This is a genomic window from Bacteroidales bacterium (assembly GCA_031276035.1).
In the GTDB taxonomy this organism is placed as follows: domain Bacteria; phylum Bacteroidota; class Bacteroidia; order Bacteroidales; family BM520; genus RGIG7150.
Genome location: JAISNV010000019.1, coordinates 115,344 through 165,099 on the forward strand (window position 1 = coordinate 115,344; position 49,756 = coordinate 165,099).

The 49,756-nt window shown below is 33.1% G+C and carries 44 protein-coding genes (1 of these 44 running past the window's edge); 17 read left to right on the forward strand and 27 right to left on the reverse strand.

Annotation, left to right across the window (positions count from 1 at the left end; genetic code table 11):
• The 5 genes from LBP67_04580 to thrS form a co-directional block, all read right to left on the reverse strand.
• A protein-coding gene (locus LBP67_04580; protein ID MDR2084250.1) for an epoxyqueuosine reductase QueH crosses the window boundary here: on the reverse strand, positions 1–436 show its 5' portion. It extends 233 nt beyond the left edge of the window; only the first 436 of its 669 coding nucleotides appear in the window; its start codon is at positions 434–436; its stop codon lies off the left edge, out of view.
• A 223-nt stretch (positions 437–659) separates the two neighbouring features.
• Positions 660–1,004, reverse strand: coding sequence for a 50S ribosomal protein L20 (gene rplT / locus LBP67_04585; protein MDR2084251.1), 345 nt, complete (start codon positions 1,002–1,004; stop codon positions 660–662).
• Positions 1,005–1,093: 89 nt separating this feature from the next.
• Positions 1,094–1,288, reverse strand: coding sequence for a 50S ribosomal protein L35 (rpmI, locus tag LBP67_04590; protein MDR2084252.1), 195 nt, complete (start codon positions 1,286–1,288; stop codon positions 1,094–1,096).
• 41 nt (positions 1,289–1,329) lie between these two features.
• Entirely contained in the window at positions 1,330–1,881 is a 552-nt protein-coding gene (gene infC, locus LBP67_04595; GenBank protein MDR2084253.1) for a translation initiation factor IF-3, read from the reverse strand.
• Positions 1,882–1,903: 22 nt separating this feature from the next.
• Entirely contained in the window at positions 1,904–3,841 is a 1,938-nt protein-coding gene (gene thrS / locus LBP67_04600; protein ID MDR2084254.1) for a threonine--tRNA ligase, read from the reverse strand.
• Between the two features lie 367 nt (positions 3,842–4,208).
• Between thrS and LBP67_04605 the strand changes: the two genes are divergently transcribed.
• From LBP67_04605 to LBP67_04620, 4 genes are all read left to right on the forward strand, one after another.
• Entirely contained in the window at positions 4,209–4,850 is a 642-nt protein-coding gene (locus tag LBP67_04605) for a hypothetical protein (GenBank protein ID MDR2084255.1), read from the forward strand.
• Between the two features lie 17 nt (positions 4,851–4,867).
• Entirely contained in the window at positions 4,868–5,620 is a 753-nt protein-coding gene (locus LBP67_04610; GenBank protein ID MDR2084256.1) for a hypothetical protein, read from the forward strand.
• A 4-nt stretch (positions 5,621–5,624) separates the two neighbouring features.
• On the forward strand, positions 5,625–6,572 hold the full coding sequence (locus tag LBP67_04615) for a hypothetical protein (GenBank protein ID MDR2084257.1): 948 nt from the start codon (positions 5,625–5,627) through the stop codon (positions 6,570–6,572).
• Between the two features lie 97 nt (positions 6,573–6,669).
• Positions 6,670–7,005, forward strand: coding sequence for a TerB family tellurite resistance protein (locus tag LBP67_04620; protein ID MDR2084258.1), 336 nt, complete (start codon positions 6,670–6,672; stop codon positions 7,003–7,005).
• 68 nt (positions 7,006–7,073) lie between these two features.
• On the opposite strand, the gene LBP67_04625 is transcribed toward LBP67_04620, so the two are convergent.
• The gene (locus LBP67_04625) at positions 7,074–8,345 is read right to left on the reverse strand and encodes an outer membrane protein assembly factor (GenBank protein MDR2084259.1); all 1,272 of its coding nucleotides are present in this window, start codon (positions 8,343–8,345) and stop codon (positions 7,074–7,076) included.
• 179 nt (positions 8,346–8,524) lie between these two features.
• Here LBP67_04625 and xseA point away from each other — a divergent pair, with 179 nt between their 5' ends.
• The 4 genes from xseA to LBP67_04645 are packed head-to-tail and all read left to right on the forward strand — an operon-like array spanning position 8,525 to position 12,845.
• Positions 8,525–9,856, forward strand: a complete 1,332-nt coding sequence (gene xseA, locus LBP67_04630; protein ID MDR2084260.1) for an exodeoxyribonuclease VII large subunit — start codon at positions 8,525–8,527, stop codon at positions 9,854–9,856.
• On the forward strand, positions 9,840–10,043 hold the full coding sequence (locus LBP67_04635; GenBank protein MDR2084261.1) for an exodeoxyribonuclease VII small subunit: 204 nt from the start codon (positions 9,840–9,842) through the stop codon (positions 10,041–10,043). Before xseA ends, LBP67_04635 begins: the two co-directional genes overlap by 17 nt.
• A gap of 58 nt (positions 10,044–10,101) precedes the next feature.
• Positions 10,102–10,764 carry an ABC transporter ATP-binding protein gene (locus tag LBP67_04640; protein MDR2084262.1) on the forward strand — a complete coding sequence of 221 codons (663 nt, stop codon included), beginning with the start codon at positions 10,102–10,104 and terminating at the stop codon, positions 10,762–10,764.
• Between the two features lie 11 nt (positions 10,765–10,775).
• Complete coding sequence (locus LBP67_04645; protein MDR2084263.1) at positions 10,776–12,845, forward strand: hypothetical protein; 2,070 nt, start codon at positions 10,776–10,778, stop codon at positions 12,843–12,845.
• Between the two features lie 114 nt (positions 12,846–12,959).
• Here the strand turns inward: LBP67_04645 and ftsY are convergent, their stop codons facing one another.
• From ftsY to miaA, 4 genes are read right to left on the reverse strand one after another with little or no spacing between them, the layout of a single operon-like run.
• On the reverse strand, positions 12,960–13,931 hold the full coding sequence (gene ftsY / locus LBP67_04650) for a signal recognition particle-docking protein FtsY (GenBank protein MDR2084264.1): 972 nt from the start codon (positions 13,929–13,931) through the stop codon (positions 12,960–12,962).
• A 7-nt stretch (positions 13,932–13,938) separates the two neighbouring features.
• A complete protein-coding gene (locus LBP67_04655) occupies positions 13,939–14,769 on the reverse strand; it encodes a hypothetical protein (protein MDR2084265.1) in 831 nt (276 codons plus the stop codon).
• A gap of 18 nt (positions 14,770–14,787) precedes the next feature.
• Positions 14,788–16,014: an FprA family A-type flavoprotein gene (locus LBP67_04660; protein MDR2084266.1), complete on the reverse strand. Its 1,227-nt coding sequence runs from the start codon at positions 16,012–16,014 to the stop codon at positions 14,788–14,790.
• Between the two features lie 5 nt (positions 16,015–16,019).
• The gene (miaA, locus tag LBP67_04665) at positions 16,020–16,943 is read right to left on the reverse strand and encodes a tRNA (adenosine(37)-N6)-dimethylallyltransferase MiaA (GenBank protein ID MDR2084267.1); all 924 of its coding nucleotides are present in this window, start codon (positions 16,941–16,943) and stop codon (positions 16,020–16,022) included.
• Positions 16,944–17,209: 266 nt separating this feature from the next.
• On the opposite strand from miaA, the gene LBP67_04670 reads away from it, so the two are divergent.
• Positions 17,210–18,715, forward strand: coding sequence for an IMP dehydrogenase (locus LBP67_04670; GenBank protein MDR2084268.1), 1,506 nt, complete (start codon positions 17,210–17,212; stop codon positions 18,713–18,715).
• A 16-nt stretch (positions 18,716–18,731) separates the two neighbouring features.
• Here LBP67_04670 and LBP67_04675 read toward each other — a convergent pair whose 3' ends face one another.
• From LBP67_04675 to LBP67_04695, 5 genes are all read right to left on the reverse strand, one after another.
• Positions 18,732–18,887: a hypothetical protein gene (locus tag LBP67_04675; protein ID MDR2084269.1), complete on the reverse strand. Its 156-nt coding sequence runs from the start codon at positions 18,885–18,887 to the stop codon at positions 18,732–18,734.
• Positions 18,888–18,964: 77 nt separating this feature from the next.
• The gene (locus tag LBP67_04680; GenBank protein ID MDR2084270.1) at positions 18,965–19,342 is read right to left on the reverse strand and encodes a class I SAM-dependent methyltransferase; all 378 of its coding nucleotides are present in this window, start codon (positions 19,340–19,342) and stop codon (positions 18,965–18,967) included.
• An 81-nt stretch (positions 19,343–19,423) separates the two neighbouring features.
• A complete protein-coding gene (locus LBP67_04685; protein ID MDR2084271.1) occupies positions 19,424–20,506 on the reverse strand; it encodes a glycosyltransferase family 4 protein in 1,083 nt (360 codons plus the stop codon).
• 90 nt (positions 20,507–20,596) lie between these two features.
• Entirely contained in the window at positions 20,597–21,301 is a 705-nt protein-coding gene (locus tag LBP67_04690) for a LicD family protein (GenBank protein MDR2084272.1), read from the reverse strand.
• Positions 21,302–21,305: 4 nt separating this feature from the next.
• Positions 21,306–23,756: a YfhO family protein gene (locus LBP67_04695; protein ID MDR2084273.1), complete on the reverse strand. Its 2,451-nt coding sequence runs from the start codon at positions 23,754–23,756 to the stop codon at positions 21,306–21,308.
• Positions 23,757–23,857: 101 nt separating this feature from the next.
• Between LBP67_04695 and LBP67_04700 the strand changes: the two genes are divergently transcribed.
• From LBP67_04700 to LBP67_04710, 3 genes are read left to right on the forward strand one after another with little or no spacing between them, the layout of a single operon-like run.
• Complete coding sequence (locus LBP67_04700; protein ID MDR2084274.1) at positions 23,858–25,252, forward strand: NAD(P)-dependent oxidoreductase; 1,395 nt, start codon at positions 23,858–23,860, stop codon at positions 25,250–25,252.
• 14 nt (positions 25,253–25,266) lie between these two features.
• Positions 25,267–26,793, forward strand: a complete 1,527-nt coding sequence (locus LBP67_04705) for a polysaccharide biosynthesis C-terminal domain-containing protein (GenBank protein MDR2084275.1) — start codon at positions 25,267–25,269, stop codon at positions 26,791–26,793.
• A 29-nt stretch (positions 26,794–26,822) separates the two neighbouring features.
• Positions 26,823–28,571 carry a M14 family metallopeptidase gene (locus tag LBP67_04710; GenBank protein ID MDR2084276.1) on the forward strand — a complete coding sequence of 583 codons (1,749 nt, stop codon included), beginning with the start codon at positions 26,823–26,825 and terminating at the stop codon, positions 28,569–28,571.
• A 195-nt stretch (positions 28,572–28,766) separates the two neighbouring features.
• Here LBP67_04710 and LBP67_04715 read toward each other — a convergent pair whose 3' ends face one another.
• Positions 28,767–31,151, reverse strand: a complete 2,385-nt coding sequence (locus tag LBP67_04715; protein ID MDR2084277.1) for an ABC transporter permease — start codon at positions 31,149–31,151, stop codon at positions 28,767–28,769.
• Positions 31,152–31,650: 499 nt separating this feature from the next.
• On the opposite strand from LBP67_04715, the gene sulP reads away from it, so the two are divergent.
• The 4 genes from sulP (at position 31,651) to LBP67_04735 (ending at position 36,711) form a co-directional block, all read left to right on the forward strand.
• The gene (gene sulP, locus LBP67_04720; GenBank protein ID MDR2084278.1) at positions 31,651–33,342 is read left to right on the forward strand and encodes a sulfate permease; all 1,692 of its coding nucleotides are present in this window, start codon (positions 31,651–31,653) and stop codon (positions 33,340–33,342) included.
• Positions 33,343–33,481: 139 nt separating this feature from the next.
• Positions 33,482–34,915: a cardiolipin synthase gene (gene cls, locus LBP67_04725; protein ID MDR2084279.1), complete on the forward strand. Its 1,434-nt coding sequence runs from the start codon at positions 33,482–33,484 to the stop codon at positions 34,913–34,915.
• An 85-nt stretch (positions 34,916–35,000) separates the two neighbouring features.
• The gene (locus LBP67_04730) at positions 35,001–35,618 is read left to right on the forward strand and encodes a Type 1 glutamine amidotransferase-like domain-containing protein (protein MDR2084280.1); all 618 of its coding nucleotides are present in this window, start codon (positions 35,001–35,003) and stop codon (positions 35,616–35,618) included.
• Between the two features lie 28 nt (positions 35,619–35,646).
• Positions 35,647–36,711 (forward strand): tyrosine-protein phosphatase, encoded by a 1,065-nt coding sequence (locus LBP67_04735; GenBank protein ID MDR2084281.1) that lies wholly within the window; start codon positions 35,647–35,649, stop codon positions 36,709–36,711.
• Positions 36,712–36,826: 115 nt separating this feature from the next.
• Here LBP67_04735 and LBP67_04740 read toward each other — a convergent pair whose 3' ends face one another.
• The 4 genes from LBP67_04740 to LBP67_04755 are packed head-to-tail and all read right to left on the reverse strand — an operon-like array spanning position 36,827 to position 39,522.
• Positions 36,827–37,369, reverse strand: coding sequence for a 2-oxoacid:acceptor oxidoreductase family protein (locus LBP67_04740; protein MDR2084282.1), 543 nt, complete (start codon positions 37,367–37,369; stop codon positions 36,827–36,829).
• A 20-nt stretch (positions 37,370–37,389) separates the two neighbouring features.
• A complete protein-coding gene (locus LBP67_04745; GenBank protein ID MDR2084283.1) occupies positions 37,390–38,193 on the reverse strand; it encodes a 2-oxoglutarate oxidoreductase in 804 nt (267 codons plus the stop codon).
• A gap of 12 nt (positions 38,194–38,205) precedes the next feature.
• Positions 38,206–39,282: a 3-methyl-2-oxobutanoate dehydrogenase subunit VorB gene (locus LBP67_04750; protein ID MDR2084284.1), complete on the reverse strand. Its 1,077-nt coding sequence runs from the start codon at positions 39,280–39,282 to the stop codon at positions 38,206–38,208.
• A gap of 9 nt (positions 39,283–39,291) precedes the next feature.
• Positions 39,292–39,522, reverse strand: coding sequence for a 4Fe-4S binding protein (locus LBP67_04755; GenBank protein ID MDR2084285.1), 231 nt, complete (start codon positions 39,520–39,522; stop codon positions 39,292–39,294).
• Positions 39,523–39,778: 256 nt separating this feature from the next.
• On the opposite strand from LBP67_04755, the gene LBP67_04760 reads away from it, so the two are divergent.
• A complete protein-coding gene (locus tag LBP67_04760) occupies positions 39,779–40,684 on the forward strand; it encodes a hypothetical protein (GenBank protein MDR2084286.1) in 906 nt (301 codons plus the stop codon).
• A 30-nt stretch (positions 40,685–40,714) separates the two neighbouring features.
• Here LBP67_04760 and LBP67_04765 read toward each other — a convergent pair whose 3' ends face one another.
• The 7 genes from LBP67_04765 to LBP67_04795 form a co-directional block, all read right to left on the reverse strand.
• Positions 40,715–42,028, reverse strand: coding sequence for a pyridoxal phosphate-dependent aminotransferase (locus LBP67_04765; protein MDR2084287.1), 1,314 nt, complete (start codon positions 42,026–42,028; stop codon positions 40,715–40,717).
• A gap of 115 nt (positions 42,029–42,143) precedes the next feature.
• Positions 42,144–44,207 carry an acetate--CoA ligase family protein gene (locus tag LBP67_04770; protein MDR2084288.1) on the reverse strand — a complete coding sequence of 688 codons (2,064 nt, stop codon included), beginning with the start codon at positions 44,205–44,207 and terminating at the stop codon, positions 42,144–42,146.
• Positions 44,208–44,216: 9 nt separating this feature from the next.
• Entirely contained in the window at positions 44,217–45,239 is a 1,023-nt protein-coding gene (gene porQ, locus LBP67_04775) for a type IX secretion system protein PorQ (protein ID MDR2084289.1), read from the reverse strand.
• Positions 45,240–45,462: 223 nt separating this feature from the next.
• On the reverse strand, positions 45,463–45,957 hold the full coding sequence (locus tag LBP67_04780) for a hypothetical protein (protein MDR2084290.1): 495 nt from the start codon (positions 45,955–45,957) through the stop codon (positions 45,463–45,465).
• Positions 45,958–46,256: 299 nt separating this feature from the next.
• Positions 46,257–46,889, reverse strand: a complete 633-nt coding sequence (locus LBP67_04785; GenBank protein MDR2084291.1) for a hypothetical protein — start codon at positions 46,887–46,889, stop codon at positions 46,257–46,259.
• A gap of 90 nt (positions 46,890–46,979) precedes the next feature.
• On the reverse strand, positions 46,980–47,471 hold the full coding sequence (locus tag LBP67_04790; GenBank protein ID MDR2084292.1) for a hypothetical protein: 492 nt from the start codon (positions 47,469–47,471) through the stop codon (positions 46,980–46,982).
• A 1-nt stretch (position 47,472) separates the two neighbouring features.
• Positions 47,473–49,665 (reverse strand): hypothetical protein, encoded by a 2,193-nt coding sequence (locus tag LBP67_04795; GenBank protein MDR2084293.1) that lies wholly within the window; start codon positions 49,663–49,665, stop codon positions 47,473–47,475.
• Between the last annotated feature and the right edge of the window lie 91 nt (positions 49,666–49,756).

A 49,756-nucleotide genomic window follows, 5' to 3' on the forward strand; every position in this document is an offset into this window, starting at 1 on the left:
TCAGTTTTTTAGCGATAATTGCCGCTTCTTGCAATCTTAATTCATAACATTTTGTACATCTGTCTCCTCCCTCCGGCATATCTTCCATCCCTTTCACTAATTCATCAAAAACATCAGGGTAATAGTCACCTTCAATAATTTTGATTAAATCTGTGTGTGTCAATAAACTTTCTTTCTTATTGACTTTATTTATTTTATCCTCATTCAATAAATCAATCAACCTCCTTTGTTCGTTCAGTCTTTTCCGATATTCTTCTTTCGGAAATATATTGGGATTATAATAGAATATAGTTATACAAAAATATTTCGATAAATACTCAAGAACATAACTACTACACGGTCCACAACAACTATGTAATAATAAAGAAGGTTTACTTCGCAATTCTGCAATTTCTTCCAGAGTCTCGTCTAATATTTTTTGATAATTAGTATTCATCACTTTTGCAAAGGTAAGAAAAACAGTACAAATTTCACTTTCTAAGTCTAAGGAGAAAATTCAAAATTAAATTTACTTTCCAAGTTTAAGAAAACCTACAAGATTTTTTTAACTTATATTTTTGGTTTACTTTCTAAGTCTTAGAAAGAAACTTAAGAAACCAAAATAAAAAAAATCGGACAACTAAACGTTATCCGATTTCTTATAAAAACGAACAGAATTTTTATTTAACTGTATTAACAATTTCTTTAAATGCTTCCGGATGGTTCATCGCTAAGTCTGCAAGAACTTTACGACTTAGTTGAATATCTTTTTTATGGAGTTTACCCATAAATTCCGAATAAGACATTCCGTATTGACGTACGGCAGCGTTGATACGCGTAATCCATAACGCCCTGAAAGTACCTTTTTTATCGCGTCTGTCGCGGTAGGCATAAGTTTGACCTTTTTCCCAAGAATTCTTGGCGACCGTCCAGACATTTCTCCTACCTTGGTAGGCACCCTTAGTTCTATTAAGGATCTTTTTTCTTCTTGCCCTTGATGCAACTGCATTTACTGATCTTGGCATAATATTTCCTTTCTGTGATTAATTTTACTTCAGTGATGAAATATTTTCATTCTTTTTAGACTGACAGCAAAATGGTTAAAAAATAATTTTTACTTATTCAACATATCTTTAATAGCAGCAACATCCGCTTTATTAACAACAACAACCTTCACAAGATTACGTTTTCTTTTGTTGGATTTTTTTGTTAGGATATGGCTGTGATAAGCATGTTTCCTTTTCAATTTACCGGTGCCTGTAAAACCGAAACGTTTCTTAGCAGCGGATTTAGTTTTTAATTTTGGCATTTTTTGAAATTTTTAATAGTTAATAAAATATTTTAATTCGTTTATTTTTTCTTAGCTAAAGGTGCAAGCATCATAATCATTCTTTTACCTTCCAGTTTCGGCATCGATTCTACTTTGCCGTATTCTTCAAGCTGTTGTGCAAATTTCAAAAGAATTATCTCGCCTTGATCCTTGTAAACAATAGATCTACCTCTAAAAAATACATCTACTTTTACTTTACACCCAGATGCCAAAAACTTCATTGCATGTTTCAATTTAAACTCAAAGTCATGATCATCCGTATTAGGACCCAAACGAATTTCCTTTACTTCAACTTTTGTTGATTTTGCTTTTCTCTCTTTTTCTTTTTTCTTTAAATCATAAAGAAATTTTTGATAATCAGCGATTTTACATACAGGCGGATTTGCCGTCGGTGATATCTCAATTAAATCTAAACCTAATTCATCGGATAGTCTAATTGCATCTCTTAAATTATAAATATCCGGTGTTACATTATCACCTACTAAACGAACAACAGGAGCAGTAATTGCTCCGTTGATCTTGTGAAGATCTTCATTTTGTCTTCTGTTGTTTCTTTGATGTGGTCTTTGCACTAAATAAAAAATTGGTTAATACTTATTTGCTTAATTCTTTTTCGATTTCTAAATTAATATGATTAATAAATTCTTTAATAGAAAGAACTCCCATTTCACCTTCTCCATGCCTTCTTACAGACACAGTACCATCTTGGCTCTCTTTCTCCCCAACGAGTAAGATATAAGGGATTTTTTTCATTTCTGCATCTCTGATCTTTCTGCCTGTTTTTTCAGCACGACCGTCAACACTGCCGCGAACATCATTTGCTCTCAAATTCTTTCTTACTTCCTCAGCGTAATCATTATACTTTTCACTAATAGGAAGAATTATCATTTGATCCGGTGTTAACCAAAGCGGAAAATTACCGGCACAATGTTCTATTAACACGGCAACAAACCTTTCCATTGAACCGAACGGCGCTCTGTGGATCATTACAGGACGATGTTTCTGATTGTCATTACCTGTATATTCAAGCTCAAAACGTTCAGGAAGATTATAGTCAACTTGAATTGTCCCGAGTTGCCATTTTCTACCGATAGCATCCTTAACCATAAAATCCATTTTCGGTCCGTAAAAAGCTGCTTCTCCGTATTCAATAATAGCATTAATCCCGGTCTCTTCAGCAACATCCAAAATTGCTTGTTCGGCTTTTTGCCAATTTTCCTCACTACCGATATATTTTTCACGATTAAACTTATCTCGTAAAGAAATCTGAGCTGTAAAATCTTTAAAATCCAGAATACTGAATATCTTCATAACAATTTCCATAACTCCCTTAAATTCGTCTTTTAACTGATCGGGCGTACAGAAAATGTGGGCATCGTCTTGCGTAAATCCCCTTACACGGGTAAGTCCGTGCAACTCACCGCTTTGTTCATAACGATAAACCGTACCGAATTCTGCAATTCTATATGGCAAATCTTTATATGATCTTGGTTTTGAAGCATATATTTCACAATGATGAGGACAATTCATCGGTTTTAAAAAATATTCTTCACCTTCTTCCGGAGTAGTAATAGGTCGAAAAGAATCTTTTCCGTATTTTTGAAAATGGCCAGATGTTTTATATAAATTAACGTTTCCTATATGAGGAGTTATAACTTGTTCGTAACCTGCTTCTTTTTGAACTTTTTTAAGGAAGTCTTCGAGGCGACCTCTTAGTTCCGTGCCTTTCGGAAGCCAAATCGGTAAACCCAGCCCGACACGTTGAGAAAAAGTAAACAATTCGAGTTCTTTACCAATCTTCCTGTGGTCACGCTTTTTAGCCTCTTCGAGCATTTCAAGATATTCGGCAAGTTCTTTAGCCTTAGGGAAAGAAATACCGTAAACTCTTGTAAGTTGCTTTCGATTCTCATCGCCACGCCAATAAGCTCCCGCGATACTTAAAACCTTGAAAGCTTTTATCATTGATGAATCAATAAGGTGCGGACCACGACACAAATCTACGAATGTATTTGATTCATAAAACGTTATAGTTCCGTCTTCCAATTCATTAATTAATTCAACTTTATACTCATCGCCTTTTTTAGTGAAATAATCCAAAGCTTCCGCTTTAGAAACCTTTTTACAAACGAAAGGAGTTTTAGAACGGGCTAATTCCATGAATTTATCTTCAATGGATTTGAAATCGGCATCGGAGATTTTATAATCCATAAAATCAATATCATAATAAAAACCGTTTTCTATAGCCGGACCAATACCGAATTTAACTCCGGGATATAATTGTTCGATTGCCGCTGCCATGATATGAGCTGAAGAATGCCACATTACGGCTTTACCTTCGGGGTCATTCCAGGTTAAAAGCGACACGTTAGCATCATTTTCGATTTGAAAATCAAGACTGCAAACCACTTCATTTACCTTAGCAGCGAGCACATTTCTCGCAAGTCCTTCGCTTATCGAAAGAGCTACATCATAAGGAGTTACGCCTGATTCAAATTGTTTGATACTACCATCCGGTAACGTTATATTTATCATTCTCATAAGTATCTAATAATTAGCTTGCAAAGATACAAAAATTAATTAATAATTAGGATTTAACATATAATAATTTTTTCTTTATATTTACTTAAGATTGTAATTTCACAAATACCGAATCCGAACAATATGATTAACAGCACATTGAATGCATTAAAAAATTTTAAAAAGAACACAGCATACTTAGTTACGAAACATTAAATTATAATCAACATAATATTATTAAAATATACAAAAAAATTTTATCATATTTTTATTTAATTACAACTATTAGTATATTTTTGCAGAAAATATTTGATCAATATTAATTAATAAAGATTAACAAACTAAGTCTGTTTAAATAAAAAACAATAAAACAAGAGCGTTTATGCAAAAAATACTATTTATTATTTTTATAATCTTTTGTTCGATGAGAATGTCGGCTCAAAATGAATTAACTCCGGGATATCATACGGAAGGTGGAGAAGTGTTAACATACACAAGAAAGGGAGATAGATTTATTGCCGCAGGAATAGGTGCGGGAACATCATACGGAAATCTCGGAATAAAGATAACGAGCAAGCTTACAAAGGGCTTTGGACTCAGTGCGGCAATAGGCACACGAACTTTTCCTTTGTCGATACCTATAAACGTATCAATATCCGACGAACTGTTAGAACTTGGATTACCGTTCATAAACAAAACTCTCAAAGGAATGTCTATGAACATAGGTTTTGATGCATGGATTAATAATTTCTGTATCGGATTTCACTATGCTCAATATGGAAAATGGACATCTTTATATGACAATCAGAGAAAAACCCTACATGGTTTTTTATTTATCTATGAAGGTCATATTCCTTTAGGAAAATTACCACTTGCAATTACAGTTGGCGGCAATTTCGGGTTTGCATTCGGGAAAGATAAATTTCTGGAATTGGTTGAACCTACTATAAATGGTGATGGCGATTTTTTTACCACTTTATTTGTGGGGCTAGATGTTGGTATATGTTATAAATTCAAGTATTAATTAAAAAAATAAAAATCATGAATAACCTTATTAATAACTTCACAAAAGTAATTATCGGCATAGTATGCCTTCTAATATTAATTTCATGTGCTCCGAAGCCGCAATTAGCAGTAATAAAAGCACCTGTAATGGAAGATGTTTTAATATCTTCCGATGACCTAAAAGCTTATCTTGCAAGCCATCCAAAACTTTCAGTAGTATTACGCATTCCACAAAACACAGAGAATATTACCTCCGCACAAAAAGAGAACAACACTACCTTTTACAATGAATTGGAAAAAGCATTGATAATGAACGGATTTGATGTAAAAGATCGCGCATCTGTAGAAAATATATTAAAAAACACTACCGATATATTTGATTATGAGCAAATAGGTAAAAAACTCAAAGTAGATTTATTTATTGAAATTACCGAATTATCATTTTATGAACCTTACTATCCAAGTGAATATAAAATAAAATCTACCGGCCAGAAATATACCATTACAAACAAAATACTCAACACATCATATGCAAGATTAAGCTACAAAATTGTAATTGCTGAAACCGGCTCGGTGGGTGGTATGTTTACTGTGTATAAACAACGTTGCACTGAAGGTTGCGAATTCGACGTAATTTACCGTGACGGAATGCTGCCAAAATATAGATTACCGGAGCAACGTAATAATGATATGTGGTATGACAAGATTAACTGGACATTCTATAACACATATGCGGAAATCTCAGCTTACTTTTCAAATCAACTTATTAACACACTAAGAAACAAGTAAAATCATGAAAAGATTAAATAAATATCTTTTAATCCTGCTCAGTAGCTTTTGTATATTATCTTTATCGAGTTGCGATCCTGAAGTAACAATTGATGATGAATTGCAAGGTACATGGCGACTACAGCAAATTAGCTATACTTATAGAAATGAAAACGGAGTTCTTATTAACGCTTTCGAAGAAGGGAGCATTATAGAAAAATTTGAACTTCTGGAATTAACAAAAAGCATCAAACCTTTTATTACATCTTATACATGCAACGCTGTTTATTTGAACGGCAGTTGGTACAACGTTGAAGATGGTGGGGACATCGACTACACCATTAATGGTAACATATTGACAATAAAAGCCTACGAAGGCGGAACGTTCTACCAACTCGTTAACGCCGCTTCGCTTTTAAGACCAATGGAACAATTGATTCTTACTTTCAAAAAAGGCGGATACGAAGATGAAGATGATCCGGATCCTGTAATAGAAAACCCTGAGGAAGATGGTTATATATTATCGACAATGGAATACGAACCATACAGGCATCCATTATATGAAAATTATCCGGATAATCTATATAGTGAACAAAAAAATCATTTGATTACTTTGTATCAAGATGATGAGAGAACGATTTGCATAGGATACAAATACGACAAACTTTGGTTATTGGTTTATGAAATCTATCAAGACCATTGGCATATTCTTCAAGATATTGTGGATTATGATTATTATTGGAATAATGAGTATATTTTCTTCTCTGTAGGACAGGTAATAACATTAAATACAATAACCGAAAAACGAGAATTTAATAGTGGAAACGGAAAAACTCCTACATCCTTCGCACTTGAAAATATAAACGACGGATTTGTTATTGGGTTTAAAGTTAATAATGTCGAAAAATTTATACGTATTCGTGCCAAAGATAAAAATAATGGAATTTTTATTATGGAATACTCATATTTTTAAATTAACTTGATTACTTTAAGAAAATATAATAAAAAACAAATTCAACAAAAATAATTAATGTTGAATATAATTAATATTAACCTTATAAAATTAGTTTATGGATTTAAATTTCACAAGTTTAGAAAAAAAAGCGATTGCTAAAGTTCTTATTGACATAGCTATTGCCGACAACAAAGCAGATTCATACGAAAGCGCTTATTTTGTCCAAATACAGGAAGTTCTCAATATTTCAGTTGCTGAAATTGAAGAAACCGAATACATGAGCGTAGCAGGTTGCCTGAAGATAATAAAAAACTTCACTCCTGATAAAAAAGCTGCAATGGTATTTATGATGAGGGAAATGATCAAAGTTGACGGCGATATCAGTGATGAGGAATTTAGTATTTTTCAAACGGTTTGCGAGTTTGCAGAAATCGGACCCGATGTAGAATAATAGCCTTACTAAACAAGTTATTTAATTAAAAACGGGTGAGTATAATATATATTCATCCGTTTTTAATTTCAAAACAAAAAATCCACTCCAAAAAACACTCCAAATTCTCTATCTCGTTTATCTACAGGAAATCCTATTTCCCCAGACAACACAGTTGTTTTGTTAAGAATTATCTTCCCTCCTATTCCATACGAAGAATGAATGGCATCATTATTAGTATTATAAATAATATCGGATCTTCCGTTCTCCAAAGCATTAAACATTTGTTCTTTATGATACGGACTAACCGCAAGTCCCATATCAAAGAAAAGATTTACGCACAAATCAACATCCCAAATCCAAAGCCTGAAACTGAAAGGTGTATATCTGAACTCAAAATTCGAATAGAAAACGCTATTTCCGACAATCCTCACCAAATCGATTCCTCTGACAGTATAAGCCCCTCCGACACCTTCCACATTTGATCGTGATTGGTTGAAAGAATGCATTCGCGGTAAAAGATAAAACGGACAATCTCCTGCAATAACGCCCTGATAAACCAACCGATATGCAAATTGCAATTTTCTTTTCCAAAGATTAATAAAATGAGAATGCTGAGCCGTAAAAATCAGATGTGATAAATTTCTTTTATCGAAAAAATCCGGCGAATACATTATTGATGCAAACGAATACATACCTTTCGACGGTACCTTCTTTACATCACGCGAATCGTAAATAAGTCCGAGCTTGAAATACATATTATTACCGCCATTAATCTGGTTTTCATCAATAATGCCTTCGGAAACATAATCGGCAAAAAGAGATTCACCTTCTTTAGGTTTAATATCGAAGGAAAACATTTCAATCCCCGCCGCTATTTTTAAATCTTTATATACCGGTTTATACAATTCCAAAAATCCGGCAAAATGATTTCGTGAAAAAGTATAATATGACGATTCATTTCCAAGAACCGACATAAACCCGTTGAATCCTCTGAATTGATAATTTTTCTCAACAAAATACCCTGCATCGGCAACAAACTCAAAATATTTCAAAAATTTTCCCGAATAAAAAAATACTCTGCCGCTTCCTGCATTTGAAGTCACATATTCTCCTTGCACCAGAATCAGATTATACAAATTCGGGTAAATCTTCCCATCACCATAGTTATACATCTGCATATTTAGTCCGAACGTCAGTCCTACACCGGAGGTATAAGAAAACATCGGAATCGGTAAAAACGACCATCCTGTTTTGATATTTTCATTAACAGAATCATTCTTTTGAACATTGTTCGGAAAAATGTTATTGCTTAATAAACATGAGAAAAGTAATATCAATAAGTAAATTTTATTCTTCATTAAGGGTAAGTTAATTCGCCGACAAAAATAGCTTTTTTAGTTGAAATCTGAGTGTTGTAAGTTGAAAGTTATTTTTTATTACTAAAATTTAACATACAACTTAAAGAAATAAAGATTAATTTTTATTATTTGACGATTCTGTTTTTAAAACTTTCAACTAATTTCTCTACCTTCGCAACATGAATTCCATAGGAAAAATATTATCTCTATACGAACTTACAAGTTTTATTCAGGCTGAAATAAATAATGCCTTTTATGTTCCGATTTGGGTTAAGGCGGAACTCGTTAAATTAAATTATTACCAGCAATCTGGACATTGTTTTCCCGATCTTGTTGAAAAAGACGAAGGAAAAATTAAGGCACAAATCAGAGCTACAATATGGAATCACGCTTATGTAATGATTGCTTCTAAGTTTAAGAAAATTACAGGCTCAACAATCACTCCCGGAATGCAGCTACTTTTTCAAGTACAAGTTTCCTTTTCTCCATTATACGGAATGTCTTTAAATATTCTTGATATTGATCCGACTTTCACTTTGGGCGCTTTGGCTTATGAGAAACAACTGAGTATTGACAAGCTCACAAAGGCAAGTGTAATCAATCTAAACAAAGAAAAGCCGATACCGCTTTTGTTGCAAAATTTGGCAATCATTTCTGTAGAAAGCAGCAAAGGTTATAATGATTTTATTCAAACTATTAATGAATATAAAGATTTCTACACAATAAAACACAAGATATTTCCTGCGGTTTTACAAGGAGATGCGGCAATTACTTCTCAAATTTCAGCTTTAAATGAAATTAAGAAATCTTATAAAAGATTTGATGCCGTGCTGATTCTCAGAGGTGGTGGCGCTGATGTGGGAATGAACTGTTATGATAATTTTGAACTCGCATATAATGTAGCTACTTTTCCAATTCCTGTTATCACGGGAATCGGGCATTCTACCGACAATACAATTGTTGATATGGTTGCCGCCGCCAATATGAAAACCCCGACGGAAGCGGCAAATTTTATTATTTCTAAATTTGTAACTTTCGAACAAAATTTAAACAAAGTTAAAAATAGAATCATTGAAAGATGTAAGGATTTAATAGCAGAAGAAATGTATTATCTCGACAAACTATCAACCAATATTGTAAATCAAAGCGAAGATTTGTTAGAAGACTGCTTTGGCGAATTAAATATTATGTATAAAAATATTGCTAATAATATTACGACAATATTGATAAAAGAGGATAATAGTATCTTAACCAATATTAATTCAATAAAACTCAACTCAAAAATATTGATTAATAGTCAAAACCACAATCTTAAACTTTTTGAATCAAAACAAAATTTATTAAATCCCGAAAACGTTTTAAAAAGAGGTTTCAGTATTACTTATTACGATGGAAAAACGGTTAAAAATGCAAATGAAGTTCCTGAAAATGCGGAGATTGAAACAATTCTATTTAATGGAAAAATAAATAGTGTAACTAAACATATTAGTAAGAATGAGCAAAACAACTAAAAAAATATCTTATAAAGAAGCATACGACGAATTGCTATCAATAAATGAAGATTTGGAAAATAATGAGATAGGTATAGACGATTTGACTAAAAAATTGAAACGTGCCGGAGAATTAATAAAAATTTGTCGAAATCAAATTAAACTTACTGAGGAAGAAACCAAAAATATATTGGAACAATTTGACTAATAGTAATTAAAAATATTTCTTACCAAATTAGGTTAATAAAAATTTAATTATGGAAAAAATAATCACACTAAATAATGTTTACAAAAGTTACGGTGAACTTAAAGTTCTTAGAGGAATTGATTTGGATATTCATAAATCCGAAATCATTTCTTTAACCGGTCCTTCGGGCGCAGGAAAATCAACCTTAATGCATATCATCGGTACTCTTGATAAACCTGATTCCGGAAATGTAAAATTTCATAATATTGATGTTCTTAAACTTAGCGATAAAAAATTATCTGAGTTTAGAAATAAAAATATCGGATTTATTTTTCAATTCCATCATTTGCTGCAGGAATTTACTGCTCTGGAAAACATTTGCATTCCGGCATATATCGCTGGAAAGCAAAAGAAAGAAACGGAACTGAAAGCTTTAGAACTTCTTGAAATACTTTCACTTAAAGATCGTGCAGAACACAAGCCTTCAGAATTGTCGGGTGGTGAGCAACAAAGAGTTGCCGTTGCTCGTTCATTAATTAATAATCCGGAAATTATCCTTGCCGACGAACCATCGGGAAACCTTGATTCGGAAAATGCTTTCGAGTTACACAAATTGTTCTTTGAACTTAGAAAATCACTCGGAATAACTTGCGTTATAGTTACTCATAACGACGAGTTTGCAAAAATGGCTGATAGACAACTTAAGATGATTGACGGATGTTTTGTTGAAGTTAATAACTAAATTATTTGATTTTGATTAAGAAATTATTTTTTACAATAGCACTTATTTGCTTTTTTACCGCAAATGTATTCGGACAATCTTCATTAAATGATGCAAGCAAAGCCGACGCACTTTACAAGGAAGGAAAATTCGCTCAAGCGTTATACATTTATAATAATATTGCGGCCGAAGGAAGCAGTTCTTATGATAAGCGTATTAATGAACTGAATAATAAACTTAAAGATGAAAGTATTGCAAGCGAACAGTTTCAGGCATGTATTATAGACGGTAACGCGGCTCTCAAAAACAAGGAATATGAAACTGCTTACATCTGTTTTAAGGCTTCATTAATTATTAATCCGGATGCTAATTTCCCGAAAACAAAATTAAAAGACCTTGCGCAATACATTCAAGATCCGAATATTGAAAAAGAATTTCAGCGATTAAAAAAGATCGGGGATGATTATTTTAATGAAAGAGAATTTGAACTTGCCGATAAAATGTATAACGAGGCTTTGGTTTTAAAACCAGGTGATAAGTCTATTTTGGATAAAAAATTGGAAATTGAAAGTGTTATCTTAAAACAAGGCGAAACAAAAAGACAATACGACGATTATATTTTTAAAGCTGATAGATTTTTCCAAAACGGTGACTTCGGAAATGCGGAGGAGCATTACAGAGAAGCTTTAAAATTATTTCCGAAGGAATTATACCCGAAAGGAAAACTAAATGAAATTCAATCAATATCTGCTGATAATGCAAAGAGAGAAGAAAATTATGCAAAAGCTATTGAAAACGGCGACACTGCTTTTGAACAGGAAAGGTATTTAGAAGCTCAAGAATATTATACTAATGCTTTAGCTTTAAAACCGGCCGAACAATACCCAAATACAAGATTGTTGGCAATAAACGAGATATTAGCAAAAATTAATGCAAAAGATGATGAAATAGCATTGATACGTGAAAATATCAAATCAAATATTGCAGCAGAACAATACAATATTGCTTTATCACATATCCAAAACGGATTAAGAATAATTCCAACCGATTCTGAGTTTATAAAACAACGAGCTTATGTTGATTCGGTTTTAACAAAACGCAGTATCGACAATTCCAACTATGATAATTATGTAAATCTTGCCGATGATTTTTTCAAAGACAAAAACTATGCAGAAGCAAAAAGATATTACAGTCGTGCAAATGATATAAAATATAGCAGTACAATCGCAAATAAGATTTCCGCATCGGACTCACTAATGAATCTTGCCATCGCAGAACCTGTCGAAACCATAAAAGAAAACACAGAACAGATAAGCGAAAAATCAAAAATATCTGCAGAAAATAAGCAGAAATACAAAGATGCCGTAAATCGTGGCGACAATAAGTTAAAAAGAAAAGATTATGAAGGGGCAAAAGTCGAATATTTAGACGCGCTTAAATTTATTCCTGAAGATCCGTATCCGGTAAGTAAAATCACTGAAATAGATACAATTATCAATAGAACTTTACGTGCTCAGGCAGAAGCTTATGAAAAAGATGCAAGTGCATTTAAAGCATATCAAACTGAAGTTGCGGCAACAATAAATCGTCCGCCAGATTTTAACAAAATGGTTTCCGAAGCAAAGAATTTTTATTACAGAAAGAATTACGATAAAGCATTGAATGGTTTTAACAAAGCTTTAGAAGCTGATCCGCATGATAAAGAATGTGTTGCATATAAAGACAGTATTAATTGGCTTTTCAACAACAATATTGCACGGACATTAACAACATCGTTTTCAGATGCTCTTGAAAACGGTCAGAAAAAGAGATACAATTTCAATAAATTAAATCCTACCGAAGCAAAAAATTGTTATTTAGCAATTATCATTTCTACAGTCGAACAAAACTCGCCGAAAGTTTACCTTAACTATTTCCAAGGCGGAACCAAGAAAGGTGGTTTCGTAATCAAAGATATACAAGAAAATAAAAGTAACAGAGAGATTTACATAAGACTAAGCGATATTGTTGCCTGGCAGAGAGAGGATATTGACGCTATAGAGTTAATGTCTGAAGGAGGAAGCGCAGTTTTAAATAAAATGTATATTATTGCTTTGCCGTAGGCAATAGAAAATGAAAGTTTATATATAAGATTCGGTTTATTAAGATTCGTTAATGCTTTTGTTTGAAAAAATAGAAGTATGATTAATATTAAAACTATTAAATAACAACGGGGGTTAATCTTCCATTGAGAAGAGAGTTTCAACAAATTCATTTCTATCAAAAATCTGAATATCGCTAATCTTTTCCCCTACTCCAATATATTTTACCGGTATATTAAATTGATGAGAAATTCCAAGTACCACTCCGCCTTTTGCCGTACCATCCAATTTTGTTACCGCCAGAGCATTAACGTCTGTAGCTTGGGTAAATTGTTTGGTTTGTTCAATAGCATTTTGGCCGGTTGAAGCATCAATAACGAGAAGAATTTCTTGCGGAGCATCGGGAATTATTTTTTGCATAACCTTCTTGATTTTTGTAAGTTCGTTCATCAAATTAATTTTATTATGCAATCTCCCAGCCGTATCAATAATAACAATATCAATATTATTTGCCTTTGCGGAAGCAACCGTATCATAAGCAACAGAAGCCGGATCCGCTCCCATTCCCTGAGTAACTATAGGTACACCGGCACGATTAGCCCAAATTTTAAGTTGATCCACTGCTGCAGCACGAAAAGTATCGGCAGCACCGAGCATAACGGAATAACCGGCTTTCTTAAACATATTTGCAAGCTTGCCAATTGTTGTTGTTTTACCAACGCCATTTACCCCTACAACCATTATTACGTAAGTGTTGCCGCTTCCGGGTTTATGAATCCCGTCATTAAGAACTAAATTATTTTCGGCTAATAATGAAACTATTTCTTCTTTCAGAATATCATTTAGTTCCGATGTATTAATAAATTTATCTTTGGCAACTCTTTTTTCAATTCTGTCAATTATCGTCAACGTTGTATCAACTCCAACATCAGAAGAAATCAAAGCTTCTTCAAGATTATCCAAAACTTCTTCATCAACTTTAGATTTGCCGACTATGGCTCGTCCGAGTTTTGAGAAAACATTTTCTTTGGTTTTTTTCAAACCTTCATTAAGCTCCTGCTTTTCTTGCTCTTTATCTTTCTTAGAAAAAAACGAAAAAATCCCCATATCTAAACTATTCTATTTCAATAAATTTATAATCATCACCAATAATAAATATTCTATTATTTCCGCTACTATGATGCAAAGTTATACTATCCGGCACATTTGTATTGGAAATAGTTTGCATTTGATAAACATAATCAGTCATAATATAATCATACAAATATTCGGCATATCTTTTAGCAACATGATCCAGAAAATATTCAATATGTTCGAATTTCATTTCAATATTATCTTCATAATAATAAATATCCCCTTCATAATATCCGGTTTCAAACCAACCTAAGTGATAATCTGTAATTCTGTTTGTTGCGAAAAGAAGCTTGGTGTTATTATTTTTGATATAATCTATCCAAATATTAATAGCAAAAGCATTGATATAAGTTTCATTATGATATAATTTACCGAAATATTCTTTTTCATCACGGACCATATCATAATATTCATCGAATTCGACCTGAGCAATATCAATAATCAATTTATTTTCATTTTTATTAAACTCTTCCTCAAACTCCTGAGTATAAACATTAAGTCCGGTTTTGGTAAAATATACCAAAAATTTATTTATAAATAATTCATATACATTACTATTATCCAATTGACTTAAAAAGTCACTATTTTCCTTCAGAACAATTTCTTTTTCACTTACTGAAAGTGTATCAAATCCCTTAATTTCAAGCGGTTTATGATTAGTATAAACAATATTATTACCCGGTGAAACAAACATTACGGCAAGATTGTCGCCATTTGTTTTAACGAAATGTTTAGCATCTTTAAAATAAGCCGGAGCACAAGAAGTTAAAGAGATAAAGCTAAATACTGCTAAATATATTATCTTTTTCATTTTAAATTGATTTTAATTTTAAACTTCCGATTTTTTAATCAATGTTTCTGCAAACGATTTACCGAATTCTATGCATTCATCTTTTCTATTATTTATCAAAGAAAATTTAAAGAATACTCCTTCGCCGAAATAATCAAGTTTTAAATTTTTTAAATTGGCGGCAATGATATTTCTGCTTTCACCACTCCAACCGAAAGATCCGAAGCCGGAGCAAAGTTTTCCTCTATCGCGAATAGGATTTATAACCGCAAACAGTTTATAAATCGGAAGAAGAATATTCTGATTTATCGTTGGAGAACCGACTAATACCGCAGTTGCGCGTGTTATTTTAGAATCGATTTCCCCGATTGGAACTTGCTCTATATCTAAAGTTTCAACTTCGAAATCGTCTTTTGATTTTATTCCTTCAGCAATATACTCTGCAATTTCAGCCGTGTTTCCGTAAGCAGATACGTAAGGAATAAAAATATATTTTTTGTCTGGAGTACTAATATATTTTGCCGCCAACATTTCCGACAAAAGCATTGTTTCTTTGATGTTTTTTCTAATAATCGGACCATGTCCGGTCGCTATATACTTAATATCCAAATTACGTATCTTATCAATAGCTTTTATGTAAAACTTACTGAATGGTTTTAAGATTACATCAAAATAATATTTGAAAGCCTTACTATAATCATTATCTTCAGAAAGATCTCCGTCAATTTCATCATTAAATATTTTTTCACTGCAATAATGCGCACCGAAAGAATCACAAGAAAATAAAATTTTATCTTCTACAAGATAAGAATATATAGTATCGGGCCAATGCAGATTTACGGCATCAAAAAATTTGATTGTTTTATTGCCGAGATCTAATGTATCACCGTCTTTTACAGTTACGGATTCAAATTTAATATCAAACTGATCTTTTAAATTTCTTAATGCTACAGCACTTGCAACAACTTTTGCATTAGGCGCAATGGCAAGCAAATTAGCAAGATTTCCGCTATGATCCGGTTCCGTATGATCTAAAATTATATATTCGATTTCTTTAGGATCAACAACCGATAAAATTTTCTCTTTGTATTTATCCCAAAATTTTAGTTTTGAAGTTTCGACTATAGTTTTTTTATCGGCATTAATAAAATAAGAATTATAAGTAGTCCCAAACTCTGTAGTCATAACAACATCAAAGGTAACTATATCATAATCACGTATTCCAATCCAAGAAACATCATCTGTAATTTTTATAACTTCGTCCATAAAACTTATTTATTTAATTGACAAAGGTAAGAATATTTTTCAAAGAATATATTTATTTTTTCTTCATCTTCGAGAGACGAATTAATCCAGTGTATATCAAAGCCTTGCCTTTCCATTCGTTTAAACCATGTCATCTGGCGTTTGGAGAATTGGTGTATAGCGGTATTTAACTTTTCGAACATTGAATAATAAGATATTTCGCCGAGAAGATACATAGTTATGAACTTATATTCCAGTCCGAACCATTTTAGTTTCTCCGAATCAATTCCTGAATCAAGCAATTGTTCAACCTCATCAATTAGATTTTCTTCATTTAATCTCGTTTTTAATCTTTGAGTTATTCTATTTCTTACGACATCACGCTCATCTTTCAATCCTACAATAATTTCCGGAATGATAAGTCGGTATTCATCATCATTTTCATACAACGCTTGATGTTCTTCAATTTCAATTGCTCTGATAAGTCGTTCGCGATTTCCTGTATCGGTATGATTATGAAGTTTCTTCATATTGCTAAGTTTCTCAACAAGTTCACCGTCCGACATAGCCTCAAGCTTTTCGCGAAGTTTTTTATTAATCGGAACAGCTGTCAATTTGTAATTTGAAAGAACAGATTGAAGATACATTCCGGAACCACCACAAAGAATAACTTTTTTATTTTTATTTGTTATATCCTCGTAAGCTTTATAAAAATCTCTTTTAAATTCGAAAACATTATATTCATAATCAGGATCAACTATATCAATAAGATAATATGGAATATTTTTACCGTTTACAGTATAATCATCCAAATCTTTACCGGTTCCAATATTCATTTTTCTGTAAACCTGACGAGAATCGGCACTAATTATTTCACCGTCGAGTTTATCAGCAATCAAAGTAGCAAAACGAGTTTTTCCGATAGCTGTAGGACCAAGTACTACAATCATAATAGCAAATTTGATGCAAAGATACTAATCAATTTAGATATTGACAATGAATGGTTGAAGGTGAAATAATAAATAACAGTTAAAATTTTCTCTAGACTTAGAAAGTGATATTTTATTTCGAATTTTCTTAAACTTAGAAAGTAGAAAGATAATTATTAAATACGACATAAATAACTATTAATTAATAGATTCAAATAATTACTAACCGACAATTATTAATTGTCAATTATTTCGTATTTTTGCAAATTAATTTAACCTTTCAAGTTATGGCAATTTATTATGATGAACCTTCCCATACTTTTAGCGAATATTTGTTAGTTCCCGGTTATTCTTCTGTAGATTGTATTCCATCAAATGCATCGCTAAAAACTCCTGTTACAAAATTCCGCAAGGGAGAAACTCCGGAATTGACTATGAATATTCCACTTGTTTCGGCAATAATGCAATCGGTTTCCGACGATCGAATGGCAATTGCGCTTGCAAAAGAAGGCGGAATATCTTTTATTTTCGGTTCTCAGAGTCCGGAATCACAAGCAGAAATGGTTAGAAAAGTAAAGAACTATAAAGCCGGATTTGTTATCAGTGATTCTAACATAATGCCCGAACAAAGTTTGAAAGATGTTATAGCATTAAAAGAAAAAACCGGCCATTCAACTGTTGCCGTTACACAAAATGGCAGTCCGAACGGTAAATTGATCGGCATTGTGACCAGTCGCGATTATCGTACTGAGCGCATGGATTTAAATACAAAAGTTAAAGATTTCATGACTCCGTTCGACAAACTTGTTTGCGCCCCTGAAGGCACTACACTTTCCGACGCAAATGATATTATTTGGGATAAAAAATTGAATTCTTTACCAATTGTTGACAAAGGGAATAACCTTGTTGCATTTGTATTTAGAAAAGATTATGACGCTCACCACAAACATCCTTTGGAATTATTAGATGCATCGAAGAGGTTTATTGTAGGCGCCGGTATAAACACTCGCGATTATGAAAATCGGGTTCCTGCTTTAGTTGATGCAGGTGTTGATATTTTGTGTATAGATTCATCAGAAGGATTTACTGAATGGCAGAAAGTTACAATTGAATTTATTCGAAAGAGATATGGCGACAGTGTTAAAATTGGTGCCGGAAATGTTGTTGACAGAGACGGGTTCAGATTTCTTGCTGATGCAGGTGCGGATTTTATAAAAGTCGGTATCGGAGGCGGATCAATTTGCATAACACGTGAAACAAAGGGAATTGGTCGCGGACAAGCTACTGCTGTAATCGAAGTTGCAAAAGCCAGAGACGAATATTTCGAAGAAACCGGAATTTATGTTCCAATTTGTTCCGATGGCGGCATTGTTCACGATTATCATATCACACTAGCACTTGCGATGGGTGCCGATTTCTGTATGCTCGGAAGATATTTCTCAAGATTCGACGAAAGTCCGACCAGCAAGATCTTGATTAACGGTAGCTATATGAAAGAATATTGGGGTGAAGGTTCGGCAAGAGCAAGAAATTGGCAGAGATACGACATGGGCGGAGCCGGAAAGCTTTCCTTTGAAGAGGGTGTAGATTCTTACGTTCCGTATGCAGGAAGTTTGCACGACAATCTAAATATTACCTTAAGTAAAATACGTTCAACAATGTGTAATTGCGGAACATTAAGTATCCCTGAACTTCAGAAAAAAGCCAAATTAACATTGATTTCATCTGTAAGTATTGTTGAAGGCGGCGCGCATGATGTTGTGCTTAAGGATAATAGTACGCCCGGAAAATAAAAGGTAATATTATTTATCATTCTTTTTCCGCCCATATTATTGCTTCAAATCCCCAGTATGCCCACGTTCCGATTTGAGTTTTTCTTTCTTTTATTGATTTTTCCTCGAACAATCCTCCTATCAAGTATAAAAAGAATGGCTTATAAGATTTGCTGCAAAAGTTTATTTTCATATTATTATGTTTCAATATCGTTAACACTTTCTCAAAATTTGGAGGTAGATCTTTGTGCGTTGGATCGTCATAATAACTTAAACACCACTCCGTGGTCCCGGGAATTCAATACTTTTTTCTGTAGGTAAGGATAAGTAAATATGTCCTCCGCTTTTCAATATCTTTGTTATTGCTACCAAAGTATCTTCTCTTTCGTCACAGTGCTCTAAGTTGTGGGCTGAAATTACAATATCAAATTGCTCCGGAAGATTTGCTATCGTTTCCGCAAATTTTGCAGACTCAACAACAATATAATTATCAGCCAAATTTGGTTTAGTTAATCTATAATCTTTTACATCAATTCCGGTATAAATTATATCCGGATATTTTGATTTAATTTTATATGAACTATTATTTCCGCATCCTACATCTAATAATTTTCTCTTATGAAATTTTTTTAAATTTTTTGCGATGATGTCTCGGTTCGATTATTTTTTCAATTATTTGCTTTAACATTTGATATACAAAAATTAACTCAAATATAATTATAAAAAATGTTACAACAAAATTCTACGAAATTTGTCTATTATAGCATCTTCCGAGTATTTCTCAAGAAAAATTTGTCGCGAATATTGATTGAATTGAGGGATGGGATTTTTGCTGAAATAGTTTATTCTATCTATAAATTCTTCGGCAGTATTACATAATCCTCCTACTTTATCATAATCCAGCTCATAACCTTCAAAGGCTTCATTTGTAGCAATAATATTTTTACCGTACATAAGTGATTCACAGGTTTTAACCTTCATGCCACTACCTTTAAAAATCGGTAAAATCATAAAATCACTACTATTAAAAAAAGGTGTAAGATCAGGCACATCACTATAAACCTCTATTTCTTCAGGCAAATTATTTTCTTCTTTTAATTTAGACATTCCCTTACCTGCGATAATCATTTTAATATTTACATACGGATAAACATTTTTTATAAACCACAATACTCCTTCATTATTTGGAGGAAAGTATGCACCTAAAAATAAACAGATTGGTTCTACACAAGTTAAATTATCATTTTTGTATGAAATATATTTATCTTTCAAAGCAACAGGTATCAGTTCGTCGGCACTTCTATGATATCTTTTTTCTATTTCAAAATTATCACGTGAGTTTAATACAATTATTTTATCTGAATATTTACAAGAAAAGAAATCATTTTTGTCTGCGCATCTTACTATAAAATAACGCCAAGGTTTCCACCATTGAACTCTAGCCCTAAAATATAATTTTTCAACATTATGAAAGAATGTAATTATTTTTCCTTTGTACCCTGATTCTACTAATCTTTTTGCAATAATACCAAAAACACTTCTATCAATAAAAACATAATCGTAATTAAAAGCTATATCGACAATATAATTCATCTTCTTTGAAGTCAATCCAAGAAAATAGTTTTGAAACATCAAGAAAAATCCATTGAAGTAATCGCTGTTACTACTTTCTTTATCGTTAATACAATATGTAGTAACATTTTCGGCACCCAATATTCTGCATAAAATATTATAGTTTTTTTGTGTTCCCTGAGCTCCGCCTTCCAGTATTCCGGATGGTTTATTATATCTTATAAATAAAAGTTTGGACATAAAACAATTAACTTATTATTTTTTATATGTTAGCTTTTTTAATATAAACAGAAATTATTTGATGATATTAAAAATTTGATTATAAAATATTCAGAAATTCTCTCTATATAATCTATCATTAATAAATTTAACTCTGAGATTTTCTTCCGAAATATGATCATAAAAAAGCCAATTTTTCTTTGGAATCATAAACGACTTACCATAGACACTTATTAACCATTGTTCGATATTTTCAGGAGCATAAAAATCATATCCTAAAAAATTTATTTTTGAAAATCCTTTATTCTCTGAAAAACAAACTCCTGCAGGAAAGCCGTTAGTCGCATTTGCTTGTTCATATGGTAATTCTTCATGAGCCGAACCAAAGTAACAATACAAATCATCTCCCTCATTGTAATATTTAAAAAAATCTATCTGAACTCCTTTATACATATAGACATCAATAATAATTTCATTTGAGTTTTTAAAATGAAATTGCCTAAGGTGTTTAAAACCATAGTCCTTTAGTAAATCTGTAAGATTTGAAGGATAATTTTCAGCTAATATTCCCAAATCCAAATCTTTATCCGACGATATAAAATTCTTATCTCTATATGCACCAAGTAAAGTTCCGAAAGCAAAAAAACAAAAAGAATCCGCACTTTTTAGAGCCTTATCAGCCTGAATTAATGCTTCTAATCCATGCTTTTTCATTTTTCGCCCTAATTTTTTATGTATAAATTTTGTTCCGATATTTACAGCATCTTTATATAAACCTAATTTTAAAGCAATCGAAACTAATAATTTTCTAATCATATTTTTACTTTTCTTTCCTCGTTTTACTATAAATAGGGTAAGCGATACAGAAAGCTATTACTACAAACATTATTCCGATAAATAGGAATGAAATTCTTTCACCCTTATATATAGCATCGGGCCTAAATTCGAATCTAATATTATGCTCACCGGCAGGAACATTTAAGGCCCTTAATAAATAATTAACTCTGAAATGTTCAACAGGTTTATCATTTATATATACTTTCCAATCATTTGGATAATAAATCTCCGAAAAAACAGCCGTTTTATCAACGGAAGTGCTTACAATATATTCCAACTTATTAGGAGCATAGCTGGTTAATTTTATAAATGCATTATCATCTTTAGATGTTATTTTATTAGCAGCAAATTCTTCAAACTTTTTGTCAGTAACTGCAGTAGTTTGCATATTAATATAATTTAATGCTTCGCTTTCTTCATTAGGGTTATTTACGACAAGTAAAGTATCAACAAACCAAGCATTTCCAAATGCATCAACATTATATTGCGGTATTGTTTGACCATTGGGATTATTAGCAACAATATACTTAGTATTAAGCATATTAAGAACATTAAAATTATTTTTAGTAATATGCTCGTCAATCAAATCTTGATAACGGCGTAATTTCGCACCATGATAACCACCTATAGACTTTAGATAATAAGATGTTCTTGCATCATTAAAAGTATTTGTTGTGAGGTTTAGAACTCTAAAATGTATATCTGGATCCTTCAAAATTTGTTCCTCATAAGGCAATTTAGCAAAAAAACTATCATTCTGTTTTTTTGTAATAAAGTACTCATCTCCAAAATAACGTTTATTCACCGGCCACATATCAAAAACTATTAAAAGGCCGAGTGCCGCAACAAAAAGTCCGAATTTTGCTTTTCCTTTAACAAATAGCCAAACTAATAATGCCGCAAAAACAATGAAAGCGAAGGATCTGAAAGCATCTGCTCTGAACATTGCAATTCTATCGGCGACAATTGCATCTCCAAACCACTGAGGCATCTGAGCAAAAATCCTTATATCATTCGGAGATGTAAAATTATATAATGCTTTACCGAAAAGAGCAAAAATCAAACATAATCCTGCTGTAATTCCTGCCGAATAATAAATACTTTTTATTGTTTTCTCGCTTGAAACTTGTTTGTCCATAATAGCTTTAATTGCTAAGAAACCAAGTAAAGGCATAGCAATTTCAGCAACTACCAAAATAGATGAAACGGCTCTGAACTTATCATACATCGGAAAGAAATTAAAAAACAGCTTGGTAAGCCCCATGAAATTATGCCCCCACGATAACAATATTGAAAATACCGTAGCGCCAAGCAATGCCCATTTATAGGGACCTTTTACAATAAATATTCCGAGTACAAATAGAAAACATATAATTGCCCCAATATATACCGGCCCCGATGTAAATGGTTGACTGCCCCAATACATTGGTAATGATGATAAATAACTTTTCGCTGTTTGTGGCGGAATACGATTTTTTATCAACTCTTGATATAAATTGGATTTTTCTCCAAGATTATAATGTGATGAACCTCCCTTGAAATTCGGTATTAACAAGGTCATTGTTTCATCTATTCCGTAACTCCACTGTGTTGCATATTCAAGACTTAAACCCGATACGTTTTTCTCAAGTTCAGGATTTTCCGAACTTGTTAATTCAGAATGCCCGCCTCTCATCGTTTCTTTTAAATACTGAGTGTTAGCTTTAGTAACGCCATACCTTGTCCCAACTCCCAATCCTACTGCTATAACGAATAATAGCAATGCTATTCCAAGATCTTTAAATCTTTTTTCTTTAACATGAATATATATTTCCGCAATGCCGAATAATCCTAACATCAAAAAAATATAATATGACATTTGCGGATGTCTCATTATTCCTATTGCAGAATATAAGATTACCAAAGGTATTCCCCACCAATATTTTTTTCTGAAAATGAGAAAAAATCCGCCAATAACCGGAGCTATAAAACCTAAAGTTTCGGCTTTACTTCCATGACCTGCCGCTATGATGATAAAAAAGTACGAAGAAAAAGCTATGGCAATTGCACCTATTATTGACATCCACTTATTGACTCCAAAAGCTCTAAGCATTATAAAGAAACCAATAAAATACCCCATAATAAGACCAAGAGCCGAAGGAAAAAATAAATGCAAGAAATCAGATATCTTAAGCAATAGCATATTTGCCGGTGTTCTCATTGTAATCTGATACGTAGGCATTCCTGAAAACAAAGAATTTGTCCAATATGTAGCTTCACCGGTTCGTTCCTTAAAATCAAGAGCTTCATGAGCAGAACCTTCCCAATTCTTAATATCCGTCTGGTTGATAACTTTACCTTCAAGCATTGGCTTACAGTAAATTATCGCCAACAATATAAATATCACCAAACCTGCTATATAAGGCAAAAGTTCTTTGAATAGATTTTTCTTCATAATCACATCTTTTTTAACATGCAAAAATAAGTATTTTTTTGATTGTCTGTCGAAATTAATGACTTATCTTTGCGTTTTTATTTTAAATATATAAATTGTTTATGCAAAAAACCAAAAACATTTTTCTTACCGGAGCTACAGGTACTATGGGCTTCGAAGGACTCAAGCGTTTATTAAATGACACCAATTACAAAATAACCCTTTTAGTTAAAAAGGATAAAAAGAATGTTAAGAAATTAAAACCGTTCAAAAACAATGATAGAGTTCGTATTATTTGGGGCGATCTACGGGAGTATGAGAAAGTTTTAGAATGTGTTACCGGTGCCGATTATGTTCTTCATGTAGGAGGAATGGTTTCTCCCAGAGCAGATAAATATCCGGAAGAAACAATGGATGTTAATATTAACTCTATTGAAAATATTGTCGAAGCAATTAAGAATCAACCCGATCCTGATAAAATAAAATTAGTTTATATCGGTTCCGTTGCACAAATAGGTCACAGAGATGCTCCAAACCATTTCGGGTCTCCTAAAGATGTAATGAATCCGGCACAATTCGATCATTATGCAGTATCTAAAATAATGGCGGAAAGAGTTGTTGCAGAATCGGGATTGAAATATTGGGTAAGCTTAAGACAATCGGGAATTTTATATCCCGACCTTGTAAAGAAAGGCATAAATCCTATTACCTTTCACGTTCCTTTAGAAGGTGTTCTTGAATGGGCTACTGTTGAAGATTCGGGTAATTTGCTTGTTAAAATTTGTGACGATAACGTTCCTGATGAATTTTGGAAAAATTTTTATGACATAAGCAGCGGAAGAGCTTATCGATTAACTAATTATGAATTTGAATGCGAATTAATGGAAGCTATTCATTGTCCGCCGCCAGAGAAAATTTTTGAAACCAATTGGTTCGCCCTAAGTAATTTTCACGGATGTTGGTATATGGATGCCGACAGATTGGAAGATTATCTGCACTTCAGACTTAATACGCCCCGTGATGAATATTTTAAACATATTCAAAAAAGCGTTCCATGGTATTTTAAACTCGTTAAGATTGTTCCGGCAGGAGTTATCAAATGGTTCATGAAAAGAATCGCACATTCCAAAGGAACCGGTACCATGGACTGGATCAAAAATAATAATGAAGAAAAAATTTCTGCTTACTTCGGTTCAAAAGAAAACTGGGAAAATATTCCGTCTTGGGATAAACTTAATAAAACCCGTCCTACAGAAGTTTGTCCGAATATTAATTACGGCGAATGTTTTTCTAAGCCTCAAAATGAATGGGATATAAACGACATGCGTTTAGCTGCACAGCTAAGAGGCGGAAAATGTTTATCCGAAGATATGATAAAAGGCGATTTAGACACAAAGTTAGTTTGGGAAAACAGTTCTCATGAACAATTTTATGCATCTCCGCGTTATGTTTTATTCGGCGGATATTTTCCTGATCACAGATTGATCGAAGAAGATAAAAAATTCTACCGGGAATAAAATTATTTCAAAAAATGGGAATAGTTGTAAAGCAAAGCATTAAAGGCACTATTATAACTTATATTGGAGTTGCAATAGGTTTTATTACAACTTTTTTCGTTCTTACCAATTTTTTATCAGCCGAAGAAATCGGGCTTACACGCGTACTTGTAGATGCTTCGGTACTCTTTGCCGGGTTGGCACAGTTAGGGACAAGCGCATCAATAATACGATTCTATCCCTACTTCAAAAATAAAGAAGGAAAAGATAACGGTTTTTTCTTTTGGACATTAGTTATCCCTTTTTTAGGATTTTTATTATTCAGTATTATTTTCCTAATTTTAAAAACTCCGGTAAGTAATTATTTCTCAGAAAACTCAGCGCTCTTTGTAGATTACTACTATTTTATATTTCCAATGGCATTTTTCATGCTTTACATGGCTGTTTTCGAAACAAGCTCCAATGTATTGATGAAAATAGTAGTACCGAAGTTCGTTAGAGAAGTACTTGTTCGATTATTAATGCTTGTCGTATATCTGCTTTTTGCTTTTAAGATAATTTCCTTAGACGGATTGGTTATCGGATTATGTGCTGTTTATGCTGTTGCAAGTATCGTAAATATAATATACGTAATATCTTCCGGAAAAATTTCTTTAAAACCTAATTTTAAATATATAACAAAAAGATTACGAAAAGATTACATCTTCTATACGATATTTTTAATTACCGCAGCACTTGGCGGCGCAATCACTCCTTTTATAAATACTTTTTTTATTAGCGGTGAGATGGGATTAACATACACTGGAATTTTTGCGATAGCAACATATATAGCCGCAATTATTGAAATTCCGTACAGATCGCTCGGAGCAATTTCCCAACCGCATATTTCCAACGCAATAAAGGAAAACAATTTCGATGAAGCTAATAAACTATCAAAAAAGGTTTCTTTACACCAGTTTGTTATCGGATTATTTCTATTGTTTATAATTTGGATAAATATTGATCTTATTTTTAAACTTTTACCTGAGGGACAAACTTATGCAATTGCAAAATATGTTGTTCTAATCCTGTGTGTTACACGTTTAACCTACTCTACTTTATATGTCGGAGTTACAATACTAAATTTTTCAAAACATTACTATTATTCTTTAATCTTCACTTTTATCCTTACTGGTGTAGCAATAATTTTAAACAATTACTTAATTCCGATCTGGGGTATCAACGGCGCAGCGCTCGCAAGTTTATTCTCTTACTTTATCTACTTCATTTTACTTTTGAGCTTAATATATTTTAAAACCAAAACATCTCCTTTATCAATCAATCAATTAAAAATATTATTGATAATAATTTTGATGTTTATATTGAATTTTGTGTGGACAAAAACATTAACTCCATTAATACTCAGCATTAATATTTCCGAATTGATTTGCGAAACTATTGACGGGATTTTAAGGACGGGAATAATTTGTTTTATTGGAATATTTCTGACTTACAAATTGAATATTTCGGATGAAATAAATAATATTATTGATAATATTGTAAAATTAGGGAAAAGAAAGTAATGGGTAAAAAAATAAGAATGCGAAAATAAATGAAAAAATTTATTACAATTTTAATTATTGCTGCTACATTAGTCAGTTGCCGAAATAAACCTCAAAACATAGATCTCGAAACTGTTTTTGAGAAAACAAATTATACTGAAACGGCTTCTTATGATGAAGTTATGAATCTTTGTAATCGTTTGTCATCCGCATATAAAGAAATAAATTACACAAGCATCGGGAAAACACTGCAAAACAGAGAAATACCATTACTAATTCTGGATAAAGACGGACTTACAGATCCTAAAATAATCAAAAGAAAAGGCAAATTGATTGTAATGATAAACGCTTGTATTCACCCGGGTGAACCAAACGGAAAAGATGCGGGATTAATGCTTTTACGTGATATTGCAAAAAGAAAATTCGATAATTCGGATGAACTGTTGAATAATATTTCCATCATTTTTATCCCAGTATGCAGTCCCGACGGTTTGGCAAATTTTTCCCCGTACAATCGTATCAATCAAAACGGACCTAAAGAAATGGGTTGGCGTGTAAATTCACAAGGACTTAATTTAAATCGTGATTTTATTAAAGTCGAATCTCCGGAAATCGAAGCTTTTATTAATGTGTTTAATAAATGGGAACCGGATTTCTTTTTTGATGTACATTCGACCAACGGTGCCGATTATCAATATGTACTTACATATATGACAGAAGACAACGGCAACTATGATAAAAATATTAGTAAATGGTTATCAAACATTTGGGAACCTCAAATTACTGAAAAAATGTTTAAAATCAATTACCCCATTTGTCGCTACATAACTTTCAGAAATTGGGGCAATCCAACATCAGGATTATATCTATATCCTTCAACACCTATGTTTTCACAAGCCTATGTAACATCACGCAATTGTCCGGGAGTACTTATAGAATGCCACATGCTAAAACCTTACAAGGAACGTGTTTTCTCTACATATAATTTCATTCTTGAAACAATGAATATTTTAGTTGAGAATAAAGAATCGTTGAAAAATTCAATTTTGTCGGCTAAGAATAATGATCTTAATATTAAAGAATTACCAATAAATTTCAGCGCTTCGCCAACAGATAGTGTTATGATAGATTTTTTAGGATTCGAATTTCATACAGTAAAAAGCGAATTAACCGGTGAAGATTATTTCGTTTACGATAGAAACAAGCCAGCAACTATTTCTATTCCGATGTTTAACAATTGTTTTCCCGAGAAAACAATTAAAGTTCCTGAAAGATATATTATTCCGGTTGAATACACAAATCTTATTCGGCTTTTGGAACTTCACAACTTCGAAATTGAATATCTTAAAAATGATCAGGAAATTGAAATAAGCACTTATAAGTTTAATGATGTGAGATTTAGAAATATGCCGAATGAAGGACATCAAATGTTGGGAGATTTCAAGATTGAAGAGATAAACAGAAAAGTACTATATCACTCCGGCTCAGCAATTGTAAATACATCACAAAACGGAGTCAGATTGTTAATGAGCATGTTGGAACCAGAAATAAATAGCTCTTTATTACGCTGGGGCTATTTCAACACAATTTTTCAACGTACCGAATATTATGAAGTTTATAAAATGGAACCAATGGCTTATCAAATGATTCAAACGGATAAAAAATTAGCAGAAGAGTATGAACTGTTTGTGAAAGAGAAAGAAGGTAAACGTACGCAAAGAGAAATACTTGACTGGTTTTACGAACGCTCACCATATTTTGATAAGAATTACATGATTTATCCCATAGGAAAAATGTAAGGTTTTTTCCTGACAAGTTGTATCAAACTCTCTTTTCTAAGGAGAATATCCTAGTTATCCAACATAAGTTTTGTATTATTTGTAATGAGCTTATTCACAAACTTTTACTAATAAAATTCTATTTCATATTTTTTTACTTCATTAGAAAGAGACGTTACCAAATTCAAAATCAAATACAACTCCCCGAAAAAGTAATTATCCTTTTTCAATAGCATCCACCGGATTAATTGTTGCTGCCCGCCAACTTTGAAACGAAACAGAAGCAAACGAAATCAGTAATACAATAAATCCGGCCAATACAAATATCCATAAGTCAAGTGACACCCGGTAGGCAAACCGCTCCAACCAACGATGCATAATATAATATGCCACAGGTACAGCGATTATAAAAGCCAAAGCAATATAGCGAATAAAATTCATATTGAGCATCCGGATTATTTCACCGACACTTGCTCCGTGTACTTTTCGAATACCGATTTCTTTAGTTCGTCGTCTTATAATAAATGCCATGAAAATAATCAATCCTAAATCGGCAATTAAAAAGCATAACAACGAAAAAATATACACCAATTGTTGAGCATTCATTTCATTGCGATACATATTGCCGAACAGATCTTTCATAAAAATATAATTTGGAGGATAATCGGGATTAACCTCATTCCAAACCTTTTCAAAAACGGCACGCGATTCCATAAAGCGGTCGGGAGCAAGCCGAGCCAAAATACAAAATTGGAACATGCGACGCTGCATCATCAGCAAAGGAATAGTTTCTTCGTATAATCCGGTATAATTAAAATCGTCAGTTACGCCAATAATAACACCCTGTCGAAAATAATCAATCGTACTGTGCTCAATACGCAGCATTTCGCCGATTGCTTCTTCGGGAGAACTAAATCCGAGAACGGCCAAAGCTTTACGATTAATAACATATTCTTCAATATTTTCCGAGTATTTTTGATATTGAAGCCGGTCAATAAACATCTCCATTTCGGTATAATAATCATATTTTGCAGGAGAAAAACCTTGTCCTGCAATTAAGTTGATGTTAAAAAACGGAAGAAAATCCTCTCCTGTAATCAGAATCGGCAATTGCTTCCAATCCGGATCATCTTCCCTTCTTACTTGTGTTACATCGCGTATTGCATCTCCTGGTAATTGAAACGATGTTGTGATAGATTCTATTTCCGTATGTTTCATCATTTCCGTTTTCAGTAAAGCAAAGTTTGTCATCACTTGTTCTGGCTGTTCAGCCATGACGAGAATAGTCCGATCATTTCCCCCGACTTGTGTATCTTTTACCAAATTCATCTGCTTATTAATACCAAAGGCAAGAATTACCACTATCATTACCACGGCATATTGTGCCGTTATCATATATTTAACATTAGAATACGAAAACCTGACAGGTTTCAAATCGTTATCAGTATTCAGAAATAACGTGTAGGAAATACCTTTTAGCGCCGGCATAAGAGATACAAAAACTACTGACAATAAAAATATCAAACATAACATAATTATGTCAATAACAGAAAATTGCACGAAAGTAAATCCGTGTGATAAAACGTAATATGCGACCAGTACACCTATAATAATTGATAATGTACTCATAAGCAATGCCGACAGAGTTTCTTTTTTTATTATCACAGAAGAAGAAGCTCCATGCAAGCGTAATATCTGATAATAACGACGGTTGTATGAAAAAATCAGGCTTGCGTTCAACCATAAATTAAAAAACACTACAATAAGTAAAAGTATATTTGCACCGATAATCAAATAAATATAATGAATGTTGCCGTTAACACTCATTTCTCTGAGATTATGACTATGAAGGTGTATGTCGGTCAGCGGCATCAATAATACTCTGGGCTGTGATTGCAGGTATATACCTTTTTCCGCGGTAAGTTCAGTTATTTTCTGTGCTAATGTATTGATATCCGTTTTATTTTTCAACAACAAGTACGTATAAGTATATAATTCCAAGTTGTCGGGACAATACAGTAAAATATCTGTATGAAAATGTGACGCTTCAGGAAAATCTTCAAAAATTCCTGAAATGAAAAAGGGTTGACTGTGTAATCTACGATTTTCAATCGAAATCTCGGACGATTGAACTTCTTCAAAGTTAAGGTCACCGAATAACTGCCGTGCAAAACTTTCGCTTATCAACACCTGATTTTCTCGTTGCAAAACTTCGTCTTTGTTGTCAAATAACAACGGAATATCAAACACATTTAAAAATTCACGATTTACCATATAGAAATCATTGACTATATGACGATCACCTTGATAAGTCAACACTGCAGTAGTAATATTGTACATTTTTACCGTTCGGTCTATTTCAGGTAATTCCCGCAATACATCATCAATAGCATTTCCATAGATGCGGCCATCAACAGACCCGTTGTCAAATTGCAAAGTCATACGTACGATGAGGTCAGCATTAGTGTGGTGGCGGTCGAAATTCAGTTCGTGTTTAATATATCCTGCCGAAATCAACAAACAAACAAGCATAATAGCTAATCCTGCAATATTTACTATACGCAGAAAAATATTATTTCCAAACTGTCTAAAAACATTCATCTTTAATATCTAAATATTTATTTATTACCTGACTTACTATTTACATAGTCTTTTAAAAATTCAACTTACAAATATAATATTAATTTTATTCCGCTTCAACATCGGTTATATGGCAATTTACTTTCTAAGTTGATTACCGTTTATTGACTGATAATGATGCAAAATCTTGTACTGATATCGATTCTGAACTGTACCATTAATATCAAAAGTAATGCTGCTTGCAAACATTTACGCTATTCATAGATATCTATTAACAGAGGAAAGATAATTTTAAACACATTTAAATTATCAATTCTAAATTGTTTATTAAATAAAAATGTTAATTATGAGAATTTTGTCATTTTATTTATGAATTATTTTATTTCTACGTTTATTATACTAAGGTGTTAAAAATCATTACTTCGTAATAAAATAACTGTACTTAAAAAAAGAAATAGTCAAAAATTTACATACTCCCTACAATTCTAAATTCTTTAGTACTTTTGTAAAATTTTAAACCATGAAGTTTACCGATTATATTTCGTTTAAACCCAGATTATTTACTTCTCTGAAAACTTACAATAAACAGAAGTTTTTCGCCGATTTATTATCCGGTGTTATTGTGGGAATAATTGCTTTACCTATGGCTATTGCATTTGGCATTGCTTCGGGAGTAAGTCCGGAGAAAGGAATAATTACAGCAATTGTTGCAGGTTTTTTAATTTCTTTCTTCGGGGGTTCCGATGTTCAAATAGGCGGACCAACCGGGGCGTTTATTGTAATTGTTTATGGAATAGTGCAGCAATTCGGTGAAACCGGATTAATTATTGCAACAATTATGGCCGGACTTATACTTCTTTTAATGGGATTTTTCAAGCTCGGTTCAGTAATAAAATTTATTCCTTACCCTATTGTTGTCGGCTTTACCAGCGGTATAGCTGTAACAATTTTTTCGACACAAATAAATGATTTTTTCGGATTAAAGATGACGGACATTCCATCTGATTTTATTCATAAATGGGGAGCTTATTTTCAAAACTTTTCGAACACAAACTTTGTGGAATTAGGCGTTGGCATTTTATCATTATTAATAATTATTTTCACGCCAAAACTTATAAAAAAGATTCCGGGATCATTAATCGCAATAATCGTTCTGACTATCATCGTTTTCTTTTTAAACAAATACAATATTTTCGGATTCGAAATTGAAACTATAGGAAACAGGTATGCAATTAATGCGAATTTACCGAGACCTATTACACCGAAAATAGATTTTGCCGCTATACAACAACTCTTACCGGCAGCTTTTTCTATTGCAATACTCGGCGCTATTGAAAGCTTGCTCTCAGCTACTGTTGCAGACGGTGTGCTCGGGACAAAACACGATTCAAACACTGAACTTATCGGACAAGGTATTGCAAATATAATTACTCCCCTCTTCGGTGGGATTCCCGCAACAGGAGCAATTGCCAGAACAATGGCAAATATAAACAACGGCGGCCGCACGCCTGTCGCCGGAATGATTCATGCGGTTATCTTACTTTTAATATTACTCTTTCTGGGAAGTCTCACAAAATATATTCCGATGGCTTGTTTAGCTGCAATATTAATTATTGTTGCATATAATATGAGCGAATGGAGAACATTCAAATCATTATTAAAAAATCCGCTTCACGATGTTATAGTTTTATTGCTAACTTTTTTCTTGACTGTGATTTTCGATTTAACAATAGCAATTCAATTCGGTTTATTGATAGCAGCTGTTTTATTTATGAAACGAGTTTACGATACTTCGAAAATATCCGTAATTACTAATGTTGTTGATATTAATCAAGAAATTGATGTAAAATCCAATGAAGAAAAATTAATTTTACCGGATGGTGTTGAAGTTTACGAAATAGACGGACCATTCTTCTTCGGAATTGCAAATAAACTGGAAGAAATGATGAAGCTAAGGGACGTAAAACCGAAAGTCCGTATCATCAGAATGCGTAAAGTACCGTTTATAGATTCCACCGGAATCCATAACTTAGAAACACTTTACAGGTCATCAAAAAATTCAAAAGTACAAATAATTTTATCCGGCGTTAATGATGATGTTCTAAAGGCATTAATTAATTCCGGTTTTGCTGATGAAATAGGTCGGGATAATATTTGTTCGCATATTGATGAGGCTGTCGTTAAAGCACGTTGGTTGGTTGAAAGCGAATAATAAACATTCTTAACATTATGAATATTAATATTTTTTAATAAAATTTATTTTCTTACAGAAAATTTTTAACATGAAATGGTAAACAGGTTTTGAATAGAATAAATCTAATCAAATAATAAAATCAATCTTATTCAATTATATGGGCACATCAACTATTTTTTCTTTGATCTTTTCAATAATTTATCTTTTATTGATTATCGGCACAATATTAATTGTTATTTCCGAAAATAGAAATCCCTCAAAAACAATCGCTTGGCTTCTACTTTTAGTTTTTCTACCGGCGATAGGAATTATCATGTATTTTATTTTCGGTCAGGATAGTAGAAATAAAAAATTTAAGGGCACTTCTTATCAGGACTTTTCAGACGAGCTTATTAATTCTCTTAGCGAATATCCGGAAAAACTTGATTTACGATCTAACAAAGAGAAAGTTAGAAAGGAATATCATACTTTAGTGGAATTATTAGAAAAGAGCGACAATTCTTGGATGACGTACGGGAATGATGTAGAAGTAATAACATTGGGAACGCGGAAATTCGAGTTACTTATAACAGACTTAGAAAGTGCACAAAATCATATTCATATGGAATATTTTTACTTTCGAAAAGATGAAACCGGTAAAAAAATCAGAGAAATATTGATGCGAAAAGCTTCGCAAGGTGTGGAAGTACGTTTTATTCATGAGAATGTTGCCAATATCGCAGTTTCGCCGCGATTTTATAATAAGATGAAAAAAGCCGGCGTAGAAGTTGTAAGATTTACAAAAAATAGGCTTTCATGGATAAGACGGCAATTGAATTTCCGTGATCACCGTAAAATTGTAATTATTGACGGTAAAGTCGGTTATTTAGGCGGAATGAATATAGGTAATGAATATGTTGATGATTGGAGAGATACTCATTTGCGAATTAAAGGTCAGGCTGTAAATGTTTTACAATCAACTTTTTTATACTATTTTTTCTGTTCGGGCGGAAAGAAAATTAAAAATTTCAATCCGTATTTTCCTCCTTATAATATTTATTCTGAAAATCTGATGCAAATTGTTCCGGAGTCACCTGCTTCAAAATGGCAATATTTACAGTTTTCAATGATTCATCTTATCAACATTACCCAGAAATACATTTACATTCAAACACCATATTATTTACCACCCGAACCATTATTGCAAGCATTACAAACCGCAGCTCTAAGAGGTGTAGATGTTCGAATAATGCTTTCTCATAAATCCGACTTTGCCTTTATGGATCCGGCAATTCATTCATATTATGAAGAATCGTTACAAGCAGGAATTAAAATTTTTGAACGGTTTGATAAATTTATGCATGCAAAATCTTTAGTTGCCGATGATTACATATCAATAATAGGTTCTGCAAATTTAGATTTTAGAAGTCTGGAGTTAAGTTTTGAAATTAACAGTTATATCTATGATGAAAATATTGCATTTCAAAACAAGCATATTTTTTTAAAAGAAATGGAATTATGTGAAGAATTATTTCTGGAAGAATGGATAAAACGTCCGTGGTATAAAAAATTAGCGGAATCGGTAATGAGATTGCTAAGTCCGTTGCTATAATTTTAAGTTTATTTCATTTAAACGACAAAAAACTATATTTACAAATTATTACCTCTTTATAAAATAAAATTAAATCATATTAAAAATGAAGACTCTATTTTTATCATCATTATTCATGGATGTAACGAATATTTTCCAAGAGTATGTTCAAGAAGATTTGAAGGGAAAAAGTATAACTTTTATTCCTACCGCAAGCATTCCAGAAACAATAAAATCTTATGTAATAAAAGCGAAGAAGGCTTTTGAAAAAATGGGATTAATTGTTGATGAACTGGAAATTACAGAATCATCAAAAGAAAAGATCGCGGAAAAACTCAAGCACAACAATTATATTTACGTTTCGGGAGGAAATACATTTTTTCTACTTCAGGAATTAAAAAGAAAAGAGGCTGATAAAATGATTATCGAACAGATTAATTCGGGAAAATTATATATCGGTGAATCAGCTGGTTCAATGATTTTATCACCGAACATTGAATATGTAAAAGATATGGATGATTGTACAATTGCCGAAGATTTAACCGATTTTTTCGCTTTAAATGTAATTGATTTCTATCCGGTTCCTCATCAAGGAAATTTTCCATTTGTGAAATCGGTAAAAAAAATCATTTCAAAATATGATTCGAAACTAAATCTGTGTGTGATAAACAATTCACAGGTAATTTCGGTCGAAGACAAAAAAATAAATATTTTATCAAAATAAATAATCAAAATTTAAATTATAATCAATTATGAAAAACAACATTAAATTATTACTATTCTGCGGAATTATCGCAACTTTTTCCGTAGCTTGCACATCATCAGGTAAAAACGACAAAGCGGTTTATGAAGGAAAAGATATAAGCAATGACGTTAGAATTCTGCGAGACAAAGTTACTAAAGAAGCAAGAATGGAAATTGATATTATCGGCGATTGGAATTTATATGCCGGAGAATCCGTGGAAACAATAGATTTCACAAAACCGGTTTTGATGGGAATTGCGGTTGGAACCTATCCTATTCCTTTAAAACAGGAAGATAGAAACAGAAGAATATATTTTCAATTAGTTACAGAAAATGCGAAAACTATTTTGGCCGAGCGGCACCTGCCGATGGAAGGCGGTTATAATTTTCGTGATATCGGCGGATATAAAACTTCTGATGATAATTACGTTTGCTGGGGAAAACTTTTTCGTTCCGATGATTTATCCAACTTAACGAAAACCGATTTAACTTATTTGTCAACTATTCCTATTAAAACAATTGTGGATTTCAGATCGGAAAGCGAAATTGAACAAGCGCCGGACAAAATTCCGCACGGAACAAAAAAACGTTTCGAAATAAATATTGAACCCGGAAATATTTTATCCGGTATTGACATGAATTTTACATCGCCAAATACTGCGGATACTTTGATGATGATAATGAATGAAACTTTTGTTCTTGATTCAACAATTATTGCTTCATATAAATATTTTTTCGAATTGATTCAAGATAATGAAAATATTCCATTAATTTACCATTGCTCAGCGGGGAAAGACCGAACAGGAATGGCAACTGCTCTGATTCTTTATTCGCTTGGAGTTCCTGAAGAAACCATTATGCATGATTATCTTTTATCTAATGTTTATTTGACAAACAAATACGAAACATACATAAAACAATATCCTGGAATGGCTTCCGTATTTACCGTTAAAGAAGAATTTTTACAAGCCGGAATTAGCAAGATAAAAGAGACTTACGGTTCTATCGAAAATTTTCTTCAAGAAGAGTTAGATGTAGATTTGAATAAGATGAAAAATATGTTTCTCTATTAATTGGTAATTAATCAAATAACAATTAACAAATAATAATTGAAGGATATAAATAAAAAAGGCGAATCTTATTGATTCGCCTATAATTAAGAAAACTAAAACTTATTGATATTACACACTAAGCTTTTACAACATGTTCACCGCCTTTTTTAATGGCGTCTTCATTAAGCGGAAGTAAATGATGATGTCTTGTTGGAATAGATTTTGCCAAACCTTTCATCACATTTTCCAATTTAACAACGGGGCGGATTTTTAAATAAGCGCCCAATACTATCATGTTGAAAATCTTAACGTTTCCCATTTCCGCCGCCAATTCGGTAGCATCAATTTTATAAACATTAATATCTTTACGTGTAGGTGGTTTTGTAATCCCGTTCGGATCATATAATAATACTCCGCCCGGTTTTACTGTAGATTCGAATTTATCCATAGAAGGTTGGTTGAGAATAATCGCAGTATCAAACTGATGCAGAACCGGTGAGCTAATTTGAGAATCACTCACAATTACAGTTACATTAGCTGTTCCACCACGCATTTCAGGACCGTAAGACGGCATCCAACAAACTTCAAGATCTTGCATAACACCGGAATAGGCAATAATTTTACCCATTGACAAAACACCTTGTCCGCCAAAACCGGCAATAATAATTTCTTCTGTCATAATTTTATATTTTTCCGGGTTTATTCTTTAATATATTGTTCATACTCGGAACCTTCAGGTTTTGTTGCATCCTTCAAGTCTCCTAATTGATAAAATTTAAACATATGGTCTTGCATCCATTTATTAGCTTTCACCGGATCTACTTTCCATCCTGAGTTACATGTAGAAACTACTTCAATAAAAGAAGTTCCGCGTTTTTCTTTTTGGTTTTCAAAAGCTTTTCTGATAGCTTTCTTTGTTTTACGAACTGCTGCTGCTGTCTCTACGGATTGACGAGTAACATAGCAAGTTCCCGGCAGTTGAGCAACCAATTCCGTCATTTTCATCGGATAACCGTTAAGTTCAACATCGCGTCCGTAAGGAGTAGTAGCTGTTTTCATACCAACTAAAGTTGTCGGAGCCATTTGTCCTCCGGTCATACCATAGATAGCATTATTAACAAAAATACAAACAATATCTTCTCCCCTGTTGCATGCGTGAAGAATTTCCGCTGCGCCGATAGAAGCCAAATCGCCGTCACCTTGATAAGTGAAAACGAATTTTTCAGGAAGTAAACGTTTGATAGCGGTACCTACAGCCGGAGCACGGCCGTGAGCTGCTTCTTGCCAGTCTATATCAATATAATTATAAGCAAAAACAGAGCAACCAACAGGCGAAACGCCGATAGTTTTTTCCTGGATATCCATTTCATCAATAACTTCAGCAATAAGTTTATGAATAACGCCATGGCTGCAACCAGGACAATAGTGCATTACATTGTCTAAAATCAATTTTGATTTTTTATAAACGATATTTTCTTCTTTGATAATATCTTTAAGTTCCATCTCTGTCATAATCTATCCTCCAATAATTTTAGTTTCAAAAGCTTCAAGTATTTCATCGGGTGAAGGGATGATACCGCCGTAACGGCCAGCCCATTCTACAGGAACTTTACATTCAACCGCGAGTTTAACATCCTCAATCATTTGACCGGCATTCATTTCAACACAAAGGATACCTTTTGTTTTAATACCGCGATCATGGATAACTTTAGTTGGGAAAGGATAAAGGGTAATCGGTCTGATTAATCCGACTTTGTGACCTTTAGCACGAGCCATTTCAATAGCTTTCTTACAAATTCTGGAAGCTAATCCGAAGGCAACAAAAAGATAATCCGCATCATCAACCATATATTCTTCGAAAAGAACTTCTTTCTGAATTTCTGCATATTTTTTCAGAAGTTCAATATTTCTTTTTTCCATTACAGAGGAATCAAGTTCAAGGGAAGTAACAACTCTATGGTTTTTACTACCGATAGTGCACCAATCACCGCATTGTTTTCTGATCTGTTCTTCAGTGCGGCGAGGAACAAAGTCATTAAGAACTACTTTTTCCATCATTTGACCGATAGCGCCGTCGGAAAGGATAACCGCCGGTGTACGATATTTAAATGCGAGGTCGAAAGCAAGAGTTACGAAATCATTCATTTCTTGCACTGAATTAGGAGCCAAAACAATAGCATGATAGTCCCCATGACCGCCACCTTTAACTGCCTGAAAATAATCGGCTTGTGAAGGTTGAATTGTTCCGAGACCCGGACCACCGCGTACCACATTAACAACTACACAAGGTAATTCGGCACCTGCAAGGTAAGACATACCTTCTTGCATCAAACTGAATCCAGGACTTGACGAAGAAGTCATAACCATTTTACCGCAGGCTGCACCTCCATAAACCATATTAATAGAGGCGACCTCACTTTCGGCTTGTAAAACAACCATTCCGGTTTCTTCCCAAGGCTTACGTAACATGAGGGTTTCCATAACTTCGGACTGAGGGGTAATAGGATAACCGAAATAACCGTCGACACCTGCACGGATAGCGGCTTCAGCAATCACCTCATTTCCTTTCATTAATCTTAATTCTCCCATTATTGCTTCTTTTTAATTTTCAACTTTAACTTTATAAACAGTAATAACACTATCAGGGCACACGGTAGCACATGCCGCACATCCGATGCAAGCATCGGGATTTACCATTTTAACATAATCGTAGCCTTTGCCGTTAACCTCGCCTCCATGTCCGAGAGTATCCGTTGGACAAGCAACGATGCATAAGCCGCAACCTTTGCAAAGCTCTACGTCAACTACAACTGCACCTTTAATTTTAGCCATAATATTTTTATTTTAATTATTAAATAGAATCCACAAAGTTACATCTTTTTGTTTGATTTGAAAGAAAAAAATTAATTTAAATGAAAAGGAATTACCTCTTTACCTATTTTTATTTACCTTTGTATTTTGGTTGTCTGGACAATGAAGTATTATTTTTTATTATCATTATTCAAAAATATTTATTTCTCTCTCGACGGTCAAATTTTTATACAACATACTTTTATATTACTATCTTAAACTTAAATAAATATTATAGATGAAAGGAAAATATTTTCTTATTATTAGCGGTGTTTTACTCGCTTTATGCGGATTAATATTCTTGATTAATAATATTATTGTAATCGGAAAGTTAGCAGCATGGTCTGAATTAGAAACTTTCGGTGATAAAGCTTTTAGAGTCGGGACTGTTATTTTACCTTTACTTTGGATTATTTCCGGAGTTTTTGGAATTCTGCTTGGAATCCTTCAATCCGACAGGTTATTTACCTTAGCAAATCAGGTTGGAACAAGGATTAATCTCATTACAATTACCATATTCGGCGGTTATATTGCCGCATGCCCGTTAGCATCATCTTATTACTTTGAAAACCTGGGGCATTGGTTTGGTTTTTCTGCTGAAAGTAACGCTTTATGGATTATTCTATATATTCTTATAGGCATAATAGTTATTTATTATACCGGCTTAGAAGCAGCATCGGAAGAATGGAATAGATTTGTTATTACGCGTTTTATTATGCGTGTTATAATTATTGCTGTTTTTATTCCTATATTTATCTCAGGACTTGATGTTAAAGAATTCAAAGGATTACCTCCATTTGTTTTTACTCTTTTTGCTTTTGTTTGTATAGGCGTATTTAATATTATTGGATACACTCCTTCATCGGATAATATGTTTCAGATAATTAAGAAGAAAGCTATAGGTGTAGTATGGTTATTTGCATATTATATGCTCTGTATGCTAATATTCGCACCAATAGTCCGTATTATTTTAACCTTTCCGCCAACAATTCAATACATTATTTTAATTGCCAGCATTGTTATTGGTTTAGGTAAAGGCGGCACAAGCGGAGATACTATCCAAGGAACCGACGGGCACACATATACCCGAGATTCGGGAGGATCATTTACAGACAATGGTGGAACCAGATATGGACGTTTATAGATTATCGATTATCTTAGATCTATCACTCTATTACTTCTTGTAATCTTCATGAAATGCAGCTACACGTTTTTCCAAATCATCAAATTGATCACGTCTAACCATTGATACGCAAGCTCGTAAGCCATCGCTCCTTTCGCTACCGGTAATTGCAAGGCTAATTGCACTAATTCCGTACGAAAGTAAATTTTTCAGCAAATCATGTCCATTCATTCCGGAATACGCAAGAGAGAAGTAAAATCCATCGGCAATCGGTGTATTTCCGTCTTTATCATAAACAATATAAAAGCCGTTATTCAAGAAAATTTCCTTCATAATATGGGCTTTTTCACCATATTCTCTAACGATCTTAATAAAATTATATTCGCCGTTATTAGCGGCTTTCAGAAGGGCTGCAAATCCGTATTGAGGAACATGTGCGGTTCCGGAACTCAAAGCATACAATGAGCCGTAAATCAAACATTTACCTAACAAATTCCAATTATAATACCTTAGTAAATCATCAGAAGTTGCAGCGGCAAGTTTATCGGACATTGCAATGAAACCCATTCTTTGTCCGGCATAGCTGAAAGCTTTTGAACTTGAAACGAGTAGAACATATTTATCTGTATAATTTGCAATTGTCGGTGGATAAGGCGGTTCTCCTGGAACAGAATAATCTTTCCTGAAATCCATTCCGAAATAAGCCAAATCTTCAACAGCAATAACATCATATTTATTACAGAGGTCCGCAATTATTTTCAATTCATCTTCGGTAAAGCAAATCCACGACGGATTATTGGGATTTGAATATAATAAGCAGGCAATATTACCTTTGGAAAGATAACTTTCGAGTTTAGCTTTTAATTTCTCACCTCGATAATTATATACATCGAAAGCTTCAAAAGGAACGTTCATTACTTTAACTTGTTGTTTATGAACCGGAAATCCGGGATCTATGAACAACACCGTATCTTTTCCTTTTTTAAACCTGGAAAGTGTGAGAAAAGTAGAAAAACTTCCTTGCATTGAACCGACACAAGGCACGCAGTTTGCAGGCTTAACATTGACATTCATAAATAATTTTAAAAATCTTGAAGCTTCATTTTTCAGCTCGGGAATTCCGTTTATATCAGGGTAAATTGCTGCTACACCTGATTTTAATGCTGCAATTTCAGCATTGATGGCAATATCGGAAACCGGTAATCCGGGAACTCCTATTTCCATTCTAATATATTTTTCACCCGAAGCTTTTTCCAGAGAATTTGCCAAGGCAGTAATTTCACGAATTGAAGTATGAGCTAAATCTGTAATGCCCAATTCTTGCATTCTTTCTTCAACGATTTTTTTATCAACTAATTCACTCATAAGTTATATTTTCAGATTTTATATTATATTAATTTATTTAGAATTTTGGATGCCATCTCAACGAAACGTAATATTTCACGAAAGGTTATCGCTTATTGATGTTATTTTTCGAATTTCAACTTTTACTAACCCTAATTCTGGCATCTACCGCAACTAAAGATGTTGAATTTCCTAACAAAGGATTGAGATCCATTTCAACGATTTCAGGAGCAGCTGTTACAAGAGCCGAAACTCTTTCAATAGTTTCAGCGAAAAGGTCTTCATTTACAGGTTCTTGTCCACGTACACCTTTTATAATTTTATATCCACGCAATTCTTTGATTAGAGATAAGGCTTCATGCTTATTCACAGGAGCAAGTGCAGCTTTCACATCTTTTAGAACTTCGATGAAAATTCCTCCTAGTCCGAAAAGTACCTGATGTCCGAATTTTTCTTCTTTGGAAGCACCTATAAACAATTCCGTTCCGAAATACATTTTACAAACCTCAACAGCGTAAGTATCTTTAATCTTAATTAAGCGGTTAAATTCTTTTCTAACAGTTTCTTCATCTCTAACATTGAGGACAACGCCACCAACGTCTGATTTGTGAACCGGACCGACAACTTTCATCACAACGGGAAAACCAAATTCCAACGCGCGTTTTACTGCATCATTTTCTGTTTTTACTTCCGCTTCTTGTTTTGAAGTGATTCCGGCCGCTTTCAACAAAGCAGCAATTTCATCCAATCCCAAATATCCGTTTTTACAATTGTCGATGACATTTCGAATCGTGACAAGATCAATATCAGGCATTTTCGGATTCAATGGTTGTGGCGGCGGAGTATTTGTGATTTTAGCGAGCGCGTTTCCAAAAACACATTCTTCCGGAAAATTAATCCTATGTTTATTATGAATAAAATCTTCTATTTCATCTTTAACATTAACAATTGAAGGTAAGATTGGAAAAATAGGTTTTTTAGATGTTTTCATTTTTTCATCAAGAACCTTATATACTTCCCAGTTAGCAAACAATCCGGGTGAGCCGAAGATTACGCACATCGCATCAATATTGTCGAATTTATCGTTACAATAATCAATAATTGTTCCGAGCTGCTCCGCTGTTCCGGTAGCCAAAAAATCAATCGGATTTCCTACAGATGATCCGGGAAATAATTTTGAGAGTAGTTCTTCGGCAGCAGGACCTTCGATATGCGGGACTTCCATGCCATTATTTGACAAAGTGTCTGTGAGCATAACTGCAGGACCACCTGCATGCGTGATTATTGCGATTCTTTTTCCGTGCACTTTCGGATGCATAAAAATTTCGCAAACAGTAGTCAATTCCTCTCTATTATGACAGCGAACGATTCCGGCTTTGCGGAAAAGAGCATCAACCGCAACATCGGAAGTTGCAAGAGCACCGGTATGGGAAGATGCGGCACGACTACCCGCTGAGGAATTTCCCGATTTAATTCCGGCAATTCTACATCCTTTATTGATAAGAGAAGCAGCATGTTTCAGAAGTTTTTGCGGATTTCTGATATTTTCCATATAGAGCATAATAACTTTTGAACTCTTTTCAGAATTGAAAGTATTATCAAGATGTTCAAGCACTTCTTCAATTCCGGTTTGTGCAGAATTTCCTACTGCCCAAACACTGTTGAAAGTTAATCCGTTTACCATTCCGTATTCCTTTATAAATACGGCAGTTGCGCCGGAGCCGGTAACAAAATCAACGCCATTTGATTGCAAAGGCGGCAAAGGTGCGTCAAAAGCACCGCAATAATTAACATTTAGGAAGCCGGTACAATTAGGACCTATAAGTGTTCCGCCGACTTTATTTATTGTATCAACAATTTCTTTTTCGTATTTTGCTCCTTCCTCATTCTCTTCGCTAAATCCTGCAGATAGTATAATAAAGCCACGCGTATTTTTTTCTTCGGCAAGAACTTTCACCGTATGAGGGCAAAATTTAGCGGCAATAGCAATTATTGCAAGATCACAGTTAGGAAGTTCTTCTACAGTATTATAAGACTTTACGCCTTGCACTTCCTGAAGTTTGGGGTTAACTACACAAACTTCGCCCTTAAAATTACTTTCCAAAAGATTTTTAAGAACTTTACCTCCGGGTTTTGTAATTTCGTTAGAGCCTCCTACAACTACAATACTGCGGGGGTTAATTAGTTTTTCATTTATCATATTAAAGTATTATTTAGTCCAATCTGAAATTTTTGTCTTCAAACTAACATAGTTTTTTGCAGCACCTAATGTTTGCACCGAGTGTGCATAATTGATTTCAAATTTATAAATGTTTATTCCGAGACCAAAAGAAAATCCTGCGAGACCTCGAATTTCGTTAACTCTCATTTCCCGAGATAATTGATAATCGTATCCGAGACGAAGGAAAACTATTTTAGCTATTGTAAATTCTCCACCTATGGAAAAATGGCGAAAAAGGTTATCGGCAAAAATTCCAAACTTAGATATGGTTTTAGTTTGATCTAAAGTAGGATCATCGTATCTGAGGTTCCACCTTTGAAGATCATGCAAAAGAATTGTAAATCTAAACGGTAAATGTTTTAATTGATGACTGATAGCATATTGAATCTCAAAAGGCATTTTATTTCTTTCGTCACCAAGTTTTACCAATTCGGCTCCCATATTACAAAGTATGAGCGACATATCGAGTCGTTTTTCTTCAATACGGAATGTTCCGGCAACATCAACTGCAAGCCCGAAAGAGCTGTATTGTTCATAAGAAGAAAAAAGCATTTTAAAGTTTGCACCAATACTCCAATGCGGAGTTAAATTTCTACCCCATCCTATTACAGCCGCAATATCGTTTGCCGAAAATGTTTGTCCGTTTGTTTCGCTTTCAGTATCAGCATAAGTAAATTTCGGATAATTTGCATAAATAATTGAGCCGGCAAAAGAACCGGCTTTATCAAAAGTGTGTGAATAAGATACTTGTCCGAATTTAATATCCGACAGATAATCTACAAAAGCTAATGAAAGATCATTGTTCATATTGGGATTTATCAAAGACGGATTTGCTGCCACGAGTTCCACGTCGTTATCATAAGTTGAAGAAAAACCTATTGCCATTGCCGCAAGCCTTGGAGAAGATGATGATTGTAATATATGATAAGAAGTAGTACCACCAGTTTGAGCGAAGACAGATATTGAAACTAACAAACAGATGATCAGGGATATAAAGTATTTTTTTCTCACATTAAAAAGTTTTTACAAAATTAATATTTTATTTGTAATAATATGTTTTATAACGAAAATTAATGTAAAAACGTATATAATTAACTGAGAGTTGAAAATTAAAAGTTGAAAGATTTTTTCAGTATTACAAACATCTCTTATTTATTTGTTCATGATATAATTTTAATCTTCGATTATACCTTATTAAATTTTCAATACAGCAGTATATTGCGATTTTGAATGTTTATCGGAACTTTTTTCCCCAAGCAAATCCTATATCTAACATCACATAAAAACCAACGTCCGATAAAACTTTTTGAAATCCGATTGCCGGTGTAAGAACTAAACCAAAGTTAGTTACCATTTGGTAGCCCATTACTGCTCTAAAATATAAAGCAACGACACTTCCGCCATATGCGAAAATAATATTCGGCCCAGCCACCATTGAGCCGTATAATCCGTTTCTTTCTCTTTTACCGCCTCTGACAGCTTCAAAACCACTATAAATCCCGAATCCTTCACCTTTTTTGGTTGACAGTAAATCGATTTCAATCGGAACACCTAACGATCTATTAATAGAAGGTACTACAGCGGCACGAATACAGAAAACATCATTTTTAAAACCTGAGATCAAATCAAGCGGTTTCAATCTGACGATTCCGCCCCAATCAGCACTTTGAGAAAAGGAAATACTGCAGTAAGCAATTAAAAATATTATGAGAAGAGAGATTTTTTTCATCTGTTATGTTTTTATTATTAATTATTCTATTTTAGTTAATTTATGAATATATCTTCCTTAAATTATATGAATTTGACTCTCCATAATGAATTATCGTACCAGGTTGCTACCAATTATTACCAAAATTTATTTGATTTGGAAAGAAATAAAGGGGATCTAACTCACTGAAGGGATCTTGTGTTGTTGCCTGAAATTTGTTAAATCCCTGCGTGAATGCCATTGATATTGAGGACAATAATAAAACGATAAGAAGCAAATTGTTTTTCATATTAAAATTATTTTTAGGGTTAACATTTGGTTTATTTAGATGTTTTATTTGGTTTACTTTTTATATAATCTTTCCACTCTTCTTCATTCTTCCATGCCCATCTTTTTTCTTTAAACCATGGATTAGCTGGTGGTATAGAATCTGCTTGGATAAAATGAGCTAAAGAATTATTATTTTCAAATTGGATTGCAGTATTACTAAGTAGATCTTGATAGCTAAAATATTTTAATGTTGTATCATCAATAATAAGAAATTTTCTTTCAAAAAAACTCCATGGAACTATAACATCACCTTGCTTAATAATCTGCATAATAATTGTGTCACCATGTATTGCATATATACCAAAACTTGTCCCCCACGATGGCTTTCCTCGTGTATTTATAACTTCAACATTGTTAGACATGTTTTTACTAATATCTTCTGTCGAGCTATTGTTTTTAAAATATATATGATGTATAACAGTTCCATCTTCATATAAAATAAAATTATAAGCAGTAGAATCTATCTCATAAGAATTTGATTTTATAAGTTTGTATCCGTCATATCCATGAAATTTTTGATGATAATTATAATATCTGTAAAAACCATCAATTTTTAATTTACTTCTTACATCTAAATTCTCATCACCAATTTTGTTGGTTAACTTCGGTAGAATCTCCCTCATTGCGCCACTGTATGTATAGCAGCCTAGAAAAGAAGTTAATATAAATATCATTATTAAATAAAAATTCTTTTTCATTATAAAAATAATAAATTATTTGTTTGACAATTTTTCAATATTAAATTCCTGAAATTCAAAGATTTTATCTAATAGTTCGATTTCACCACCATTTGCTGAGAATGATATTGCTTTTAATGTCGAATCATTTAAAATTATAAAATTTATGCTGTAAATATCATAAGAAAATATTTGAAATTTTCCTGCGTATATAATCTTTAATGTATCGTTAGAAATATCATAATAACCTTTATCAGGAATGTTGAAAGTAAAAACATCTTCTTCGAACTTCTTTTTGGAATTTAAATTATATTTGTATATTAGAAATTCCCCATTAGTTTTGAGAAAAAATGGATAATGTATACCATCAATTCTTTGATTATAATAATACCCATTGATTCTAATAATTGTATCAATTCCAGTATAATCTTTTTTCGGATTTTTTATTATCTGTCTTGCTTGTTTATAGTTGATGCCGCAACTACAAAACAAAAAAACAAGAAAAATTATTATTAAAACTTTTTTCATACTAACGTCCGTATAAAGAAAATGGATTATTATAACCTGTATAAAAATAAGGAGAACAATATTCTCCATAAGGAGTATAAAAGTAAGGAACATTGGTAAGCTTATGCCAACCATTTTGTGTTATATCTTGTACCATAGGATGATTTATGCCTATTCTTTCTATTCGATTGCCACTCTTATATCCAACATAGAAGGGACTTGAGAAAACTTTGCTATCATTATAAGTACCTTTTTTATTCTTTCCAAATATTCTGCTTTCATAATCCTCATCATAAATCATATCCGATTCACTTCTATAAGGGCTATTTGTATATACCGTTTTCCCAAAAACAAAGTCTCCTATTGAAATTTCAATAGCAGAAGAACGCCACCTGTCTAATCCGTCTCCAAAAAAATCATTCTCAATTCGTAGTGAACCGCCAGGAAAGAAAACAGATGCTTGCCCAACCATTTGGTTATTAGGATTTCCATCTTGCCCCACAGCATTTCCATAATAAGTTTGACCGTAACCTAATCCGTAACCTTTGTAGGTTAAGCTTGAATTCCATCCCCAATGGTTATTACCGTAACCGGCACCCAAACTTACATTAAAATCTTTTATATTTTGACTAACCCCAACACCCGCGTTAAATTCACCCATTAAGGAATACCCTACACTTAAATAGGCAGAACCACTTCCCCATGTATAGGAATATCCGGCATATACCCCTAAACCCAACATATCAAAACCTACAGAAACTTTATGACCGTCTGATTCATAAATAGTCCATTGAGTTGCCTCACTTAGGCCTGTCATTACTTCATTTGTTTCATTAAATGCTGTTTGAAATGGTTGATTATCTAAATTACTAAAGAAAAAGCAAGTGTAAAAGAAAACATATGCAGCCATTCCCAATGTCTCTCCATCAGGATCCGTATACATCAACGGGTTTCCCATACAGTAGCTGTATCTGTTAAAGCCCATTGCAGTGGCACTTTGTACATACGGATCAGGAGATAGGAATAACCCCAATGCAGGATCATAAACCCTGCCCTTCATGTGGATTAACCCGAATCCCTCTATATGCTCATGACCTGTAAAACCTTTATAGATATATATCGGAGTTGTTATGTTCGTGTTTGCCCATGTTATAGGATTTCTTCTGTTACCCCAAACATCATAACTGAAACTCTCCTCTACTCTAATACTGTTGTTATTTATGGATAATACTTTTACCACACTGCCTAAATGGTCTTTTAACAAATACAACATTTTGTCATCAGTTGTTCCAGGAGCATCATATTTTACTACTCCGGAACCAAGATAGGATAGTTTTGTTTCTGCATTGTTATTATCTATCCGTAATTCATATTTACCACCGCCTGCATAGTATGTCGTATAAGTATTACCGTTTTTAGTTTCCGTTTTCTTTATTAGCTCATCCGACGTACCATGTGTATAAGTTACCGAATTATTTCCTGATATTATTGAAGATACCCTTGCCCTGCCGTCTATCATATTATGATCGTAGGATATATCTAAAGGGTTATTTGTTGCAGTAGTAACTCCCGAACTTTTAACTCCATGATGTGGGAAACCAGAATATCCGTAATTGCCGATATTTTCTTTTTGTGATATTTTGTTGCCTGAATAGGAAATTCTCGTTTGGTATTCCGGCTCGGTTGAGTTTAAATTTGTAGTTTCCCAACCGATAAGACGGTTTTGGGTGTCATACTTAAACCATTCTTTTTTGTTTACTCCGTTTGCGGCATCAGTTCGATAATGCATGTTACCGTCTCCCCTGTAACCGTAAGACATGTTTTGATAAATATTACTTCCTTTTAAACCTGTGATATTAGTTAATCTTCCTTGATTGTCAAACTCTTTTGTTACGGTTATATTATTGCCTAATATGTATTTACTTAATTGTCCCTGTTCGGCATATTGTTTGGCTTCCCAAATAAGTGTTGTGCCCAGGAATTTTTTAACTGTGTAGCCATAAGTATCATATTCATAATTTAATGTAGAGTTAGCAACATCACCTGCAGAATGCGGATAAATCTCCTTTGTTAATTTTCCATATGAATCGTACTGATAACCGAAAATAAAGGACTTTCCATCTGTTAAAATAGTTTCTGTTACTTCGTTTAAACGCAAGTATTCGTCATAAGAGTACTCTTTTTTAGCTGTTGTACTTGTCTCACTTAGAAGCATGCCTTTTGTTGGTAAATTTTCGCTGTAAAGATAAAAATCATCAGGTTAAATAATTAAAGATTATTTAAACATGAGTTTATCTTTCTTTAAT

What these genes read in the sequence shown, in the direction of transcription:
- rplT (MDR2084251.1), bottom strand. Translation starts at nt 1,004, where the DNA reads ATGCCAAGATCAGTAAATGCAGTTGCATCAAGGGCAAGAAGAAAAAAG.
- rpmI (MDR2084252.1), bottom strand. Translation starts at nt 1,288, where the DNA reads ATGCCAAAATTAAAAACTAAATCCGCTGCTAAGAAACGTTTCGGTTTT.
- thrS (MDR2084254.1), bottom strand. Translation starts at nt 3,841, where the DNA reads ATGATAAATATAACGTTACCGGATGGTAGTATCAAACAATTTGAATCA.
- LBP67_04605 (MDR2084255.1), top strand. Translation starts at nt 4,209, where the DNA reads ATGCAAAAAATACTATTTATTATTTTTATAATCTTTTGTTCGATGAGA.
- LBP67_04610 (MDR2084256.1), top strand. Translation starts at nt 4,868, where the DNA reads ATGAATAACCTTATTAATAACTTCACAAAAGTAATTATCGGCATAGTA.
- LBP67_04615 (MDR2084257.1), top strand. Translation starts at nt 5,625, where the DNA reads ATGAAAAGATTAAATAAATATCTTTTAATCCTGCTCAGTAGCTTTTGT.
- LBP67_04620 (MDR2084258.1), top strand. Translation starts at nt 6,670, where the DNA reads ATGGATTTAAATTTCACAAGTTTAGAAAAAAAAGCGATTGCTAAAGTT.
- LBP67_04625 (MDR2084259.1), bottom strand. Translation starts at nt 8,345, where the DNA reads ATGAAGAATAAAATTTACTTATTGATATTACTTTTCTCATGTTTATTA.
- xseA (MDR2084260.1), top strand. Translation starts at nt 8,525, where the DNA reads ATGAATTCCATAGGAAAAATATTATCTCTATACGAACTTACAAGTTTT.
- LBP67_04635 (MDR2084261.1), top strand. Translation starts at nt 9,840, where the DNA reads ATGAGCAAAACAACTAAAAAAATATCTTATAAAGAAGCATACGACGAA.
- ftsY (MDR2084264.1), bottom strand. Translation starts at nt 13,931, where the DNA reads ATGGGGATTTTTTCGTTTTTTTCTAAGAAAGATAAAGAGCAAGAAAAG.
- LBP67_04655 (MDR2084265.1), bottom strand. Translation starts at nt 14,769, where the DNA reads ATGAAAAAGATAATATATTTAGCAGTATTTAGCTTTATCTCTTTAACT.
- LBP67_04660 (MDR2084266.1), bottom strand. Translation starts at nt 16,014, where the DNA reads ATGGACGAAGTTATAAAAATTACAGATGATGTTTCTTGGATTGGAATA.
- miaA (MDR2084267.1), bottom strand. Translation starts at nt 16,943, where the DNA reads ATGATTGTAGTACTTGGTCCTACAGCTATCGGAAAAACTCGTTTTGCT.
- LBP67_04670 (MDR2084268.1), top strand. Translation starts at nt 17,210, where the DNA reads ATGGCAATTTATTATGATGAACCTTCCCATACTTTTAGCGAATATTTG.
- LBP67_04675 (MDR2084269.1), bottom strand. Translation starts at nt 18,887, where the DNA reads ATGAAAATAAACTTTTGCAGCAAATCTTATAAGCCATTCTTTTTATAC.
- LBP67_04685 (MDR2084271.1), bottom strand. Translation starts at nt 20,506, where the DNA reads ATGTCCAAACTTTTATTTATAAGATATAATAAACCATCCGGAATACTG.
- LBP67_04690 (MDR2084272.1), bottom strand. Translation starts at nt 21,301, where the DNA reads ATGATTAGAAAATTATTAGTTTCGATTGCTTTAAAATTAGGTTTATAT.
- LBP67_04695 (MDR2084273.1), bottom strand. Translation starts at nt 23,756, where the DNA reads ATGAAGAAAAATCTATTCAAAGAACTTTTGCCTTATATAGCAGGTTTG.
- LBP67_04700 (MDR2084274.1), top strand. Translation starts at nt 23,858, where the DNA reads ATGCAAAAAACCAAAAACATTTTTCTTACCGGAGCTACAGGTACTATG.
- LBP67_04705 (MDR2084275.1), top strand. Translation starts at nt 25,267, where the DNA reads ATGGGAATAGTTGTAAAGCAAAGCATTAAAGGCACTATTATAACTTAT.
- LBP67_04710 (MDR2084276.1), top strand. Translation starts at nt 26,823, where the DNA reads ATGAAAAAATTTATTACAATTTTAATTATTGCTGCTACATTAGTCAGT.
- LBP67_04715 (MDR2084277.1), bottom strand. Translation starts at nt 31,151, where the DNA reads ATGAATGTTTTTAGACAGTTTGGAAATAATATTTTTCTGCGTATAGTA.
- sulP (MDR2084278.1), top strand. Translation starts at nt 31,651, where the DNA reads ATGAAGTTTACCGATTATATTTCGTTTAAACCCAGATTATTTACTTCT.
- cls (MDR2084279.1), top strand. Translation starts at nt 33,482, where the DNA reads ATGGGCACATCAACTATTTTTTCTTTGATCTTTTCAATAATTTATCTT.
- LBP67_04730 (MDR2084280.1), top strand. Translation starts at nt 35,001, where the DNA reads ATGAAGACTCTATTTTTATCATCATTATTCATGGATGTAACGAATATT.
- LBP67_04735 (MDR2084281.1), top strand. Translation starts at nt 35,647, where the DNA reads ATGAAAAACAACATTAAATTATTACTATTCTGCGGAATTATCGCAACT.
- LBP67_04740 (MDR2084282.1), bottom strand. Translation starts at nt 37,369, where the DNA reads ATGACAGAAGAAATTATTATTGCCGGTTTTGGCGGACAAGGTGTTTTG.
- LBP67_04745 (MDR2084283.1), bottom strand. Translation starts at nt 38,193, where the DNA reads ATGGAACTTAAAGATATTATCAAAGAAGAAAATATCGTTTATAAAAAA.
- LBP67_04755 (MDR2084285.1), bottom strand. Translation starts at nt 39,522, where the DNA reads ATGGCTAAAATTAAAGGTGCAGTTGTAGTTGACGTAGAGCTTTGCAAA.
- LBP67_04760 (MDR2084286.1), top strand. Translation starts at nt 39,779, where the DNA reads ATGAAAGGAAAATATTTTCTTATTATTAGCGGTGTTTTACTCGCTTTA.
- LBP67_04765 (MDR2084287.1), bottom strand. Translation starts at nt 42,028, where the DNA reads ATGAGTGAATTAGTTGATAAAAAAATCGTTGAAGAAAGAATGCAAGAA.
- LBP67_04770 (MDR2084288.1), bottom strand. Translation starts at nt 44,207, where the DNA reads ATGATAAATGAAAAACTAATTAACCCCCGCAGTATTGTAGTTGTAGGA.
- LBP67_04780 (MDR2084290.1), bottom strand. Translation starts at nt 45,957, where the DNA reads ATGAAAAAAATCTCTCTTCTCATAATATTTTTAATTGCTTACTGCAGT.
- LBP67_04785 (MDR2084291.1), bottom strand. Translation starts at nt 46,889, where the DNA reads ATGAGGGAGATTCTACCGAAGTTAACCAACAAAATTGGTGATGAGAAT.
- LBP67_04790 (MDR2084292.1), bottom strand. Translation starts at nt 47,471, where the DNA reads ATGAAAAAAGTTTTAATAATAATTTTTCTTGTTTTTTTGTTTTGTAGT.
- LBP67_04795 (MDR2084293.1), bottom strand. Translation starts at nt 49,665, where the DNA reads ATGCTTCTAAGTGAGACAAGTACAACAGCTAAAAAAGAGTACTCTTAT.